The organism is Amycolatopsis sp., assembly GCF_035546795.1.
In the GTDB taxonomy this organism is placed as follows: domain Bacteria; phylum Actinomycetota; class Actinomycetes; order Mycobacteriales; family Pseudonocardiaceae; genus Amycolatopsis_E.
The window spans coordinates 56,695-111,812 of the sequence record NZ_DASZWC010000030.1 but is presented as its reverse complement, the minus strand read 5'-3'; the positions used below and the strand labels follow the sequence as shown (position 1 = coordinate 111,812).

The 55,118-nt window shown below is 70.0% G+C and carries 59 protein-coding genes (2 of these 59 only partly in view); 27 read left to right on the top strand and 32 right to left on the bottom strand.

The annotated features are described in order from the left end of the window. Both VHD82_RS18935 and VHD82_RS18930 read right to left on the bottom strand, forming a co-directional pair. Positions 1-854: the 5' portion of a serine hydrolase domain-containing protein gene (locus tag VHD82_RS18935; protein ID WP_325705191.1), read on the bottom strand. 259 nt of this gene lie to the left of the window's left edge; only the first 854 of its 1,113 coding nucleotides appear in the window; its start codon is at positions 852-854; its stop codon lies beyond the left edge, outside the window. Then, positions 851-2,176 carry a flavin-containing monooxygenase gene (locus VHD82_RS18930; RefSeq protein ID WP_325705188.1) on the bottom strand — a complete coding sequence of 442 codons (1,326 nt, stop codon included), beginning with the start codon at positions 2,174-2,176 and terminating at the stop codon, positions 851-853. Before VHD82_RS18930 ends, VHD82_RS18935 begins: the two co-directional genes overlap by 4 nt. Positions 2,177-2,258: 82 nt before the next feature. Between VHD82_RS18930 and VHD82_RS18925 the strand changes: the two genes are divergently transcribed. Then, the gene (locus VHD82_RS18925; protein WP_325705185.1) at positions 2,259-2,861 is read left to right on the top strand and encodes a TetR/AcrR family transcriptional regulator; all 603 of its coding nucleotides are present in this window, start codon (positions 2,259-2,261) and stop codon (positions 2,859-2,861) included. A gap of 44 nt (positions 2,862-2,905) precedes the next feature. On the opposite strand, the gene VHD82_RS18920 is transcribed toward VHD82_RS18925, so the two are convergent. Then, a complete protein-coding gene (locus VHD82_RS18920) occupies positions 2,906-3,394 on the bottom strand; it encodes a MarR family winged helix-turn-helix transcriptional regulator (RefSeq protein ID WP_325705182.1) in 489 nt (162 codons plus the stop codon). 127 nt (positions 3,395-3,521) lie between these two features. Here VHD82_RS18920 and VHD82_RS18915 point away from each other — a divergent pair, with 127 nt between their 5' ends. Beyond that, positions 3,522-4,442, top strand: coding sequence for an NADP-dependent oxidoreductase (locus VHD82_RS18915; RefSeq protein WP_325705179.1), 921 nt, complete (start codon positions 3,522-3,524; stop codon positions 4,440-4,442). Positions 4,443-4,483: 41 nt separating this feature from the next. Here VHD82_RS18915 and VHD82_RS18910 read toward each other — a convergent pair whose 3' ends face one another. Continuing rightward, positions 4,484-4,651 (bottom strand): hypothetical protein, encoded by a 168-nt coding sequence (locus VHD82_RS18910; protein WP_325705176.1) that lies wholly within the window; start codon positions 4,649-4,651, stop codon positions 4,484-4,486. Between the two features lie 100 nt (positions 4,652-4,751). On the opposite strand from VHD82_RS18910, the gene VHD82_RS18905 reads away from it, so the two are divergent. After that, the gene (locus VHD82_RS18905; RefSeq protein WP_325705173.1) at positions 4,752-5,420 is read left to right on the top strand and encodes a TetR/AcrR family transcriptional regulator; all 669 of its coding nucleotides are present in this window, start codon (positions 4,752-4,754) and stop codon (positions 5,418-5,420) included. A gap of 13 nt (positions 5,421-5,433) precedes the next feature. Here the strand turns inward: VHD82_RS18905 and VHD82_RS18900 are convergent, their stop codons facing one another. After that, positions 5,434-6,468 (bottom strand): alkene reductase, encoded by a 1,035-nt coding sequence (locus VHD82_RS18900; RefSeq protein ID WP_325705169.1) that lies wholly within the window; start codon positions 6,466-6,468, stop codon positions 5,434-5,436. On the opposite strand from VHD82_RS18900, the gene VHD82_RS18895 reads away from it, so the two are divergent. The 3 genes from VHD82_RS18895 (at position 6,462) to VHD82_RS18885 (ending at position 8,119) form a co-directional block, all read left to right on the top strand. Then, positions 6,462-6,620: a hypothetical protein gene (locus tag VHD82_RS18895; protein WP_325705166.1), complete on the top strand. Its 159-nt coding sequence runs from the start codon at positions 6,462-6,464 to the stop codon at positions 6,618-6,620. The two genes, VHD82_RS18900 and VHD82_RS18895, sit on opposite strands and share 7 nt — an antisense overlap. A 109-nt stretch (positions 6,621-6,729) precedes the next feature. After that, entirely contained in the window at positions 6,730-7,095 is a 366-nt protein-coding gene (locus VHD82_RS18890) for a glyoxalase (protein ID WP_325705163.1), read from the top strand. A 226-nt stretch (positions 7,096-7,321) separates the two neighbouring features. After that, the gene (locus VHD82_RS18885) at positions 7,322-8,119 is read left to right on the top strand and encodes a thermonuclease family protein (RefSeq protein ID WP_325705160.1); all 798 of its coding nucleotides are present in this window, start codon (positions 7,322-7,324) and stop codon (positions 8,117-8,119) included. 43 nt (positions 8,120-8,162) lie between these two features. On the opposite strand, the gene VHD82_RS18880 is transcribed toward VHD82_RS18885, so the two are convergent. The 5 genes from VHD82_RS18880 to VHD82_RS18860 form a co-directional block, all read right to left on the bottom strand. Next, entirely contained in the window at positions 8,163-9,035 is an 873-nt protein-coding gene (locus VHD82_RS18880) for a hypothetical protein (RefSeq protein WP_325705157.1), read from the bottom strand. Then, positions 9,032-13,078: an AAA domain-containing protein gene (locus VHD82_RS18875; RefSeq protein ID WP_325705154.1), complete on the bottom strand. Its 4,047-nt coding sequence runs from the start codon at positions 13,076-13,078 to the stop codon at positions 9,032-9,034. Before VHD82_RS18875 ends, VHD82_RS18880 begins: the two co-directional genes overlap by 4 nt. A gap of 283 nt (positions 13,079-13,361) precedes the next feature. Next, positions 13,362-14,270: an MBL fold metallo-hydrolase gene (locus tag VHD82_RS18870; RefSeq protein WP_325705151.1), complete on the bottom strand. Its 909-nt coding sequence runs from the start codon at positions 14,268-14,270 to the stop codon at positions 13,362-13,364. Positions 14,271-14,380: 110 nt separating this feature from the next. Further along, positions 14,381-15,868, bottom strand: a complete 1,488-nt coding sequence (locus VHD82_RS18865) for an FAD-dependent oxidoreductase (RefSeq protein WP_325705148.1) — start codon at positions 15,866-15,868, stop codon at positions 14,381-14,383. Between the two features lie 4 nt (positions 15,869-15,872). Further along, on the bottom strand, positions 15,873-16,781 hold the full coding sequence (locus tag VHD82_RS18860) for a diiron oxygenase (protein ID WP_325705145.1): 909 nt from the start codon (positions 16,779-16,781) through the stop codon (positions 15,873-15,875). A gap of 140 nt (positions 16,782-16,921) precedes the next feature. Between VHD82_RS18860 and VHD82_RS18855 the strand changes: the two genes are divergently transcribed. Further along, the gene (locus VHD82_RS18855; RefSeq protein WP_325705142.1) at positions 16,922-17,632 is read left to right on the top strand and encodes a class I SAM-dependent methyltransferase; all 711 of its coding nucleotides are present in this window, start codon (positions 16,922-16,924) and stop codon (positions 17,630-17,632) included. A gap of 43 nt (positions 17,633-17,675) precedes the next feature. On the opposite strand, the gene VHD82_RS18850 is transcribed toward VHD82_RS18855, so the two are convergent. Beyond that, complete coding sequence (locus VHD82_RS18850) at positions 17,676-18,701, bottom strand: amidohydrolase family protein (RefSeq protein ID WP_325705139.1); 1,026 nt, start codon at positions 18,699-18,701, stop codon at positions 17,676-17,678. A 188-nt stretch (positions 18,702-18,889) separates the two neighbouring features. Here VHD82_RS18850 and VHD82_RS18845 point away from each other — a divergent pair, with 188 nt between their 5' ends. From VHD82_RS18845 to VHD82_RS18825, 5 genes are all read left to right on the top strand, one after another. Next, on the top strand, positions 18,890-19,051 hold the full coding sequence (locus VHD82_RS18845) for a hypothetical protein (protein WP_325705136.1): 162 nt from the start codon (positions 18,890-18,892) through the stop codon (positions 19,049-19,051). 32 nt (positions 19,052-19,083) lie between these two features. Then, positions 19,084-19,425 carry a hypothetical protein gene (locus VHD82_RS18840; protein WP_325705133.1) on the top strand — a complete coding sequence of 114 codons (342 nt, stop codon included), beginning with the start codon at positions 19,084-19,086 and terminating at the stop codon, positions 19,423-19,425. 59 nt (positions 19,426-19,484) lie between these two features. Beyond that, a complete protein-coding gene (locus VHD82_RS18835) occupies positions 19,485-19,895 on the top strand; it encodes a PGPGW domain-containing protein (protein ID WP_325705130.1) in 411 nt (136 codons plus the stop codon). A 179-nt stretch (positions 19,896-20,074) separates the two neighbouring features. Continuing rightward, complete coding sequence (locus VHD82_RS18830) at positions 20,075-21,046, top strand: TIGR03557 family F420-dependent LLM class oxidoreductase (protein WP_325705127.1); 972 nt, start codon at positions 20,075-20,077, stop codon at positions 21,044-21,046. A 150-nt stretch (positions 21,047-21,196) separates the two neighbouring features. Next, positions 21,197-21,409, top strand: a complete 213-nt coding sequence (locus tag VHD82_RS18825) for a hypothetical protein (RefSeq protein WP_325705125.1) — start codon at positions 21,197-21,199, stop codon at positions 21,407-21,409. Between the two features lie 26 nt (positions 21,410-21,435). On the opposite strand, the gene msrA is transcribed toward VHD82_RS18825, so the two are convergent. Then, on the bottom strand, positions 21,436-21,960 hold the full coding sequence (gene msrA / locus VHD82_RS18820) for a peptide-methionine (S)-S-oxide reductase MsrA (RefSeq protein WP_325705122.1): 525 nt from the start codon (positions 21,958-21,960) through the stop codon (positions 21,436-21,438). A 154-nt stretch (positions 21,961-22,114) separates the two neighbouring features. Here msrA and VHD82_RS18815 point away from each other — a divergent pair, with 154 nt between their 5' ends. After that, positions 22,115-22,543 carry a DUF1707 domain-containing protein gene (locus VHD82_RS18815; protein ID WP_325705120.1) on the top strand — a complete coding sequence of 143 codons (429 nt, stop codon included), beginning with the start codon at positions 22,115-22,117 and terminating at the stop codon, positions 22,541-22,543. Between the two features lie 4 nt (positions 22,544-22,547). Here the strand turns inward: VHD82_RS18815 and VHD82_RS18810 are convergent, their stop codons facing one another. After that, a complete protein-coding gene (locus VHD82_RS18810) occupies positions 22,548-23,540 on the bottom strand; it encodes an NADPH:quinone oxidoreductase family protein (protein WP_325705118.1) in 993 nt (330 codons plus the stop codon). 135 nt (positions 23,541-23,675) lie between these two features. Between VHD82_RS18810 and VHD82_RS18805 the strand changes: the two genes are divergently transcribed. Then, on the top strand, positions 23,676-24,740 hold the full coding sequence (locus VHD82_RS18805) for an LLM class flavin-dependent oxidoreductase (RefSeq protein WP_325705116.1): 1,065 nt from the start codon (positions 23,676-23,678) through the stop codon (positions 24,738-24,740). Between the two features lie 38 nt (positions 24,741-24,778). On the opposite strand, the gene VHD82_RS18800 is transcribed toward VHD82_RS18805, so the two are convergent. Then, positions 24,779-25,273 (bottom strand): MarR family winged helix-turn-helix transcriptional regulator, encoded by a 495-nt coding sequence (locus VHD82_RS18800; protein WP_325705114.1) that lies wholly within the window; start codon positions 25,271-25,273, stop codon positions 24,779-24,781. Positions 25,274-25,334: 61 nt separating this feature from the next. Here VHD82_RS18800 and VHD82_RS18795 point away from each other — a divergent pair, with 61 nt between their 5' ends. Both VHD82_RS18795 and VHD82_RS18790 read left to right on the top strand, forming a co-directional pair. Next, positions 25,335-27,281, top strand: a complete 1,947-nt coding sequence (locus tag VHD82_RS18795; RefSeq protein ID WP_325705112.1) for an MFS transporter — start codon at positions 25,335-25,337, stop codon at positions 27,279-27,281. Between the two features lie 93 nt (positions 27,282-27,374). Then, a complete protein-coding gene (locus VHD82_RS18790; protein ID WP_325705109.1) occupies positions 27,375-28,325 on the top strand; it encodes a hypothetical protein in 951 nt (316 codons plus the stop codon). Positions 28,326-28,394: 69 nt separating this feature from the next. Here the strand turns inward: VHD82_RS18790 and VHD82_RS18785 are convergent, their stop codons facing one another. Then, complete coding sequence (locus VHD82_RS18785) at positions 28,395-28,559, bottom strand: VOC family protein (protein WP_325705106.1); 165 nt, start codon at positions 28,557-28,559, stop codon at positions 28,395-28,397. A gap of 37 nt (positions 28,560-28,596) precedes the next feature. Then, positions 28,597-29,451 carry an SDR family oxidoreductase gene (locus VHD82_RS18780; RefSeq protein WP_325705103.1) on the bottom strand — a complete coding sequence of 285 codons (855 nt, stop codon included), beginning with the start codon at positions 29,449-29,451 and terminating at the stop codon, positions 28,597-28,599. 345 nt (positions 29,452-29,796) lie between these two features. On the opposite strand from VHD82_RS18780, the gene VHD82_RS18775 reads away from it, so the two are divergent. After that, complete coding sequence (locus VHD82_RS18775; protein ID WP_325705100.1) at positions 29,797-30,222, top strand: pyridoxamine 5'-phosphate oxidase family protein; 426 nt, start codon at positions 29,797-29,799, stop codon at positions 30,220-30,222. 149 nt (positions 30,223-30,371) lie between these two features. On the opposite strand, the gene VHD82_RS18770 is transcribed toward VHD82_RS18775, so the two are convergent. The 4 genes from VHD82_RS18770 to VHD82_RS18755 form a co-directional block, all read right to left on the bottom strand. After that, complete coding sequence (locus VHD82_RS18770) at positions 30,372-31,043, bottom strand: enoyl-CoA hydratase-related protein (RefSeq protein ID WP_325705098.1); 672 nt, start codon at positions 31,041-31,043, stop codon at positions 30,372-30,374. Positions 31,044-31,121: 78 nt separating this feature from the next. Then, positions 31,122-32,642, bottom strand: coding sequence for a long-chain fatty acid--CoA ligase (locus tag VHD82_RS18765; RefSeq protein ID WP_325705095.1), 1,521 nt, complete (start codon positions 32,640-32,642; stop codon positions 31,122-31,124). A gap of 64 nt (positions 32,643-32,706) precedes the next feature. Beyond that, entirely contained in the window at positions 32,707-33,834 is a 1,128-nt protein-coding gene (locus VHD82_RS18760) for a DUF5938 domain-containing protein (RefSeq protein WP_325705093.1), read from the bottom strand. A gap of 32 nt (positions 33,835-33,866) precedes the next feature. After that, the gene (locus VHD82_RS18755; protein ID WP_325705090.1) at positions 33,867-34,670 is read right to left on the bottom strand and encodes an SDR family NAD(P)-dependent oxidoreductase; all 804 of its coding nucleotides are present in this window, start codon (positions 34,668-34,670) and stop codon (positions 33,867-33,869) included. Positions 34,671-34,843: 173 nt separating this feature from the next. Between VHD82_RS18755 and VHD82_RS18750 the strand changes: the two genes are divergently transcribed. Further along, entirely contained in the window at positions 34,844-35,479 is a 636-nt protein-coding gene (locus VHD82_RS18750; protein WP_325705087.1) for a TetR/AcrR family transcriptional regulator, read from the top strand. A gap of 12 nt (positions 35,480-35,491) precedes the next feature. On the opposite strand, the gene VHD82_RS18745 is transcribed toward VHD82_RS18750, so the two are convergent. Beyond that, a complete protein-coding gene (locus VHD82_RS18745) occupies positions 35,492-35,860 on the bottom strand; it encodes a DoxX family protein (protein WP_325705085.1) in 369 nt (122 codons plus the stop codon). 106 nt (positions 35,861-35,966) lie between these two features. Here VHD82_RS18745 and VHD82_RS18740 point away from each other — a divergent pair, with 106 nt between their 5' ends. After that, complete coding sequence (locus VHD82_RS18740; protein WP_325705082.1) at positions 35,967-36,350, top strand: helix-turn-helix domain-containing protein; 384 nt, start codon at positions 35,967-35,969, stop codon at positions 36,348-36,350. Between the two features lie 113 nt (positions 36,351-36,463). After that, on the top strand, positions 36,464-36,835 hold the full coding sequence (locus VHD82_RS18735; protein ID WP_325705079.1) for a nuclear transport factor 2 family protein: 372 nt from the start codon (positions 36,464-36,466) through the stop codon (positions 36,833-36,835). A gap of 159 nt (positions 36,836-36,994) precedes the next feature. Here VHD82_RS18735 and VHD82_RS18730 read toward each other — a convergent pair whose 3' ends face one another. The 3 genes from VHD82_RS18730 to VHD82_RS18720 are packed head-to-tail and all read right to left on the bottom strand — an operon-like array spanning position 36,995 to position 39,193. Continuing rightward, a complete protein-coding gene (locus VHD82_RS18730) occupies positions 36,995-38,230 on the bottom strand; it encodes an RNA polymerase sigma factor (RefSeq protein ID WP_325705076.1) in 1,236 nt (411 codons plus the stop codon). Further along, positions 38,227-38,550, bottom strand: a complete 324-nt coding sequence (locus VHD82_RS18725; protein WP_325705073.1) for a YciI family protein — start codon at positions 38,548-38,550, stop codon at positions 38,227-38,229. The genes VHD82_RS18730 and VHD82_RS18725 overlap by 4 nt, the downstream gene beginning before the upstream one ends. 7 nt (positions 38,551-38,557) lie before the next feature. Then, positions 38,558-39,193 (bottom strand): dihydrofolate reductase family protein, encoded by a 636-nt coding sequence (locus VHD82_RS18720; protein WP_325705070.1) that lies wholly within the window; start codon positions 39,191-39,193, stop codon positions 38,558-38,560. 185 nt (positions 39,194-39,378) lie between these two features. Between VHD82_RS18720 and VHD82_RS18715 the strand changes: the two genes are divergently transcribed. Then, positions 39,379-39,972, top strand: a complete 594-nt coding sequence (locus VHD82_RS18715) for a TetR/AcrR family transcriptional regulator (RefSeq protein ID WP_325705067.1) — start codon at positions 39,379-39,381, stop codon at positions 39,970-39,972. Beyond that, positions 39,969-40,805, top strand: a complete 837-nt coding sequence (locus VHD82_RS18710; RefSeq protein WP_325705064.1) for an NAD(P)H-binding protein — start codon at positions 39,969-39,971, stop codon at positions 40,803-40,805. The genes VHD82_RS18715 and VHD82_RS18710 overlap by 4 nt, the downstream gene beginning before the upstream one ends. Here the strand turns inward: VHD82_RS18710 and VHD82_RS18705 are convergent. Beyond that, a complete protein-coding gene (locus VHD82_RS18705) occupies positions 40,792-40,938 on the bottom strand; it encodes a hypothetical protein (protein ID WP_325705061.1) in 147 nt (48 codons plus the stop codon). The genes VHD82_RS18710 and VHD82_RS18705 overlap by 14 nt on opposite strands. 207 nt (positions 40,939-41,145) lie before the next feature. Next, positions 41,146-41,481, bottom strand: coding sequence for a hypothetical protein (locus tag VHD82_RS18700; RefSeq protein ID WP_325705058.1), 336 nt, complete (start codon positions 41,479-41,481; stop codon positions 41,146-41,148). Between the two features lie 131 nt (positions 41,482-41,612). Here VHD82_RS18700 and VHD82_RS18695 point away from each other — a divergent pair, with 131 nt between their 5' ends. Further along, the gene (locus tag VHD82_RS18695; protein ID WP_325705055.1) at positions 41,613-43,817 is read left to right on the top strand and encodes a protein kinase domain-containing protein; all 2,205 of its coding nucleotides are present in this window, start codon (positions 41,613-41,615) and stop codon (positions 43,815-43,817) included. Positions 43,818-43,858: 41 nt separating this feature from the next. On the opposite strand, the gene VHD82_RS18690 is transcribed toward VHD82_RS18695, so the two are convergent. Further along, positions 43,859-45,193, bottom strand: a complete 1,335-nt coding sequence (locus VHD82_RS18690) for a PQQ-binding-like beta-propeller repeat protein (protein ID WP_325705052.1) — start codon at positions 45,191-45,193, stop codon at positions 43,859-43,861. Between the two features lie 161 nt (positions 45,194-45,354). Between VHD82_RS18690 and VHD82_RS18685 the strand changes: the two genes are divergently transcribed. Together VHD82_RS18685 and VHD82_RS18680 are read left to right on the top strand one after the other, a co-directional pair. Continuing rightward, entirely contained in the window at positions 45,355-48,312 is a 2,958-nt protein-coding gene (locus VHD82_RS18685) for an AfsR/SARP family transcriptional regulator (protein WP_325705049.1), read from the top strand. 80 nt (positions 48,313-48,392) lie between these two features. Further along, complete coding sequence (locus tag VHD82_RS18680) at positions 48,393-48,821, top strand: VOC family protein (protein ID WP_325705046.1); 429 nt, start codon at positions 48,393-48,395, stop codon at positions 48,819-48,821. Here the strand turns inward: VHD82_RS18680 and VHD82_RS18675 are convergent, their stop codons facing one another. Continuing rightward, positions 48,822-49,385 carry a CGNR zinc finger domain-containing protein gene (locus VHD82_RS18675; protein ID WP_325705043.1) on the bottom strand — a complete coding sequence of 188 codons (564 nt, stop codon included), beginning with the start codon at positions 49,383-49,385 and terminating at the stop codon, positions 48,822-48,824. It lies immediately after the preceding gene. Between the two features lie 81 nt (positions 49,386-49,466). On the opposite strand from VHD82_RS18675, the gene VHD82_RS18670 reads away from it, so the two are divergent. Beyond that, positions 49,467-50,636: an epoxide hydrolase gene (locus VHD82_RS18670; RefSeq protein WP_325705040.1), complete on the top strand. Its 1,170-nt coding sequence runs from the start codon at positions 49,467-49,469 to the stop codon at positions 50,634-50,636. On the opposite strand, the gene VHD82_RS18665 is transcribed toward VHD82_RS18670, so the two are convergent. Genes VHD82_RS18665 through VHD82_RS18650 form a run of 4 tightly spaced genes read right to left on the bottom strand, consistent with a single transcriptional unit; the run spans position 50,633 to position 54,318 of the window. Continuing rightward, positions 50,633-50,830 carry a hypothetical protein gene (locus tag VHD82_RS18665; RefSeq protein WP_325705037.1) on the bottom strand — a complete coding sequence of 66 codons (198 nt, stop codon included), beginning with the start codon at positions 50,828-50,830 and terminating at the stop codon, positions 50,633-50,635. The two genes, VHD82_RS18670 and VHD82_RS18665, sit on opposite strands and share 4 nt — an antisense overlap. A gap of 25 nt (positions 50,831-50,855) precedes the next feature. After that, positions 50,856-51,779, bottom strand: a complete 924-nt coding sequence (locus VHD82_RS18660; RefSeq protein WP_325705034.1) for an acyl-CoA dehydratase activase — start codon at positions 51,777-51,779, stop codon at positions 50,856-50,858. Further along, a complete protein-coding gene (locus VHD82_RS18655; protein WP_325705031.1) occupies positions 51,776-53,146 on the bottom strand; it encodes a 2-hydroxyacyl-CoA dehydratase family protein in 1,371 nt (456 codons plus the stop codon). Before VHD82_RS18655 ends, VHD82_RS18660 begins: the two co-directional genes overlap by 4 nt. Positions 53,147-53,175: 29 nt before the next feature. Next, positions 53,176-54,318, bottom strand: coding sequence for a 2-hydroxyacyl-CoA dehydratase family protein (locus VHD82_RS18650; protein ID WP_325705027.1), 1,143 nt, complete (start codon positions 54,316-54,318; stop codon positions 53,176-53,178). Positions 54,319-54,442: 124 nt separating this feature from the next. Here VHD82_RS18650 and VHD82_RS18645 point away from each other — a divergent pair, with 124 nt between their 5' ends. Beyond that, positions 54,443-55,118 carry the 5' portion of a nitronate monooxygenase family protein gene (locus VHD82_RS18645; RefSeq protein ID WP_325705024.1) on the top strand. Its footprint extends 362 nt past the window's final position, so the window shows 676 of its 1,038 coding nt (coding positions 1-676); its start codon is at positions 54,443-54,445; its stop codon lies off the right edge, out of view.

Here is a 55,118-nt window from a genome sequence, read left to right as displayed (position 1 = left end):
GCCTCCGGCGCGAAGACGCGTTCGAGAGTGTCCCGAGACAGGTACTGCCTGCCGCCGATCGCGCCCTCGTGCGAGACGATCGACTGCAGGAGCGCGACCGAACGCGCGTTGCCCTGCCCGTTCAGCCCGCCCAGTTCCGCGGCGAGGAACGGCCGGGTCGTCGTCACCGCCGGCGGGATCACCGGATTCGTCAGCGTGCGCACCGCGATGCCCGCCGGATCCAGCGCGGTGTAGTCGATCCCCGGCGACACAGGCGGAACCAGTGGTACGACACGGGAATCGACACTCGCGGGCGCGCCGAGCCAGTAGTCGGCCCGGGCGGGCTCGGCGAACACCTCACGAAGCACGGCGCCCAGCGAGCGGCCGGTCGTACGCCGCACGAGCTCGCCGACGAGGGTCCCGTGCGTGACCGCCTGGTAGCCCGATCCGTCGCCCGGGGTCCACCACGGCTCCTGCGCCGCGAGCAGCGCGGCCGCGCGCTCGGCGTGGTAAAGGTCTTCCAGCGCAACGGTTTCCTGCCAGCCACAGAGGCCGGAGGTGTGCCCCAGCACGTGCCGCACGAGCACCTCGCGCGCGCCGAACCCGGGCCAGTACCGAGCGACGGGCGCGTCCGGGTCGAGCACTCCCCGCTCGATCAGCGCGAGCGCCACCAAGGCCGTCATGGTTTTCGTCAGGGACCAGGTGTTGACCAGGGTGTCCCGTGTCCAGTCGCCGCCCCACAGATCCACCACCGTGACACCGTCCTGGATCACGCACACCGAGGCGCCCACCTCAAGGCCGTCGCGCAGCCTGCGCTCCAGCAGCTCGCGCACCGGGGCGAACCGCGCGTCACACGTGCCCGCGGACGCGCTCACCGCACAACCGCCCCGGCCCTCTTCCCGCCCGCCTCGATCTCCTTGTGCAGATCCTTGACGTAGCGGGCGAAATCGACCTGGATCGTGTGGCGCGGCGCCTGGTAGTACTGGCCGAGATGCGCGGCCTCGTCCCGCGCGATCACCGACTCCATCTCCGCCGCCGGAGGCAGCGCGTACTCGCCTGCCAGGTGCCGGGCGATGAGTTTGCTCTGCTGCTCGGCCAGGTTGACGATCGTGGGCGAGGCCTGCGCCAGCCCCGCGTAGTACAGGTTCTCGATCCCGGGCTTGACGATGCGCTTGAACAACGGCAGCCGGTGCCGCGAATCCGGCAGCAGCGCAGGATCGTCGAAGAACGGAAAGGACATCTTGTACCCGGTGGCGCACACGATCACGTCGGCCTCGATGCGCGTGCCGTCCACGCACACCACCGCGTCCCCGTCCAGGCGGGCGATCTCGGGCACGCAGGTGAGGTCACCGGAGCCGGCCTTGGCGAGGAAGTCGATGCTGACCGACGGATGCGCGGAAAGCGGCTCGTGATCGGGTTTGGGCAGGCCGTAGTCCTCCATGTTGCCGAGGATCTTCCGGATCGCGCGGCGGGACAGCGCGAGCCCGAGCTTCTTGGGCATCCACGGCGGCATCATCATCTTGTCGGCGGGCCGGCCGCCGCGGTACTTCGAGAGCACCCAGACCCCGCGGCGCGCGGAAACCCAGACGTGCCGGGCGATCGAGCGGTGCGACAGCTCGGAAGCGATGTCCAGCGCCGAATTTCCCATCCCCACCACGACAACCCGCTTGCCCCGCATGTCGAGCGGGGCGAACGGGCTGCGGTAGGCGTGACTGTGCAGCATCGTGCCGTCGAACGCGCCCGGATACCCGGGCCAGCGCGGGTTCCAGTGATGCCCGTTGGCCACGACGAGTGCGTCGTAGCCGCGGCTCTCGCCGGTGGAGAGGGTGACTTCCCACGTGCCGTCGGGGCGGCGCGCCGCGCGCTCGACGGCGGTGTTGAACGTGATGTCCTCGCGCAGGCCGAAATGGTCGACATAGTCGCGGAAGTACTGGTGGATCAGCGTGTGGTGCGGGAAATGCGGCCAGCCCTCGCCCGCCGGGAACTCCTCGAACTGCAGCCGGGTGGTCGAGGTGTCGATGTGCAGCGACTCGTAACAGGCGGAGCGGCCGTTGGGGTTGCCGAAGTACCAGTTGCCGCCGACGTCGTCGGATTCCTCGAAGCAGTCGAAGGGAATTCCGTAGTCCTTCAACCGCTTCGCCGTGGTGAATCCGGAACAACCGGCACCGATGACGCAGACCGACGGGAGTGAACTCACGCGCGCCTCCTGGACCGACTTCGGTGGCGCCGCCACTGTGGCATGTTCGCTGACGGTCTGTCCAGTGAGTATTCTGAGCGTCATGAGCCTGCGCCGGCGGCAGAAGGAACAGACCCGCCACGACCTGCTGGAATGCGCCAAGACCCTGTTCGCCGAGCGCGGTTACGCTGCCGTCACCATCGACGACATCGTCGCCGCGGTGGGCTGCAGCCGCGCCACGTTCTACCTGCATTTCACCGGCAAGCCCGAAATCCTGCGGAGGGTCGGCGCGGAAACCCTGGCACAGCGTGCGGTCGCCGTCTACGCGGATCTCGACGCGGTGCTGGACTCCGGTTCCCGCGCCGAGTTCACCGCCTGGATGCGCCGCGCGGTCGCGTGGTTCGAGGCGAACCAGGCGATCCTGCCGGCGTGGGACGAGGCGCTGGCACTGGAACCGGAGTTCAAGGAAATCGCCAGAAGCGCGGTCGCCGAGCTGCCCGCGGCCATGCCGCACTACCTGAAACGCTGGGGCCCCCGCCGCCGCCACGAGGCGCACCTGCGGATCGAGCTGCTGGTCAGCCAGCTCGAACGGTTCTTCACACGCTGGGCGATCCAGGGCACCATCGAGTCGTCCGCGGACGAGGCCGCCGAAGTGCTCAGCGACATCTGGTTTCCCGCCCTGCTACCGCCCGGGCACCGCGGCTGACGCGGGAATTCCGTGCGCGCCAACGCTTTCCCGGCACCGGATGGTCAGTTCGTCCGGCGCCGGCGGTCGGCGGCGGAGCGGGGTGGCTGGGCCCGCATGTGGTCGCGCACCCGGATCATGATGTCGCCCAGCTCGTGCAGGTCCTTTTCGGACAGTGGCTCGAACAGCAGGCCGCGGGTGACCTGCACGTGCCCGGGCAGCACCTCGGCGATCCTGGCCCGGCCGGCCCCGGTGATGGCGACGACGGTGGCACGCTGGTCTTCGGGGCTGGCCTCGCGGGTGACCAGGCCCGCCTTCTCCAGCAGCCCCGCCTGGTGGGTCAGGCCGCTGCGGCTGTAGACGACGCCATCGGCCAGGTCCGTCATCGTCAGCGGCCGCTCCGCGTTCGCGAGCCTCATCAGCAGCTGGAACTGGACGTAGCTGATCCCGCCTTCGGCGCGCAGCTGCTGTTCGACCGCGTGCTGGAGCAGGCTGACGGACTCCATCAGCGCGAAGTAGGCCCTCAGTTGCCCGGGCGCCAGGTGATCCGCCATGACCTCATCCTAAATGCTTCGACCTCGAAGTACTGTGCGCGCCCTCACGACGCGCGAGGGTTGCTTCGATGTCGAAGCAAGCTACAGTGGGATTACTTCGACATCGAAGCAAACTCGAGGAGGACCCATGAAGGCAGTGCGCTACCACCGCTACGGCGGCACTGACGTGCTGAGCTACGAAGAGGCCGCGCAGCCGGCCCCCGGCCCGGGCCAGGTGCTGGTGAAGGTGGCCGCCACCTCGTTCAACCCGGTCGACGCGGGGATCCGGGCCGGTGCGCTGCAGGAAGTCTTCCCGCTGTCGTTCCCGTTCGTGCCGGGCATCGATCTCGCCGGGACGGTCGCCGGACTCGGCGAGGGGGTCGAAGGCCCACAGGTGGGCGACGCCGTGGTGGCGTTCCTGCCGATGGTCGCCGACGGTGCGGCCGCCGAGTTCACGCTCGCGCCGGCCGGACTGCTGGCCACCGCGCCCCGCACCGTGGACCTTGCCGACGCCGCGGCGCTGCCCACGGCCGGGCTGACGGCCTGGGAGGCGCTGTTCGAACTCGCCGGTTTGCGCTCGGGGCAGACGATCCTGATCAACGGCGCCGGTGGCGCTGTCGGCGGTTATGCCGTCCAGCTGGCGAAGGAGGCGGGAGCGATCGTCACCGCGACCGCGAGCGAACGCAGCGCCGGGCGCGTCCGCGACTACGGAGCCGACACGATCCTCGACTACCGCGGCACGCCCGTCACCGACGCGGCCGGGCCGTTCGACGTCGTGCTCAACCTGGTACCGCTTCCTCCGGAAGCGATCGCGGAGCTGCTCGGTCTCGTGGCCGACGGCGGCGCGCTCGTCAGCACCACCACCCCGCCGCCGGAGGACTCCCGGGTGCGCACGGCGCATGTCCAGGTGCGCAGCGACGCCGCACTGCTGGCCGGGCTCGTTTCCCGCGTCGATGCCGGGACACTGCGGATCGACGTGGCCGGCCGGCGCCCGCTGGCCGACCTCGCCGCCGTCCACGACGAGGCGGCGAGTGGCCGCCTGAAAGGCAAGACCGTCCTGATTCCGTGAGCGAAGAGGCCATCGCCCCTGCCCGGGCGATGGTCTCTTGATCAGGTTTCCGGTTTTCCGGCCGTCTCGAACCAGCCGGCATCCTTTTTGTCCTGGGGCGAAACCGAGATCTTCGACATCCCCTCTTCGTGCAGCGCGGCGATCGCCGCCAGGGCTTCCTTCGCCTGGTCGGCGAGCCAGTCGTCCTTTTCGGACTCTTCCGTTGCCATCCTGGCCTCCCCTAGCCCAGCGATAACAGATACGGCAAGGTATCAGGTACCGGGTACAAACCTGTATCCCGTACTCCCCGCCGTGGGGTAATCTGACCAGGTGACATCCGCGGCCGGCGACCGTACCGATGGGCGCGCCGCGCGCTGGGCCGGCCAGCGGGAGCGCCGCCGCGTCGAATTCGTCGACGCCGCGCTGCGGGCCATCGCCGAGCACGGGCCCGAGGTCTCCACCGGGCACATCGCCGAGGCCGCCGGGGTGGCCCGCACCCAGCTGTACAAGCATTTCGCCGACGCGACGGACCTGCACCAGGCGATCGCCGAACGCGCGGTGCGGCAGGTCAACGCCGAGCTGGAGCCGTTGCTGCAGCTGGAAGGCACGCCGATGGAGATGATCACCGGCACCATCGGCACGCATACCACCTGGCTGTCCGAGCACCGGCATCTCTACCAGTACCTGAGCAGGCACTCGCGCACCGGCGGGCCGGGCGCCATCGCGGACGTCAAGACCACGATCGCCCGGCACCTGACCGCGTTGTTCGAGGACTACCTCGGCGGTTTCGGGATGAATCAGGCCGTCGCCGAGCCGATCGCGTTCGGACTCGTCGGGCTCGTCGAATCCAGCACCGTGCAATGGCTGGACAGCGACCGGGGCCTTACCCACGAGCAGTTCACCACGCTGCTGGCCCGCTGGGTGTGGTGCCTGCTCGACGACACGCTCCGCCAGGGCGGCGTCGAGCTCGACCCCGGCCTGCCGCTGGCCAAACCCTGAGGCGGCAAGGGTTTCAGGCCGTGTGCTGGTACGCCGGGTAGGTCAGGTCGCCCGCGGCGGCGCCCTGGTGGTACCGGGTCTCGTCGACCGGGGGCGAGCGGCAGGCCGGTGCGCAGGCGTTCGACGAGATCGGGGTCGGCGATGAACGCCGGCCGAAGCTGATGAGATCGGCGCCGAGCCCGAGCCACCGGTCGGCGTCGGCGCGGCCGGTCTGCTTGGGGCCCATGGGAAGCACCGGGTTCATGATGAGCGCGCCCGGCCACTGGCGGCGCAGCCCGAGCAGCACCTCTTCGCCGGCGGTGGCCTCCACGTGGATGTACGCGATTTCCAGGCTCGCCAGTTCGGTCAGCAGCTCCGGCACATCGGTTTCCTCGACGCCCCAGAAGGTTCCGCCCGGCGACAGGCGGATCCCGGTCCGCTCCGCGCCGATGGCCGCGACTGTCGCCGAAACCGCCTCGACGGCGAACCTGATCCGGTTCGGCACCGGGCCGCCGTACCGGTCGGTGCGCAGGTTTGTGTTGGAGGACAAGAACTGTGAGATGAGGTAACCGTTGGCGCCGTGCAACTCCACCCCGTCGAGACCGGCGTCGACGGCACGGCGTGCCGCGTCGGCGTAGGCCTGGGCGCGGTTTCCAATGCCCGCGGGAGCGGGGCCGGCCGTGGTCCTTCGAGGGTGAACACGTCGCCACGGCGGGCACCCCCACCGGCCGCAACCGGTGGTGGCCGGGTGTGAGACACGTCCACCGTGCATGAGCTGCGCGAAGATCCGGCCGCCGTTGGCGTGCACGACCGCGGTCACCTGCCCCCAGGATTCCGTCTGCTCGCCGGTGTGCAAACCCGGGGTGCCCGGATTGGACTGCCCTGCCGAGCTGGGCTGCACCCCTTCGGACACGATCAGCCCGGCCGTCGCGCGCTGGGCGTAGTAGGTCGCCATCGACGGGGTCGCGGGACCGCCCGCGGCCGCCCGCACCCTGGTCATCGGCGCCATCACGGTCCGGTTGGGCAGCGTCAGGCCGCCGAGCGGGAAACTGTCGAAAAGCGTTGTCACGTCAGGACTCCTCCGTAGTCGGTGGGGCCGGCGCCCGGGCACGCGACCGGCTCTCGGCGCACGTCGAAGACCTCGTCGGCACCCGCGACGCGCTCGACGTCCTGATGACCACCGCCCGCGCCCACCGCGAAACACTCCGCGAGGCGAGCTGATTTCCCTGGTGCAGAGCCAAAATGTCCGGTCAGCCCCGCGCTCCGCTTCGCTCCGCCCGGTGATGCGACCGCGAGCACCCCACACCGCCCCGAGAGCTACCCTGAAAACGTGATCCACCACGTGCAGGTCAGCTGTCCCCCGGCCGCCGAGCCGCGTGTGCGCGAGTTCTACACCGGCGTCCTCGGCTGGAGCGAGCTGCCGAAGCCGCCGCTGCTCGCCGCCCGGGGCGGGTGCTGGTTCCGGGTCCCTGGCGAGGGCGGCCCGGACGGCGAGCTGCACGTCGGCGTCGAGGAGGACTTCCGTCCGGCGCGCAAGGCACATCCGGCGTTCGTCACCGGCGTCGACGCGCTCGCCCAGGCACTGGCGCGGGCCGGGTATCCGGTGCGCTGGGCCGATCCCGCGGAGATCCCCGGCCGCCGCCGCTTCCACACCGAGGATTCGGTCGGCAACCGGCTGGAGTTCCTGGACCGCTGAAGGGGACTGGACAACGATCCATCCTGGCAGGCCCCCGGCGCGGCATTCGCGATTTCTGGCGCCTGGGCACCATTCCCCGTCAGTCCGGAATTTCGTGACGATCTTGTGATAGCGAACAAGTCGCAGATGCGCGATGATGGGCGGCTGCGCGATATCCGCAGGCACCGGCCGGCTCCCGTCATGGACACCGGCCGGCACTTTCACTGAGGGAACGAGGACGGCTCGAATGCAACCTATCCCGGCTCCGCCGGCGCGCCCCCGAAGACGCATTGTCAAATGGCTACTGGCCGGCGCCGCATGCTTGGTACTTATTATCATTCTCGCGGCGATCTTCGGCAATCCGCCGCACAAGCAGGCCCAGCCTCTTGCTTCGTCGCCGGCACCGGAGGAAACGACAAGCACCGCTCCGGCATTGGCCGAGGCCAGTTATACCGTCGACAAGCTATTGGACGGCGCGACCGTTGAACTCACCGCCGCGGACGGAACCCGGCGGACAGCCCACGTACTGGGCCTCACGGTCGCAACGGGAAACAACTGCTATGCCACGGAGACGTCGGCCTGGTCGACACAACAACTCGCAGGTGCGACCGTCCGGATAGCCGACGACACGACCGACGGCGTCACCCTGCTGCTGGCCAACGGCACCGACTACGCGGCCACGGCACTGCGAGCCGGCTACGCGAAGTACGTCACGCAAGCGGGCGTCTCGTCGCTCCAGGATGCGGAAACAGTGGCACGGCAGGCAAAAGCCGGGCTCTGGGGAGCGCCCTGCAACGGGGTGATCGACGTTCCCGCGCCGCAGGCACCGGCCCCGGCACCCGTCACGACGAAGAAGACGACCAAACAGCCGGTGACCACGCCCAAGAGTACCGCGGCCCAGGAGCCGGTAACCGAAGACAACACCTCGGTCTACTACGCGAACTGCACGGCGGCGAAAGCCGCAGGGGCCGCGCCGTTGCACATCGGAGAACCCGGATACCGCAAAGCCTTGGACCGCGACGGCGACGGGGTCGCCTGCGAATAACGAGCGAGCCGAAGCTGGTTGCCGGTTTCCGCGGGCAACCAGCTTATCCGGCGAACTCGGCGATGGGCGGGACGTTTTCCTCCAGATCGTTCAGCAATGCCTGCACCGGCGCCCAGCACAACATCACACTGTCCCGGTCGAAACGCGGCCTTTCCGCCAGTTCTTTTCGCGGGTGCACGAAGTTGCGAAAATCGCGGACAGTGTGGACGAAACGCGTCGCATCAAGCTGGATCCAATCTTTCGCGTGTGCGATGTCGATAAGCTCCTGCAAAGTCACTCGCTCGGGCTTCTTGGGAGGTCTTCCGGCGGGACCCCGCGTATCCGGGAAGCCTTTTGTCCGCAACTCATCGTCACGTTCCAGCAGTAGTTGCAAGAGCAGCCCTTCGACGATGCTGCCTATTCCGATCACCGCCATGGTGTAAGCGCCCCCGCTCTCGCAAATGCGGGTTTCCTCGAGCCGGCCCATGAGCATGTCGATCGTGACGCGATCGAGCAGGAGACGCTCCAGCCGCGCCCGGAAGTCGGCGGGCTCCGAGAAGGCCGGTTGCCGCCCGTCCGGCTGGAGCTTGCCCAGCACCGGCCGGCCGGACACGTAGAGCACGACGATGCCTTCCGGAGCCAGTTTCTCGTTGACGAGAGCACGGAATCCCTCGGCCGTCACCATGCCGTCGTCGTATTCGATCGGGTCACACACACGGCACAGGAATCTCTCGATCTCCGCACGGTTTTCCCTGCGCTCGGTAAGCTGCTCCGCCAGCCATGGCACTCGCGGCGAGCCGTCGTACTCAGGTGGGTTCGCCCAGCCCGCGCTGGCGAGCAACCGGGCCAGCTCGTAGCCCTTCCGTTCATAGGGACTGCCGATGTCGACGACAGCCTCGGCGAGCCGTTCCACCGTTCGCGGATCCAGCGGGATCACAGTTCCTCCCCGTTGTCGGCCAGCTGTTGCGCGCGCCCGACGGCTCGCCCGAGCCGCTCGACGATGAGCGAACCTCGCCGACGGAACCCGAGCTCGGTCATCGCCTCCTGCAGGCGTTCGTCCTTGTCGAGCAACAGTCCATCGGTCATCAGCCAGCGGCACACCTGAACGAGTTGCCGCTCGCTGTAGTCCTGAATGCGTAAGCCACTGGGCACGTTCGGGCGTGGTTCGCGGCGTATCACCGGCGGAGCCGGCGCAGCCCGGGGCAACGGGTCGGCCGCGCGCATTTCGGCCGGCCCCGCCACGTCGGCGTCCGCCATCGCCTTTTCCCATGCCGCCACGATCCGGTCCGTCTCCCCCGCCGGATCGGCGAACCAGGCCGAGGACCACAACCGGTGGAAACGCCACCCCAGCGTTTCCAGGTGCGTCTGCCGGAGACGATCGCGATCGCGGGCACTGAGCGAACTGTGATACCGCATGCCATCGGCCTCGACCGCGAGCACCATCCGGCCCGGATCATCGCGGTGCGCAAGCGCGAAGTCGATGCGGTAGCCGGAGAAACCCCATTGCGGGTAGACCGGGACACCCCGTTCCCCGAGTGCGTGGGCGATCGCGCGCTCGAACCCGTTGAGCTCCTGGGTTTCCTGCCTGCCGATCGTGTCCAGCGAACCTTGTCTCTCGGCGAAGTCCAGGTACCGCCGCAGCAGCTCGGTTCCCGTGACGCGCTCGGACGGCGCGAGATCCATCGCCGTGAACGACGACACCACCGTCATCCGTCGTTTGGCCCGCGTCACGGCGACGTTCAGGCGCCGCTCGCCACCCTGCTGGTTCAGCGGGCCGAACGACCGCAAGTCGATCTTTCCGGCGAGGTTACGCGCGATACCGACACTGAGGATGATGGCATCCCGCTCGTCCCCTTGGACGTTTTCCAGGTTCTTGACGAAGAAGCGGCGGCCGAGCTCCGCCTCCGACGAGAAGAAATCGTCGAGCTCCGGATGCGCCTTGCGGGCTTCGCGCAGTGCCCGCTCGATCCGGGCCTGATGTTTCATGCTCGACGTGATCACACCGAGACTTTCCTCGGGGCGCTGCATCGCGTGCCGCAACACCAGGTCGACCACGCGCTCGACCTCCGCCGGCGACGATCCATGCTGGCCGGGTGACGCCTCACCGTGCACCGACTCCAACGTGACAGGGCTTTCCTTGCGGGCGCCGGGAAAGGTGACCAGCCCGTCCCGGTAGATCTCCCGGTTGGAAAACGAGATCAGCCGCTCATCGGAGCTGCGGTAGTGCCAGCTCAGCATCTGCGTGTTCGGCATTACCGGCCGTAGCGCCGTCAGAATCGACTCGAAATCGGACAGTTCGGCCGCGAATTCCTCGTCTTCGTCCTCATCGGCCAGCGCGCGATCGAAAAAGGTCGACGGCGGCAGCTGCTTCTCGTCACCGGCCACCACGAGCCGGTCGCCACGCATGATCGACGTGATCGCGTCATGAGGCCTGATCTGGCTGGCCTCGTCGAAGATCACGAGGTCGAACAACCGTTGCGCGGGCAGCATCCGGCTGACGATCAGCGGCGACATCGCCCAGCACGGCCTGAGCGCCATCAGCACATCCGAGGCCTGCTCCACGAGTTTCCGCGTCGGCATGTGCCTGCTCTTCAGGCTTGCCTGCTTCTTCAGCACCTGGGCCTGGTCGGGATGCCGGTCCTTGGCTTCCTTGACCTGCCGGGCGACCGCCCGCCGCACCCGTGCCGCCGAGGTCTCGCGATGCTCGATGTCCGCAGCCCGGAAATCCTGGGCGGCGCGTGTCTGGCGCTCCGTCACGAACTGGCCGAGTTCGGGCACCGTCAGCTTCAGCTCATCCTCGATCGAGGAGAGCCAGAGGTGTTCGAAAGCCGGCCAGACGGCATCCGGGCCAAGTCGCTTGTCCGCCATCTCCTGCACGACGTGGCCTAGCCCGAGACTGTGGAAGCGGTCGCGTAGTTCCGTGAGCCTGGGCATCCGGAAAAGCGTCTGCTTGTCACCGCGAAGTTCACCGAGCCGCCGCTCCACGTCCGGGCCGGATCCGTTCTCCAGATCAGGACGACGGGCCGAAAGCGCGACGGCAGCCAGCTGCCGGCGGAGTTCCGCGTAGTCCGCCATCACCTCTTTCAGCCCGGTGACGTGGGCGGGCTGTGTCTGATGACCGCCCAGTTCGTACCATCGCTGCCGTTGCCCGGCGATGCCGATGAGCCGCACATGCAGTTCGGCCTTTTTCTTCAAGCCCTGCCTCGACATCGCGCGTACTTGTTTGACGAGCGCCCGCCGCTGTTTCCAGGGCAACTGCCGCGGATGACGGGCACGAGTCGCACGGTCGGCTGTCGCATGGCAGAAGGGGTCCAGATGGGTACCGAAGATGTCCGGCCCGAAATCCCGCACGCTGAGCGAAACCTGGTCCAGCAACGACAGCACGTCCTGCCAGCCCGCGATGTCCCGTGGCTGGTTCAGCCCGGTCTGGCGCAGGAGGGCCCCCATCCCGGCCTGCCCGCGCTTGAGGGTCCCCTCGGCCAGCTCGTCCAGCTCGTAGAGGACGCGCCGCGCGTCGTTCGTCGTCCTGACCTCGGCGTTGCACCACGGGGTTTCCCGGCGCAGCAGCCGGCCCCCGCCGAGTTCGAAGAATTCGCGCAGTTCCTGTTCGAGCTCGATCACCACCTGCCGATCGAGTGCCGCGAGCTGCGCGCCGCGAAAAGCCCCGGAGATCGCGCCATTCGCCGGCAGATCGAGCAGCCGGTCACGGATCTGGTAAGCGCTCACACCCCACGGCTCGCGGATGTCGTGGAGCGCGGCCGCGTGCCTCAAGAGGTATTGCCGGGCGCCGCTCAACCGAGCGTGCAGCCGGTCCACCTCGACCGGCGGTTGCTTCGATACGGCGTCGAGGCTGTTCGCGAGTTGTCTGGCCACGTCACGTTTGCTGATCTTCTGCTGGTGCAGGTCGAGCACCAGGCCCTCGAGCCGGACATCCGCAAGCCGGTTGACCACCGCCTCGATCGCGGCGCGTTTCTCCGCGACGAAGAGGACTTTCCTACCGGTGGCCGCGGCCCCGGCGATGATGTTGGCGATCGTCTGGCTTTTCCCGGTGCCCGGCGGACCTTCGATGAACAGGTGCCGGCCGGCCAGGGCCGTCATGATCGCCCGGTGCTGTGAGGAATCCGCGTCCTGCACCAGGAACTCGTCGGCCGGCCGCACCTGGTCCACCGGCTGTGGCTGGAAAGCGCCTTGATCCCCGCCGAGTTCCCCGGCGGCCGGGGTGTAGCCCGCGATCGCCGCGATGAGATCGTGCCCGGCGAGCAATTCGGTGGCGCTTGCCAGATCCTCGACCATCGGGAGCTTGACGTAGTTGAAGGCGCCGAGCATGGCGCTGTTCTCGAGTTTCAGCCCGACATTCTGCGCAGCGGCGATCCGTGCGAGTTCTCCGAATACGGCCTCTGCCTGGGCCGCGTGGCCTTCGACGGTTCCCAGCACGTGCTCGACATGCGCGGTGAATTCGTCCCGCACCACCGCGACGCCGTAATACTGATCGAGCACGTAGAGCAGAACGGGGTTGACCTCGACGTCCTCCCCTGTCTCCACGGAAAAGTCGCTCTCGGCGGCGGTGCGCGGTCTGACTGTCATCGGGCGGAGCAGCAGCGGGGCACGCAGCGTCGGCACCGGCCTGGAACCCTTGTGCTGCTGCGCGTCCGTCAGCACGAAACCCAGTGCCAGCCGCCCCACTTCGACACCCTGCTCCTCGTCGAACAACTGGATGCGCCTGGCCAGGCTCTGGGCGCTGGTGCACGCTGCCTGATGCCGCACCGCGTCGGGGAAGAGCGTCCGCAGGGTGGCCTTGCCGCCACCGGCCACTGTCGCCAGCGGTTCCGGTTCGGCGCCGGTGAGGTCGAGGCTGCCCGTTTTGGTGTTCTTGAAAACGAGCATCGTATTGCTCGGACTGACGTCGATCAGCAGGTTTCGCCACCGGTCGGCCTGCGCGGCGACCACCCGGAGCCGCTGCGGATCGAGATGCGCGGTCATACCGCTGTTCCCCTCGCAGAACGTGTTCGTCGGACCTGATCCTCAGGGCCCGCCGTTCTGCGACGAGCTCTCCAGGATGGCAGAAGACCCTGCCCGGCGGAAGAGAATGGAGACAACCACCCATCGACCACCCCGGAAGACGAAATCGCTACGGCGAGTGAATTCGTATCTACACAACGGACCGAACCACCCGTTTGGCCGAGCTACGCTTCCACCCGGCAATGCGAAACGATCCACGACGCGAAGCTCACCGCCGCCCCGCGCCGCGGTGGCGGTCTCACGATCACGGTTCTGTCCGGCTAGCCCATTCGAAGCGGAAGCCGTCCGCCGTGCGGTGGATGCGGCCGGCCACGAACTCCGGGGCGGGCGGGCGGAAATGCGCGGGCAGCACGAGCACGTCCTCGTCGGCGCAGCGCTCGAACACGGCTTTGCGGCTGGCGGCGGCTTCGGCCGGGTCCGCGTCGCCGGCCTGGGACAGGGACGGCACCGGGAACTGGATCGGGTGGTGCACGAGGTCGCCGGTGAGCAGCGCGGCGCGCGGGCCGGCCGTCACCTCCACGGTGAGATGCCCGGCGGTGTGCCCGGGCCGTGGGACGAGGGCGACCCGGTGCGCCGGGCCGCTGTCCAGCGCGTGCGGCACGTCGACCAGTTCCACCTGCCCGGAGCGCACGACCGGCTCGACGCTGTCGGCATACATCCGCGCGATGTCCGCGAGTACCGGGTCCGCCGGTGCCGATCCGGCGAGCGCGCGTAGCTGCTCGAACTCGTTGCGGGAGAACACATAGCGCGCGGACGGGAACGTCGGCACCCACTCGCCGCCGGCGAGCCGGGTGTTCCAGCCGCAATGGTCGGGGTGCAGGTGCGTGGAAACCACCACGTCGATGTCACCGGGCGCGACCCCGAGCCGCTCCAGGTAGTCGGTGTCGAACTCGTGGTGCGCCGGCAGCGCGGGGCGCTGTTTGCCGTTGCCGTTGCCGGAATCCACCAGGATCGTGGTGTCCGGGGTGCGCACGAGGTAGGTGTGGATGCTCAGCAGCAGCTCGCCGGTCGCCGGATCGACCTCATGCTGGCCGAGGCCCGCGGCGGCGACGTCGGCCTCGGTGATCCCCGGGAACAGCTCGGCGCGCGGGAAAGGCCAGCGGTCGAGCTCGGTGATCCGGTCGATCGTGACCTCGCCGATCGTGATCGTCACGACTGTGCCTCCTCGCTGCCCGAACCGAGGGGGTGCCCGGTCTCCCCCTATCTTGCCCGAGGGCTTGACACGCGCGGGCAGAGCAGCGAAGCCCCACCCGCGCAGTCCGGCTAACGGCGCCGCAGGAACGGCCGGCGGGGCGCGACCGGGAGCCTGCCCGCGGTGATGTCCGCCAACAGCGTGCCCACGGTTTCCCCGGCGCAGGCCCGGTTCGCGCCGATCCCGCCCGAGGGGCCGCGCTTGATCCAGCCGGCCACGTACGCGCCGGGCACGGCGTCCACCCGCCCGGCGGTGTGCGGGATGGTGCCGGTTTCCTCGTCGAACGGCAGGCCCGGCACCGGCGCACCCCGGTAGCCGACGGCGCGGATCACCTGCCCGGCCACGATCTCCGTCTCCCCGCCGGCATCGGTGACACGCGTGCCGCGCACCTGCCGGTCGCCGAGGATTTCCGTTGGCGTGGAATGGAAACGCAGCACGATCCGGCGCTGCCCGTGCTCGGGCGGCGCCGACCAGTCGACCGTCTCGCGGGCGACGTCGCGGAGTAAAGCCGCCTTGCCCCCGGTGGCCGAATCGATCGTCCCGGCGATGCGCGGGTCGTGTGTGTCGACGACCAGCCGCGCGCCGCCTTCCTGGGTGAGCGCAAGCAATTCCGGCGACGTGTACGCCGCGTACTCCGGGCCGCGGCGCGCGAGCAGCACGACTTCGCGCACCTTGCCGGTGCGCAGCCGTGCGAGCGCTTCCGGCGAGATCGACGTGACCGCAAGGGATTCCGGGTCGGCGGTCAGGATGCGGGCCACGTCGAGCGCCACGTTCCCGGTGCCGATCAGCACCACGCGCTCGGCCGAAAGGTCCACCGAATCCGCCACCACGTCGGGATGCCCGTTGTACCAGGCGACGACCTGGGTCGCGGCCAGGCTGCCGGGCAGGTCCTCGCCGGGGATGCCCAGTTTCCGCGCCGAGGAGGCGCCGACCGCGTAGATCACCGCGTCATGCCGCTCGGCCAGCTCCGCGACCGTGACGTCCCGGCCGGCCTGCACGCCGAGCTTCATCCGCAGCCGCGGATGGTCGTGCAGCCGCGCGAACGTCTCGCCGATCTTCTTCGTCGACGGGTGGTCCGGCGCGACGCCGTAGCGCACCAGCCCGCCCGCCACCGGCAGGCGGTCGATGAGCGTGACCCGCGCGCTGGTGTGCAGCAGCAGATCCTCTACCGCGTACATCCCGGCCGGGCCGGTGCCGACCACGGCGACGTCCGGCGCCGGGAAGTCGCCCGGAATGGCGCGGGTGAACGAGGGCGGGCCCCAGGCGTGGAAGTTCGGGGCCGGGTCGGCGTTCGCCACCGGTTCGCGGCCGCGGTAGTAGTCGGCGTTGATGCCCGCATACGCCCGCAACGGCTCGGTCAGGCTGTCCACCGGGAAGATCGCGTCGACCGGGCACGCGTCGGCGCACGCGCCGCAGTCGATGCAGGCGGCCGGGTCGACGTAGAGCATGTCGGTGCTGCCGAAGTCCGGCTCGTCCGGCGTCGGGTGAATGCAGTTGACCGGGCAGACGGCGACGCACGAGGCGTCGTTGCAGCAGGTCTGGGTGATCGCGAACGCCATGGTGTCAGATCAGGTTCGCGCGCTGGTAGAACCAGGTCGACGCCTTGGTGAGCAGGCCGGCGGAGTCGAGGAACTCCATCAGGCCCGCGCAGCTGGACCGCAGCATCGCCTTGTGGTGCTCGTTGTTCTTCGCTTCCCGCAGGGCGCGCTTTTCGTCCAGCCCCGCGTTCACGTAGACCTTGCGGTTCACCATGCTCGACACGATGAAGTACGACGCGACCGACACGACGAAGGCGTTGTACTGGCGGCGCAGCCGGCCCGCGCCCTGGAGCCGATCCTTGGTCTCCTCGCGGGCGAACTTCATATGCCGCGATTCCTCGACCACGTGGATGTTGTTGATGGTGCGCACGAAAGGCACCACCCGCTCGTCACGCATCCAGTCGCGCTGCATCACGTCGAGCACTTCTTCGGCGACCAGGATCGCCGCGTACGCGGCCTCTCCCCTGGCTGTCGCCTTGAAGAAGCGGCCGAGCTCCACCGCGAGGCGCCGTGGCCGGTAGGCGGGCGCGCCGAGCTTCGCCGAACCGCGCGCGAACATGATCGAGTGGCGGCATTCGTCGGCGATTTCGGTCAGCGCCCACTGGAAAGCCGGGTCCGTCGGGTCCTTGGCGTAGAAGTCCCGGAGCACCATCTGCTGCAGGATCATCTCGAACCAGATCCCGGTGCTGGCGACCGACGCCGCCTCCTGGCGGGTCAGCTCGCGCTGCTGCTCCGGGCTCATCTCGGCCCAGTAGGAGGTGCCGTAAAGGGTGCTCCACTCCGGGCTCGCGCCGTGATAGTCCTTGTCGAGCGGGGTTTCCCAGTCCACCTCGCGCACCGGATCGTACGACAGCGCCTCCGAAGAGTCGAGCAGCCGCCGCGCCATCTCGTGCCTGCCGGCGTCCGCCGGGTGGTGCGTGTCGACGCTGGTCATCGCGCCCTCCTGACGACGGGATAGTGTTACCTCGATTTACTGTTACCTAAGGTAACATGAACTTGGGAGGCGCGAAACCGGGACATCCGGCGGCGCACCGGATCCGCGCAGGCCGGCCCCCGCGTCCTAAGGTTGCCCGAATGGATCTCTCCACCGTCGCCGTGCCCCACACGCTCGCCCGTCTGAAGTCAGTGCTGCCCGCTCCCCCGGCGCGTGTCCTCGAAGCCGGCTGCGGTCGCGGCGCGCTGGCCGCCGCCCTGAACGGCCTGGGCTACCGGGTCACGGGCGTGGATCGCAGCGCGGAGGCGGCCACCGCGGCCCGCGAGCGCGGTGTACGCGTCATCGAGGCCGACGTCCACGACGTTTCCGGCGAGTACGACGTCGTGCTGTTCACCCGGTCCCTGCACCATGCCGAGGACCTGGACGACATCCTGGCGCACGCGGGCACCCTGCTCGCCCCTGGCGGGCAGGTGATCATCGAGGAGTTCGCGTGGGAGCGGGTGGACGAAGCGGCCGCCGCGTTCCTCTACGACAATCGCGCACTGCTCACCGCCGCCGGCCTGCTCGACGCCGGAAGCCCCACCGAACACTTACTCGACGCGTGGGTCGCCGGCCACGAATCGCTCCACCAGGGCGCCGCGATGCTCGCCGCGCTGGGCCGCGCGGGCTCCGGTCTGACCACAGTGGACACTGCGATGCTGTGGCGCCTCGTCGACGGGCGCGGCGGCGTCTGGACCGAACCGGCCACCCGGGCCCCGGACGCCCTCGACGCCATCCGCCAGGCCGAAGAACGCCGCATCGCTGCCGGCGCGCTGCCGCCGGTCGGGCTCCTCGCGTCGATCCACCGGTGACGCGTGAGTCCGGCGGCAGCCACGACGGTTCGGACAGTGGTCGTCAGTCCAGCTCGATGCCGAACAGCGCGGCCGAGTTGCCGTACGCGATCTTGCGCCGGTCGAGTTCGCTGATCGGCGCGCGCTCGATCCAGTCGGCGGGGCCGGCGTTGTCCGAGTACGGGTAGTCCACGGAGAACAGGATGTGATCGGCGCCCACGGTCAGCACCGCGTTGATCAGCGCGTGGTCGGAGAAGTTCCCGCTCGTGGTGATCCAGATGTTGTCCGCGAAGTACTCCGGCAGCGTCTTGCCCAGCCGTTTGCCGAACGAGTTGTCCTCGAACATGTGCTGCGTGCGCCAGAGCAACGCCGGTAGCCCCTCCCCCAGGTGCCCGAGGATCAGCTTCGTGGCCGGGAACCGGTCGAAGTGACCGCTGAACAGCAGCCGGACGGTGTGCGCGGCGGTCTCCGTGCCGAAGCCCCACGTCGCACCCTTCATTTCCGGATGCCCGGCGTACAGCCCGAGCCCGCCGGGCAGCGCCGGCCGCGGGTGCAGATAGAGCGGCACGTCCAGCTCACACACCGTTTCCCAGAACGGGTAGTAGCGCGGCTCGTCGAGGTAGCTGCCGTGCTCGCTGTCGCCCACGTTGGTGTAGCCGTTGACGAGCACGCCCTTGAACCCGAGTCCGGTGATCGCGCGGCGCAGTTCGGCCGCGGCGTTTTCCGGTTCCTGCAAGGCGACCGCGGCGAACCCCGAGTACCGGTGCGGGTGTGCCGCCACCTGCCCGGCGAGAAAGTCGTTCTGCCGCCGGGCTTCCGCCGTCGCCTCCGCCGGATCCACGATGCTCTGCACACCGGGCGCCGTCAGCGACAGGATCGTGTGCCGGATCCCGGCCGCGTCCATCCCGCCGAGGCGGACCTCGCCGAACTCGCGGAGCTTTTCCTGCACCGGCCGGTAGAACCCGGGCGTCACCCCGCCCTTGTCCGAAACGTCCGCGAGAGCCGCCTCGTCGGAGAGCAGCCTGGCCACCTTGTCCGGGTGTTCGTAGGCCTCTTCGAGCGCGATCTTCGGCAGCCGGGCGGCAGTCACGGGTCTGTTCTCCTTCGCAAATGGGAACGTCCGGGCGCAGGTTACCGATCTCCGGCGCGAAGACCGGCGCCGGCCCGACGCCGGTCACATTGCGTTACTCGAACACTTGTTCTACCGTACGGGATGTGCCGGCCGGCCGGGGGAAGCGGCTCGGCCGGCACACCAGCACGCGGCATCCGGGAGGGCTCATGGCTTACAAGATCACGCACCGCTCGCGCGAGCAGGAAGTCCGCTTTCCCAACGAATCCGCCGCCCGCCGCTACGCCGAAGAGGTCGGTGGCGGCGTCCGGCGCTGGCACATCACCGTGGCCGGGGCCGGCCCGGCGCCCACGCCGCGCAAGGCCCGGTAGCACCAGGCCGGAACACGCACGGTGATCATCTGATGGCCCTGAACAGTCCGTACACCCGCTGGACGGGAGACACGCTGCACGGCCGCAGCCCGGTGCTGACCGCGGTGTGGGTCCGCCTGGACGCGATCTACATCCGCATCCCCGGCTCCCCCGCGCACACGGTCGTCACCGGGCTCGACCTGACCGGCGAGGTCCCGGGCCGTCTGCACGGCTGGTTTCCCACGGTCAAGGGCGACTGGCTGGGAGTCGTCGACTACGAGATCCCCTACGCCGACCGCCGCCGCGAACCGCTCTGGCTCGCCGACCAGCTCCTCCCCGTCTACGCCCTGCGCCCCAAGGGAGAACCCGCAGAGCACGGCGAAGCCCAACCGTGAGGCGTCAATGAGCGCGGAGCAGGCCAGGGAACGACAATCACCGCCAGGACGTTTCCGACATGGAGGGTGACAAGCCGATGAAACGCGTGATCATCTCTGTGGCGGGCACGGTCCTGCTGCTCGTCGGGGTGGCACTGCTGGTGCTGCCCGGGCCCGGCCTGCTGCTCGTGCTCGCCGGGCTGATCACGCTCGCCTCGGAGTTCCCGGCGCTCGAACGCTACGTGGGGCCGGTGCGCACCCGCGCGATGAAGGCCGCCGAGGACAGTGTGGCTTCCCCGGTGCGCATCGCGGGCTCGGTCACCGCGGGGCTGCTGCTCGTCGCGGCCGGGGTGGTGTGGGGCACGGTCCGGTGGCTGCCCTGGAGCGGCTGGAGCGCCGGGACGAGCCTGATCCTCTCCGGATTCATCCTCTGGGGGCTGCTGATCTGGAGCTACCGGCGCGTCCAGGCGCAACGCGCGGCACGGGCGTAGGCGCGCACCGTGATCAACTGTCCATTGAGGACAGATGATCTCCACCTCCCACCGGTCTGGCATCTGATGGTGGTGCCGGGCTCGTAATCCGGGCACCGCGGCGGGGCCGGTCGTGGTTACTCCTCGGCACACCGGGGTACCTGCTGCCGAAGACCGAAACCCGGGAAGGAGTCATCCGGATGAAGATCGGGTACAAGCTGGCCGCGGAGGCGTTCGGGCCCGGCGAGCTGATCCGGCAGGCCGTGCGCGCCGAGGAAGCGGGCTTCGACTTCGTCGAGATGAGCGACCATTTCCATCCCTGGCTGGACAACCAGGGACATTCCCCCTTCGCCTGGACGGTTTTCGGGGCCATCGCGGCGAAGACCGGGCGCATCGGGCTGGCCACCGGCGTCACCTGCCCCACCGTCCGCTACCACCCGGCGATCATCGCCCAGGCGGCCGCCACCCTCGCGCTGGTCTCGGGCGACCGGTTCACCCTCGGCATCGGCGCCGGTGAGCGGCTCAACGAACACGTCGTCGGGCCCGGCTTCCCGGAGACGGTGCCGGGCCGGCACGAGCGGCTGCGGGAGGCGCTGGAGATCATCCGCCTGCTGTGGCAGGGCGGCTACCGGTCCTATCAGGGCAAGCATCTGCAACTGGCCGACGCGCGCGTGTTCGACCTGCCCGGCCGGCTGCCGCGGATCATCGTGGCCGCGGGCGGCGGGCAGTCCGCGCGGCTGGCGGCGGAGCTGGGCGACGGGCTGTTCGGCACCGAACCCAAGCCGCAGCTCGTTCAGCGCTACCAGGAAGCCGGTGGCGCCGGACCGAAGTACGCCGAGGTGCCCGTCGCGTGGGCGCCCGACGAGACCACCGGCGCCCAGGCCGCGCTGGCGACCAGCCGCTGGGCGCTGACCGGCTGGAAGGTGATGAGCGAACTGCCCAACCCGGTCAACTTCGACGCCGCCACCACCACGGTGCGCGAGGAGGACATCCGCGAGAAGTTCGCCTGCGGCACCGATCCCGAAACCTTCACCACGGCCGCGCAGTCCTTTGTGGACGCCGGATTCGACCACCTGGTGATGCAGAACGCCGGGCCGGACCCGGACGGGTTCCTCGAGTTCTACCAGCGCGAACTCGGCAAGCGGCTCCGGCAGCTGACCCCGGCCGGCTGACCGGGGCAATCCCTCAGCCCCAGGCCCGGACGTCTTTCAGGTCGGCGCCCAGCCGACCGGCGCTCCGTCGCCGACGGTGGAGTGGATCGACAGCCCCCTGCCGGGCCCCTTGCCGGGAAACGCCGACCGCCCGATCCGCAGCGAGCACGGGTGGCCGTCGTCCCACCACTGCTCGTGCTGCTGGACGCACCGGACGGCGCCGAAGAACCTGGTCCGGCACGTCGCCGGCGGCCGTTGCCGGGATTGTTCCCGTGCGACGGTGCGTCCCAGCGGATCACCGACGCGCCCGCGTCCCCCGGATTCCACGCCCACCGGCTCGCCGGCGTGCCCGCGGTGTCCACCAGCCGCCCCGCGGACCGCTGATACGGCAACGCGCGTGCGCCGGGAGGTCAGTCGTTCGCCGCGGCCGTGCTGCGCTTGGGCAGGCGCCAGCCGGGCCGGACGAAGTGACAGGTGTAGCCGTTGGGGTACTTCTGCAGGTAGTCCTGGTGCTCGGGCTCGGCCTCCCAGAACGGCCCCGCCGGGGCCAGCTCGGTGACCACCTTGCCCGGCCACAGTCCGGAGGCGTCGACGTCGGCGATCGTGTCGACCGCGATTTCGTGCTGCCGCTCGTCGATGTAGAAGATCGCCGACCGGTAGCTCAGCCCGATGTCGTTTCCCTGCCGGTTGCGCGTGGTCGGGTCGTGGATCTGGAAGAAGAACTCCAGCAGCTCGCGGTAGGAGGTCTTCGCCGGGTCGAACACGATCTCCAGCGCCTCGGCGTGCGTGCCGTGGTTGCGGTAAGTGGCGTTCGGCACGTCGCCACCGGTGTAGCCGACCCGGGTCGACACCACGCCCGGTTGCTTGCGCACCAGCTCCTGCACGCCCCAGAAACAGCCGCCGGCCAGGATCGCCTTCTCCACCTCGCGGGTCATGTCATCCACCCTTCACCGTGAACTCGTCCGGGCGGCAAAGCGCCGCCGACGGGTACAACAACGACCGGGCCGGTTTTGGTCCGCGGGCCGTTCTTACCGTCCGCTTACCCGGCGCTGGCCCGCTCCACACGGTCGTTCCCGTAGCAAGGAGGGTATGGCAACCGGTACCTCCCCGCACCAGGCACCGACGGATGCGGTGCGCTGCTCGGACACGGAACGCGAACAGACAGCCACGAGACTGCAGGACGCGGCGGCGGAGGGGAGGTTCTCCCTGGAGGAAGTCGAGGAACGGCTCGCCCGGACCTACGCGGCGCGCTACCGCGGAGAACTCGACGCCCTCACCGCCGACCTGCCCCCTGCCGCCGTGCGGACAGGCTGGGCCGCCGTGCTCGGTCTCGCGCGCGAGCAGGTCCGCGCCGATCTGGCCGGCCTGCTCGGGCGTGGCGAGGCGGGGCTGAGCCCACGCCGGCGGGCCGCCGTCCTGGTGGCGGTGCTGATCGTGGTCGTGCTGGTGGTATCGATGGTGATGCTGGCACTGCACGGCGTCACCGACGGCGAGCCGCACCGGTTCGACCACGGCTGAGCACTCAGCCGGACAATCCGTCGCTTGCCTTCGCCGGCTCCACGACCACCTTGCCCAGCACCTGCCGGGCGTCGAGCCGCGCGACGGCCTCGCCGGCCTCGGCCAGCGGGAAGGTCGCCGCGATCGGCGGGTCCACCTGTCCCGATTCCAGGTACGGCAACAGCCTGTCCCAGAGCGTGCGGCTGTAGCCCGGCCGCGGCCCCGCGTACGCACCCCAGCCGACACCGCGCACGTCGATGTTGTTCAGCAGCAAGCGGTTCACCTTGACCGTGGGGATCTCGCCCGCGGTGAACCCGATCACGAGCAGCCTGCCGAACGGCCCGAGCGAGCGCAGCGAGTCGGTGAACCGGTCGCCGCCGACCGGGTCGACGACCACGTCCACCCCGCCCCCGCCGGTCAGCGCCCGCACCTCGTCCTTGAACCCGGCGGTCAGCACCGCCTCGTCGGAGCCGGCGGACTTCACGAATTCGGCCTTCTCCGGCGTGGACACCACGGAGATCACCCTGGCGCCCATCGCCTTCGCCAGCTGGATGGTCGCGGTGCCGATCCCGCCGGCCGCGCCGTGCACCAGCACCGTCTCGCCGCGCTGCAGCTGTCCCCGGACCACCAGGGCGAACACCATCGTCAGGTAGTTCATCGGCAGGCAGGCGCCCGCCGCGAAACCCACGGCGTCCGGCAGCGGGAACACGTTGTGCGCGGGCACGGCGGCCAGCTCGGCGAACGCCCCGATGGTCGAACTCGCGGCGACCCGGTCCCCCGGCGAGAACCCCGAGCCCTCCGGCGCCTCCCGGACGACGCCGGCCAGCTCACCGCCGAGCACGAACGGCAGCTCCGGCTTGTACTGGTACTTGTCCTGGGTGAGCAGCAGATCGGGGAAGTTCACCCCGGCCGCGTGCACCTCGATCAGCACCTCCCCCGGCCCGGCGACCGGCTCCGGCACCGCGGCGACCTCCAGCGCCCGCGGTCCGTCGGTGCGGGTCACCCGTGCTGCGCGCATTCGTCTTTCCCCTCGTCCCGGTTCGGGTGGACGCCCTTGACGGTAACCGAGACCAGTCCGTGGGAACGATTGCCGCCGGGACACCGCATCCGGAAACTGAGCCACGTTCTTCCCGTTCGAGGCAAGGAGTCCTTTGTGGCCGGTGTGATTCGCCCGCGGTTCGGGGTCTGGGCGCCCGTCTACGGTTCCTGGGGTCCCTTCGACCACCCCGACGACCCGGTGGACGCGAGCTGGGAACGCAACAAGCGGCTCGTCGTCGAGGCCGACCGGCTCGGGTTCGACTCGACGCTGATCGCCCAGCACATCGTGAACCCCTTCGGCGACGAGCTCGACCAGCTCGAAACCTGGACCTCGGCCGCCGCGCTCGCGGCACTCACCGAGAACATCGAGATCATCGCCGCCATCAAGCCCTATCTCGTGCATCCCGTGGTGCTGGCGAAGCAGGCGCTGCAGATCGAGGCCATCAGCGGTGGCCGGTTCGGGCTGAACCTCGTCAACGCGTGGTTCAAACCGGAACTGCAGCGCGCCGGGATCCCCTTCGCCGAACACGACGAGCGCTACGCCTACGGCCGCGAATGGATCACCGTCGTGCGCGGGCTGCTCAGCGGCGAGCGGGTTTCCTTCCAGGGCAAGTACTTCCACGTCGAGGACTACCAGCTGCGCCCCATCGACCAGACGCGCACCCGCCCGGCCATCTACGTCGGCGGCGAGTCGGACCCGGCCCGCGCCCTGGTCTCCGACACCGCCGACGTCTGGTTCATCAACGGTCAGCCGCGGCACGAGGTCGAACGCCTCATCGCCGACGTGGCGGCGCGCCCGCGCGAAGGCGAGCCGGTCCACTTCGGACTGTCCGCGTTCGTCGTCGCACGCGAGACGGACGCCGAGGCCGAGGCGGAACTGGCGGCACTGTGGGAACTGGCCGAAGCCGGCAAGGCCCGCTGGGAAGCGCTGGTGGCCGACGCGGACCCGAAGGCCGTGATGTTCCAGACTTTCGCCAAGTATCCGCACATCGGCACGAACGGCGGCACGGCGGCCGGGCTCGTCGGCAGCTACGACACCGTGGCGGCCCGCATCCGCGAATGGGCCGGGCTCGGGATCGAGACGTTCATGCTGCAGTTCCAGCCGTTCGAGGCCGAGATGCGCCGCTTCGCCGAGCACGTCGTCCCGCGCGTCCGGGAAGCGGCGGCCAAGGTCGGCTGACGGTCGTCGCCGACCCGGCGGCTGCTGCCGGCCCGCGGTCAGTCTTCCCAGGCCAGCAGCAGCCGCCGCAGGTCGTCGTTCAGCCTGCGTCGCGTCGGCGCGGGCAGGAGGCCGAGCAGACGTGTCTCGGTCTCGGTCTTCGTGCCGAACACCTCGAACGCGCGGCGCACGCCCTCGTCGGTGAGGCTGACCAGGATCTGCCGCCGGTCACCGGGGTCGATGTCCCGCCGCACCAGGCCCTTGCGTTCCAGCCCGGCGACGCGCTTGGTGACGCCCCCGGACGTCAGCCGCATGGTCGCCAGCAGTGCCCCCGCGGACAGCCGGTACGGCTCGCCCGCGCGTTTGAGCGCGCCCAGCAGCTCCATCTCCCACAGCTCGATCCCGAACGCGCCGAGCTCGCGCCGCAGCTCGGTTTCCAGGTGATGCGTCACGCGCCGCAGCCGCATGAAGAGCTCTTTGCTGGCGCGCTCGTCCTCGGTGACGCCGGTGATCTGCGACATGACGCCGTCGACGTGGTCCCGCGCGGGTTGCATGGAAGGGTATCCTAGCACCGGTCATTATCTTACCGGTCTCGAATCTACTGTGGAGTGTCAAGTGGCCGAGCACGGCTCCGTCGCGCCCGAACCGGATCCCCGGCGCTGGCGGGCGTTGTGGGTCTGCCTCATCGCGGGGTTCATGACCCTGCTCGACGTGAGCATAGTCAACGTCGCGCTGCCGTCGATGGAGCACGGGATCGGCGCCACCCCCGCCGACGTGTCCTGGGTGGTCTCCGGCTACGCGCTGACGTTCGGCCTCGCGCTGGTCCCGGCGGGCCGGCTCGGCGACGACTACGGGCGCCGCAAGATGTTCCTGCTGGGCCTGGCCTTGTTCGTGGTGACCAGCGCGCTGTGCGGCGCGGCGCCGAACGCGACCTGGCTCGTGGTCGCGCGGCTGTGCCAGGGCATCGCGGGCGGGCTGCTCAACCCGCAGGTCATCGGCATGCTCCAGCAGCTGTTCTCGGGCCGCGAGCGCGGCAAGGCGTTCGGCGCGTTCGGCGCCACGGTCGGGCTGTCCACCGCGGTCGGGCCGCTGCTCGGCGGGCTGCTGATCCAGGGGTTCGGCATCGGCGAGGGCTGGCGCTACGTCTTCTACGTGAACCTGCCGATCGGCATCCTCGCGATCCTGTTCGCCCTGCGGCTGCTGCCCAGGGACGTGCGCAGCGGCCGCAAGCGCACCCCCGACCTGCTGGGCACGGTGCTGCTCGGCGTCGCCGTGGTGCTCGTGATGCTGCCGCTGGTGGAACAGGAACAGCAGACGACGCGGCCGCGCTGGTGGCTGATGGGTGTCGCGGCCGCGCTGCTGGTGCTGTTCGTGCTGTGGGAACGCCGGCTCGGCAACCGCGGGAAGCATCCGCTGGTGAACCTGCGGCTGCTGACCGTCCGCAGCTATGCGATGGGCTCGGCGCTCGGTTTCGTCTACTTCGCCGGTTTCACCGGGATTTTCCTGGTGTCGACACTGTTCTTCCAGCAGGGCCTGGGCTATTCGGCGCTGGAGGCGGGCGCGTCCACGCTCGCGTTCGCGATCGGCTCGGCGATCTCACCGGCGATCGGCGGCCGGCTCGTGCACCGGTTCGGGCGGCCGATGGTGGTGCTCGGGAACCTGCTCGTCGCGCTCGGGCTCGCCACGACGGCGTGGATCGTGTGGGACTACTCCGGGGCGAACACCGCGCTCGTGCTCGCGGGCCCGTTGTTCGTCGCGGGTTTCGGCAGCGGGCTGGTGATCGCGCCGAACTCGACGCTCGCGCTGGAGGAGGTGCCCCCGGCCGAGGGCGGTACCGCGGCCGGGGTGCTGCAGACGGGGCAACGGGTCGGCTCCGCGGTCGGGACCGCGCTGGGCGGCTCGCTGTTCTTCGGCCAGCTGACCCGTTCGCACGGGGACTACCACGGGTCGGCGGCGCTCGGGCTGATCGGTTCGACCGCGCTGGTCACGGTCGCGTTGTTGTTCGGTATCGCCGATATCGTGTTCTCGCGAAAGAAGAAGCGCGCCGTGCCGGCCGAGCGCGCGGACGTGGACTCGGTGTCCGGCACGGTGCGGGGCCTGGCGCCGGGTGAAGAAGCCACGGTGACGCTCACGTCGCTGGAAACGCACCGGGTGCATCGCACGGTCGCCGGGGCGGACGGCGCTTTCGCCCTGAACGCTCCGGTCGGCAGTTATGTGTTGCTGGCCAAGGGATCCGGCCGCGAGCCGGTCGCACGGCACGTGACGGTGGGCGCCGGGCCAGTGCGCGCGGACGTCGAACTGCCCGGTTCGGCGCGGCTGGCCGGGACAGTGCACGCGGAGCCGGGTCCGGTGGCGGGAGCGCGGGTCGCGGTACTGGACACCGCGGGCCGGCTGCAGCGCGTCGTCGTCACCGATGACGCCGGTCGGTACGCCGTCGAGGACCTGTTCCCCGGCGAGTACACCGTTGTCGTGTCGGGCTACGAACCGGCGGCGAGCCCGGTGCGCCTGAGCCAGGGCGGGCCCGTGCGCTTCGACCCGCTGCTGCGTCTCGCCCCGGAGTGAGCGCGTAGCCGGTGCCCCGGCCCGCGCGGGCCGGTGCGAGAATCCTCGCTCCGAGCATGGAAGATCGACACGGCGAGGCCGGCTGAGGGGACCATGTGGGATCTGCTGCACGCGTGGCGTGAGTGGCTCGCGGGCCACGACACCAGCCAGCTCCGGGTGTTCGGGATCGCGGTGCTGTGGTGGGGGCGGTTCGGGAAGACGCTGGAGTTCCTCGGCGGGCTCACGGTGGTCATCGACCTGCTGGGGCGCGCGAGGATGGAGACCTTCCACGCCAACCTGCGCACCAGGCGCGCGCGGCTCTCCTCGTTGATGCGGGGCTGGGGCGGTCCCCGCCGGAAGTCCCCGCCGCGCCCGAGGCCTGTCCGTCCCCCCGGGCTGGTCGCGTTCCACCGCGTAGCCGCCGTCGCGCTGGCGGTGTTCCTGATGTTCCGCTACTTCGAAGGGGGCGGCGGCTCGATCGCGGTGACCGTGATCGTGCTGCTGTCCTTGGCCTTCAGTGCTTTTCTCGGCGGGATCGCGCTCGGCGAGGTCTGCTACCTGATCAGCCTGGAGCTACTCAAGGGCCTTGTCGGCGCCACGCTCCGCCTGCCCGGCGCGCATCCGGGCTTGGCGAGAACCCAGGCAGCGCTGCGAAACAGCCGCGCCCGGCTGCGCGCGCGATGGCACGGCGCCCGCACCCCGGGCGAAGAACCCCCGCCACCGCGGCCCAAGGGCGACCCGCCGGGGCTGCGGGCGTTCATCATCGCGGGCACCGTCCTGATGGGCCTGTTCCTGTTCGTGACCGCGCACTACGAATACGCGCGGCCGGACAACGACCCGATGCCCCTGCCCATCCTGCTCGCGATGATCGTGATCCTGTCCCCCACCATCGGCGGCTTCGTCCTCGGCGGCGGCGGATATCTGCTGGGCCTGCTGCTGCTCGAAGGCTTCGTGGTGACCACGCTCGGGCAGCTGAAAACCCGGGCGGGCCTGGAGTCCCGGCTGAAATGGATCGGCCTGATCATCTTCGCCGCGGGGTTTTCGCTGGACCTGCTTTCCTCGTGAGCGCTCAGGAACGCGGGGGGCAGCACGCGGAACTCGTTGCCTTCGGGGTCCCCCAGGACGATCCACCGGTCACCGGCCGGAAGACGTGGGCGCGAGGTCGAGGTGGAGCCGGTTCTTGCCCGCTTTGGCTTCCGGCACGGGCTGGAACAGCAGCGACGCCCTGCCGGGCGCCTTGAGTTCCACGTATTCGACGCCGTGGCTGTCCCGCCACCGCCCGATTTCCGGATAGTCCACTGCGGACTGCCAGAACCGCGCCAGGACTCCCGGCGGCTCAGCCCGGGGTCGTTTCGCCGCCGAGCGCGGCGATCACTTCACCGCTGTAGTAGCCGGAAAGCCGGTTCGACGCGAGGAAGACGTAGGACGGCGCGAGGTCGTCGGGATGCGCGGCCTCCTTGAAGGGCACCTGCAGGCCGAACTTCTCCACCTTCTCCGGCGGGAACGTCGACGGGATCAACGGGGTCCACACCGGCCCCGGCGCGACGCAGTTCACCCGGATCCGGCGTTCGGCCAGTGCCTGCGCCATCGCGTAGGTCCACGCGTGCACGGCGCCCTTGGTGGCCGAGTAGTCGATGAGGGATTTGTTGCCCCGCAAGCCGTTCACCGAACCGGTGTTGATGATCACGTCCCCGTCGGCGAGGTGCTCCAGCGCCGCGCCGGTGACCCGGAAGTAGCTGTGGATGTTCACGTCGAAGGTGTGCAGCCACTGCTTTTCGGTCAGTTCCTCCGGCGCGTCGACCGGCCATTGGGTGGCCACGTTGTTCACCAGGATGTTCAGCCCGCCCAGCCGGCGCACGGTTTCCGCGACGACCTCCCGGCATTGGGCGGCCTCGGCGAGGTCACCGGGCAGCAGCACACACTGGCGCCCTTCGGCGCGCACCAGTTCCGCGGTGCGCTGGGCGTCCTCGTGCTCGCTCAGGTAGGCGATCGCGACGTCGGCGCCCTCCTTGGCGAAGGCGATGGCCACCGCCCGGCCGATCCCGGAATCGCCACCGGTGATCAGGGCCCGCCGCCCGGCGAGCAGGTCACGGCCGGCATAGTCGGCCATGGTGTCGCGCGGCTGCGGATCCATGTCCTTCGTCGTGCCCGGCGGCTCCTGCTGCTGCGGTGGACGTGCGCGGTCGGTCATGGGTGCGCCCTCCTCTCGGCTCCGGCACCGGGCTACCCACCGTGAGCGCGGAAAAACCAGCGTCCTGAACCGGGTCCGACCTTGACGGAACAGAGTCCTCCCCGGCAGGCGGAGTCCCGTGACCAACTGGCGGCCGGGTCCGCGGTCTCCGGCGGTATCGCGTCGACAGTCGCCATTTCCGCTCGGAATTCCTCCGTGAACGCACCGGCGGGCCGCGGAACCTCTCCTCACGGGAGCCGCGGGCGAGCCATCCCAACCCGTGAAGTCCGCGTGCGCGAAACCGGCGGCGAGTCCATCATCGGAACCGGCCTGCCGGCACCGAGCAGCACGGACGGAGATCGCGGAATGCCGAAGCCCCTGACCGAAGCGCAGCGACAGGAATTCCTCGCGGACAAGCACGTCGCCGTGCTGTCGGTCGCCGCGGAGGACGGACGCCCGCCCGCCGCCGTCCCGATCTGGTACGACTACACCGTGGGCGGCGAGATCCGGATCAGCACCGGCGCCGGGAGCCGCAAGGCGAGGCTCATCGAGAAGGCCGGTGTCGTGTCCCTGACCGTGCAGCGGGAAGAGCCGCCGTACCGGTACGTGATCGTCGAAGGCACGGTCGTCGACGCCACCACCCCCTCCCCCGCGGCCGCACGCGAGGCGCTCGCCATCCGGTACCTCGGGCCGGAGGAGGGGCGCGCGTTCGCCGGACAGTCCGACGGCAGTGGCTCCGTGCTGCTCACGATCCGCCCCGACCGGTGGATCGGGCACGACTTCTCCGAATAGCGCCGAGTCCGGGAACGGCGCGGCGGTCCCTCGGGCCGACGAGTGACCGGAACGGACCGCGACGGCAGCGTTGTGACTGTCAACAGCCGCATTCGGTCCGGGTGCTCGCGCGGCGAGGGTTACGTCACCGCCGAGGCGGCACCGACAGTTCAGCCCATCGGATTTTCCTTGTCCCCCAAGGCATCCAGCGCCGCGGCGTACATCCGCGTCTTGATGGTGCCCAGCACCGGCCCCGCCTTGCCCGCCTGCGCCCCGGCGAGTTCGACAGCCGTGACACGGACGGCATCCTCGGCGACGGCCTGGTCCACGATCCCGTCGGCGAGCGCGTCCCGTCCGCCGTAGCGGCGAGCGGTGACCATCGCCTCGTGCGCCACCCGCGGCACCAGGCGGGACTGGATCAGCGCGGACATTCCCGGGGTGAACGGGATGCCGATCTCGGCCTCGGGCAGGCACCAGAAACCCCGGTCCGCCCGCATGATCCGGAAATCGTGCGCCAGCGACAGCATCGCCCCGGCCGCGAACGTGTGCCCCGGCAAGGCGGCGACCGTGATCATCGGCAGCGACAGGAACCGCGCGAGCAGCTGGTGCACCGAAACCACGTAGTCCAGCGCCTGCTCGCCGTGCGCCGACAGCCAGTCCAGATCCAGGCCGTTGGAGTAGAACCGCCCGGTCGCGGTCGTCACCAGCGCGCGGGCGCCGTCGGCGTTGCCGAGTTCGTCCAGCGCGGCGCCGACCGCGGCGATCCAGTCGGGGTGGAAACGGTTCTCACCGTCACCGAGGTCGAGGACGAACACCTCGTCCTGCTGGCCGAGAGTCGGCATGGCGGGCTCCTTACTGTGCCGATCGTCGCCGGGATGGTCCGGCCCCGATGTTACTCGCCAGTAACCGACCTCCGCCGCTCAGCCGCCGGTGAGCGTCGCGCGGATGTCCGGCTTGAGCACCTTGCCGATCTTCGAGCGCGGCAGGTCGGACCAGATTTCGAGCTGCTTCGGGGTTTTCACGCTGCCCAGCCGCTCCTTCACGAAGGCGGCCAGCTCCTCGGCCGTCGCCGCGCGGCCGGGGCGGAGCTGGACCACGGCGGTCACCCGTTCGCCCCATTTGTCGTCGGGCAGGCCGAGCACGGCACTGTCCTGCACGGCGGGATGCGCGGCCAGTGCCTTCTCCACCTCGGCCGAGTAGACGTTGAACCCGCCGGTGATGATCATGTCCTTGGCGCGGTCGACGATGTAGAGGTAGTTGTCCTCGTCGAGGTAGCCGATGTCGCCGGTGTGGTGCCAGCCGTGGGTGCTCGCCGCGGCGGTGGCCGCCGGGTCCTCGTGGTAGCCGTCCATCACCAGCGGGCCGCGCACCACGATCTCCCCCCGCTCGCCGCGCGGCAGCAGGGCACCCGAGGCGTCCATCACCGCGACCTGGGTCAGCGGCGTCGGCCGCCCGGCCGAGGAAAGCCGTTCCGTGGCAACGGTTCCGTCCGCGCGGAAGTGGTCGGCGGGGGCGAGCGTCGAGATCATGTTCGGCGCCTCGGTCTGGCCGAACAGCTGCCCGAGCACCGGGCCGATCCTCGTGAGCGCCTCCTCCAGCCGGGTCGGGGACATCGGCGCTGCGCCGTACCAGAGACAACGCAGCGAGCTCAGGTCCGTCGCGTCGAGATCCGGATGGTCGAGCAGCCCGTAGATGACCGTGGGCGGCAGGAAGGCGTGCGTGATCCGGTGCTGTCCGGCCAGGCGCAGGAACTCGCCGAGATCGGGCTGGGGCATGACCACGATCTCCCCGCCCAGCGACAGCACCGGAAAAGTCAGCACCCCGGCGGAATGGGTGAGCGGCGCGAGCGCGAGGTAGCGGGGGCGTTCGCCGAAGGGATAGCTCATCAGGGTCAGCGCGGTGGCCGTCGCCATGTTCCCCGCGGTGAGCCGGACACCCTTCGGTTTCCCTGTGGTGCCACCGGTTCCGGCGAGCATGCACACCTCGTCGCCGCCGGCCCGGATCTCCTCCGGCTCGCCCGCGCGCGAGATCCAGCCGGCGAACGTGCCCTCGCCGTCCAGGCACACCAGCGTCGTCAGCTCCGGCAGCCGGTCGCGGATCCGGGCCACCAGCGGCGCGAACTTCTCCTGGTACAGCAGGCACCGGCAGCCGAAGAGCGCCAGCAGCTGCCGGTTCTCCTCGGCCTCGTTGCGCGGGTTGACCGGGCACCACACGGCGCCGGCGCGGGAGATACCGAACACGCAGATCAGCGCGAGCGGGTCGTTGCCCGACAGCACCGCGACGCGGTCACCGCGGCGGATCCCCGACGCCTGCAGCGCACCGGCCACCTGCTGGGACCGCCGCACCACCTCGCCGTAGCGGAGTGTCTCGTCATTCATGGTCAGGCAAGGGAAATCCGCTCCGAGAGAGGCGCCCTTGTCCAGGTAGTCGGCCAGCCGCACTGCTTACCTCACGGTGGGAACAGGGCCGTGCCGGCCGCCCCCTGCGGCAGCCGGCACGGCGGGCTCAGTGGTGGACTTCGAGGATGGGTTCGAGCACGAGCCCGAACGCGCGCAAGGTGCCGAGCAGTTCGCGATGCCCGAACGCCTGGCAGCTGGAGGCGAACCCGGTGCGGCGCGGCGGTTCCTGCAGCAGGTGCGCGGCGGCGTGCGCGTTCAGCAGCGCCGTCTGCTTGTAGTTGCAGTTACCGTGGATCACGCAGTGCGCGCGGCCCAGCGGACCCGAAGCGTGCACCGAGTCGAGCGAGGTGTTGATCCGCGGGTTCTCCCTCGGCGGCATCTCGCTGCGCACCAGCGCCGACTGCTCGTCGACGATCCGGTACTTCTCCTCCAGCGACTTGCCTTCCATCTGCCGCAGCGCCCCGGCCACGATCTGCGGCACGGCCTGCATCAGCGGCCGGTTGAACACCCCGCCCAGCGCCCGCACGTTGGCCACCCGCGGGTCCTTCTTGAACCACAAGGGATGCGAGGTGCCGCCCCACGGCAGCGCGAGGCCGAGTTCGTGCTGGCCCGGCACGACCACGTCGTAGAGCCCGGCGTCGGGCGGCCATTCCACGTACTCGTTCTGTTCCAGGTAGTACGCCTTGGCGAAGGCCGCGTTGGTGAGGATCGTGTTCGTCGAGGCCACCGTCGGGTGGCCCTTCCAGAACACCTGGATGTCGAGCGTGTCCAGGCCCGGGGTTTCCAGGCAGAGGTTCGCCGCGATCTCGCCGAGGGTGTACATCTGCGCCAGTCCCGGCGTGAGCACGAGGCCCCGCGCGGCGAACCCGGTGCCGTAGCGCTCGTCGGCGTCGATCATCCAGTTCTGTTCGCCGTTGGTGTCGGTGTAGTGCGCGCCGATCTCCAGGCAGGCCTGCACGACCTCGTGGCCCCAGCGGGCGAACGGGCCGACGGTGTTCAGCACGACCTTCGCCCCGCGGAACGCCTCGGCGAGCGCGGCGGCGCTGTGCTCGACCTCGGCCACTTCGTGGTCGACGGTGTCGATGCCTGGTACCGCCGCGACGGCCTCCTGCACGCGCTTGAGATCGCGGCCCGCCGCGAGGAACGGGATGTTGTATTCGCGCAGGTACTCGCAGATGAGCCGCCCGGTGTAGCCGGAGGCGCCGTAGACGACGACGGGCTTGTCAGTAGGCACGGATCTTTTCCTTTCGTCCCTGGGGAAACCGGTCACATGCCCATGCCGCCGTCGACCGGGAGGCCGGCGCCGGTGATGAACTTGGCGGCATCGGAGGCGAGGAACACCACGGCGTCGGCCATGTCGTCGACCTGCCCGAGACGGCCGCCGGGGGTCAGCGCCACGACGGCTTGCGCGGCTTCCTCCGGCGACGGGAACAGGCCGATTTCGGCGCAGTCGACGGCGAGCTGGTTGCCCATCGCGGTCGGCGTGAGGCCCGGGTAGATGCAGTTGACCCGCACGCCGTAGCCGAGCCGGCCCGATTCCGCGGCCGCGACCCTGGTGAGCCGGTCGATGCCGGACTTCGTCGCCGAATAGCCCGCGATACCGGGGAAAGCGATCGTCGCCGCGACCGAGGAGATGTTGACCACCGCGCCGCCCTTGCCCGCCACGCCGCCGGGACGCATGGCGCGGAAGGCGTGTTTGAGGCCGAGCGCGGTGCCGACCACGTTGACGTCGAGCATCCGGCGCAGCCCGGCCGGGTCGAGGTCGGCCAGCAGACTGGTGATCTCCACGCCCGCGTTGTTCACCACGAGATCCAGCCCGCCGAGCGCGTTGATCACGTTCGGGATGGCTTCTCCCCAGCTCGCGTCGTCGGTCACGTCCAGCGGGACGAACTCCGCAGTGGCGCCGGAATCACGCAGCGCCTGCGCGGTTTCCTTGCCGACGTCCTCGAGCACGTCCGCGATCGCGACGGCGGCACCCGCCTTGGCCAGCGCCTCGGCCATCCCGGCGCCCAGACCTCGCGCGCCCCCGGTGACCAGGGCCTTGCGGCCCGCCAGGTCGTAACTCGTCATCGAATCTCCTCCTTGAGATCGCGTCCGCCCCGCTCGGTGGTGCGTCGTGGGTCACAGTAACATTCTTTGGACAGTCGTCAAGATTTTCTTGGACGGTTGTCAAGACTGTCGGTCGCGTTAGACTGCCGGAGGTGCCGCGGCCGCGGCCCGGAGCCAGCCGACAGGGACGAGCAGTGACCGAGGTCGCCGAGACGAAGCGGGACCGGATAGCCCGCCGCGGGGTCGACAAGTTCCAGGCGCGGCGGACCGAACTGGCGATGGCCACCCTGCAGACGCTCGCGGAACTGGGCTACGCGCGGACCAGCCTGCGGGAGATCGCGCAGAACTCCGAGTTCTCCCACGGCGTCCTGCACTACTACTTCGAGGACAAGCGAGACCTGGTCACCGAAGCCGTGCGCCAGTACGAAGCCGTCTGCGTCACCCGCTACGACGAGGTGGTCGCCCGCTCCGCGACGGCCGGTCAGCTCCGGGACCAGTTCACCGAGATGTTCTTCGCGACCCTGCGCGAGGACGCGCCGCTGCACCGGCTCTGGTACGACCTGCGGAACCAGAGCCTGTTCGACGAGCTGTTCCGCAAGGACGTGCTGGAGATCGACGAGCGCCGCGAGGCGATGATCTGGCGCGTGATCAGCCGCTACGCGGAACTGCGCGGCGGCGAACCCACGGCCTCACCGGCCACCGCGTACGCCATGCTCGACGGGATCTTCCAGCGCGCGCTGCTGTTCGCACTGTCCGAAATGGACGAAGCGGTGGCCGGCTACCGCGAGGAGCTGCCGCGGGTACTCGGCCTGCTGTCCACCGGCGGCTGACCTTCGTGGCGGTCAGCCGGCGAACCGGCCGACCGCCACGGAGGCGGCCAGCACCAGGAGCAGCACGTTGGCGGGCAACGGCCGGCGTTCGGCGCGGGCCAGGTGCACCCGGAGCGCGCCGATCTGCACGACGACCAGGCCGGCCGCGGCGACCGGAGTGAGGATCGGCGCGATCCGGGTCAGCCAGGGCAGGATCACGCCGAGCGCGCCGAGGATCTCCACCACCCCGACCGCCTTCACCCCGGCGTCCGAGGTGTCCTTCATCCAGTCGAGACTGCCCGTCGCGACCAGCCGCTCGCGTGCCCGCACGACCTTGAGCCCGCCCGCGGCGAGGTAGACCAATGCGAGCAGGCCCTGAACGATCCACAATGCGATGTTCACCGTATTCCCCGATCCTTACTTCTTGTGCGTAGCCTGATGGTCTGTGCGCACGGGGATGGCCGCAAAAGGCACATCGATGTATGTGCCCAGGAAAGGAGCCCCTGCTATGGCGAAGGTCACCTCGGAGACGGACAGCCCGCCGCGGATCCGCGAAGGCGGCGCGGTCCGCGAGGTGCTGGACCGGATCGGCGACAAGTGGAGCCTGCTGGTGATCGGCACCCTGCGCGCCGGGCCGTTGCGGTTCGGCGAACTGGAGCAGGCCATCGCCGGTATCTCGCAGCGGATGCTCACGCTGACGCTCAAGCACCTGGTCGAGGACGGCCTGGTCGCGCGCACCGCCTATGCCGAGGTGCCGCCGCGGGTCGAGTACGAGGTGACCGAACTGGGCCGGTCGCTCGTGCCGCTCGTGATGGCGCTCGCCGGGTGGGCGATGGCCCACCACGAGCAGATCAACGCCAACCGGTCCGCTCAGGCGGCACGCCGCCGCTGAGGTGACCGGACCGGAACGCCGCCGTGGCACCGATTTCCGGGCCCGGGCCGGTGCCGTCACGAATGTGGGCCGCGCCGCGTCCTGTGGGTATGGTCCGATCACCGGAGGTGGACATGCATCCTTTCGGCCTCGCGATGGCAGGGCACGACGTCGACGCGGCAGTGGCGCTGCTCGCGCCCGACGTCGAGTTCCGCAGCCCGGTCGTGTTCAAGCCCTATCGCGGACGTGACGCCGTCGCACCGCTTCTGTACGCCGTCGCGGACGTGCTGGAGGAGTTCCGCTACACCCGCGAGATCGGCACGACGGCCGGACCTGACCTGGCGCTCGTCTTCCGGGCCCGCGCGGGCGGCAAGCAGATCGAAGGCTGCGACTTCCTCCGTCTCGACGATTCGGGGGCGATCGCCGAGCTGTTCGTCATGATCCGCCCCATGTCCGGCGTGCGCGCGCTGGCCGAGGCGATGAGCGTGCGGCTGGCGGCCGGATGACGCGCCGGCCCCCGTCCACCATCCACTGTGGACCGGCGCCCGCTACGGCCGCTTTGTGCTGCCGACGAGCTTCCGTCGAACCGGGCAAGTCCGCGAACCTGGTCCTGCCGGAAAGCAAGACCGGCCGTCGCACGCGGCTTCCGACCGGAATCCGCGGCGCTACCGCAGCTGGTCGCGGCGGCGTGTCAGGGCGGCGGTCTCCGCGGTGTTGCCGGCCAGCTCGATGGCCTTGTCGTAGGCCGCTCGCGACTCGGGACTCCGGCCGAGTCTGCGCAGCAGGTCGGCGCGGGTGGCGTGGTAGGGGTGGTAGCCGGCCAACCTGTCCGCAAGGCGATCGACGGCCGCCAGCGCCACCTCCGGGCCGTCGAGCTCGGCGACCGCGATGGCCCGGTTGAGGGCGATGATCGGTGACGGGTCCAGGCGGACGAGCTGGTCGTAGAGGGCGAGGATCTGCGACCAGTCGGTGTCGCGCGCGTCGCGGGCGGAGGTGTGCACGGCGTTGATCGCGGCGAGGATCTGGTAGCGCCCCGGAGCCACCCCGGCGGCGGCTGCGGCCAGCCGCTCGCGCACCAGCCCGTGGCCCTCGGCGATCAGCGCCGTGTTCCAGGCTCCACGGTCCTGCTCGCCGAGGGCCACCAGTTCGCCGCCTGCCGAGACCCGGGCGGGGTGGCGGGCCTCGATGAGCAGCATCAGCGCCAGCAGCCCGGCCACCTCACCGTCCTCCGGCAGCAGCGCACGGATCAGGCGGGTAAGCCGGATCGCCTCGGCGGTCAGGTCCCCGCGCACCGGATCGGTGTCCGGGCCGGTGGCCAGGTAGCCCTCGTTGAACACCAGGAAGACGACGGTGAGCACCCCGGCGACGCGGCCGGGGAGATCCTCGGCGGACGGCACCCGGTACGGGATGCGAGCCGCCTTGATCTTGGCCTTGGCGCGCGTGATCCGCTGCCCCGTGGCGCCTTCCGCGACCAGGAAGGCGCGGGCGATCTCGGGCACGGTCAGCCCGGCGACCATCCGCAGCGTCAACGCCACCCGTGCTTCCATCGCCAGCGCCGGGTGACAGCAGGTGAAGATCAGCCGGAGCCGGTCGTCGTCGATGGCACCGGGACGTTCGGGCGGGGCCTCGTCGTACACCATCCGAGCCTCCTTGTGCTTGTCGTCGCGCTTGTTCTCGCGCCGGATCCGGTCGATGGCCTTGCGGTTGGCGGTGGTGGTCAGCCAGGCGCCCGGGCTGGGGGGCACGCCGTCGGCAGGCCACCGCTCGACGGCGGTCACGAATGCCTCGGCGGCCGCCTCCTCAGCGAGGTCGAGATCACCGAAGCGCCTGGTCAGCGCGGCGACCACCCGGGCCCATTCCTCGTGGTGGGCCCGGGTGACCGCCTCCTCGACGTCGCTCACCGAAACGGCCGCACCTCGATCTTCCGGTCGCAGATCTTCGACGCCTCGGTGGCGAGCTTGAGCGCCACGTCCAGATCGGGGGCCTCCCACACCCAGACGCCGGCCAGGTACTCCTTCGACTCGACGAACGGCCCGTCGGTGAACACCGCCTGCCCGCCCCGGTTGTCGATGACCGTGGCCGCGGCGGTGTCCGCGAGCCCGCCCGCGAAAACCCAGTGGCCCTCGGCCATCAGCCGTTCGTTGAACTCGCTGATGGCGGGCTCCCGGTCGGTACTGCCGGGATTGCTCTTGTCGTCGATGACGGAAACCAGGTACTTCATCCGGACATCATCTCCCGTGGTGTCCGGTGGGCAGGGACTTCAGGCCGCCCGCGTACCGCGGGCGCCCGGCCGGCCGGAACACCTGGATCGTCACGCCCTTCGAGTCCACCCGCGACTCGGCGAGGTCCAGCGCGAGATCCGGGCCGGTCTCCGGGAACAGTCTCGCGCCCTGCCCGAGGACCACCGGGATCACGATCAGCGTCATCTCGTCGACCAGCTCGTTCGCCAGCAGCCACCGGGTCAGCAGGCCACTGCCGTGCACCTGCAGCTCGCCTCCTGGCTTGGCCTTCAGCTCCCGGACGGCCGCCTCGAGGTCACCGCGGAGGACGGTCGTGTCCTGCCAGCCCGGCGCGGTGAGCGTAGTCGAAGCCACGTATTTCGGGGCGTCGTGCAAGGCCGCGCCGATGGGGTGTTCGCGCAGCGGACCCCAGGACGCGGCGAACAACTCGTAGGTGCGGCGGCCGAACAGGAACGCGCCGGCGCGCTGGTAGGTCCGGGCGATGAAGGCCCTGGTCTCGTCGTCGCCCTTCCCCAGTGCCCATCCGCCGCGCTCGAACCCGTTCCTACGGTCCTCCTCCGACGCGCCGCCGTTGCCCTGCATGACTCCGTCGATGGTCACCTGAGTCATGGTCGTCAGCTTCATGGTCGTGATTCCTCTGCCTCGGCGCCGCCCCTTGCGGGCGGCCTCACCCCTGCTACGAACACGACCACGCCGATCCGACACCGTCACCCGGAATTTTTTCGCGGCCCCTTCCCGGCTTGCCCGCGCCGCCGATCACTTGTACTTTGGATACGAGACCGTAGCGTATCGAAAGGCGGGAGCGGCACATGACGGGCAGGCCGCGCGACGCGAACCGTGACGTCGCCATCCTCGACGCGGCACTGCTCCTGCTGACCGAGGTCGGTTACGACCAGCTGTCCATGGAGTCGATCGCGGGCCGCGCCGGAGTCGCGAAAACGACGATCTACCGCCGCTACCCCGACAAGGCCGCCCTCGTCGCCGCCGCGGTCGACCACCGCTCGGGCGAAACCCCGCCCGAGCCCGGCCGCGGCGGCCTGCGAAGCAACCTCGTGACGCTCGTCCGGTGGCTGGCGCGGCAGATCGCCGAGCAGGAGATCGGACTGCTCGGCGCGCTGTTCGCGGGTATGCGCAGTGACCCCAGGCTCGCGGCGGAGATGCGCCGGATTCTGCGCAGGGACGAGGCGGCGATGACCGATCAGCCGCTGCGCAAGGCGATCGAGCGCGGCGAAGACCTCGCTCCGCACGCTGCCGGACTGTTCGCCGAAGTCGCGCCGGCCGTCATCGTGCACCGGATCGTCGTCGCGGGTGAGCCGTGCGACGAGCGCTTCGTCGAGCACCTCGTCGACGACATCCTCCTGCCACTGCTGCGCAAGCCGGGCCCGAAAGGAAAACGATCATGATCATCGTCACCGGTGCGACCGGCGCCCTCAACGGCGCCACCGTCGAGCATCTTCTCAAGCGCCTCCCGGCGCGGCAGATCGGCGTCAGCGTCCGCGATGCCGCCAGGGCAAAGCATTTCGCCGACCGCGGTGTGCGCGTGCGGCAAGGTTCCTACGAGGATCCGGCCGCGCTGCGCCATTCTTTCGAAGGCGCCGAGCAAGTCCTGCTGGTCTCGTCCAATGATCCGCACGCCGACGCGGTCGGCCTGCATCGCGCCGGCATCGAGGCCGCCGTCGCGGCAGGGGCCCGGCGCGTTCTCTACACCAGCCACCAGGGCGCCGGAGCCGGCAGTCCTTTCCACCCGGCGCGCGACCATGCCGCCACCGAGCGGCTCCTCGCCGGCTCCGGGATCGCGTGGACCGCGCTGCGCAACGGTTTCTACGCCCACAGCCTGAGCTGGCTGCTCGGCCCCTGGCGCGAGACCGGTGTGATCGCGGCCCCGGCCGACGGGCCGGTCTCGTGGACCGACCGCGCCGACGCGGCCGAGGCGGCGGCGGTCATTCTCGCCGGAGACCGCGCCTTCGACGGGCCGGTCACGCTCACCGCGCGCCAGGCCGTGACGTTCGAGGATGTCGCCGCCATGGCCTCGCGGGCCAGTGGCCGCGAGATCACGCGCGTCGTCGTGGAGGACGAGCGGTGGATCGCGGACAAGGTCGCGGGCGGCACCCCGGAAGCGATGGCCCGGATGACACTCACCACGTTCCAGGCCGCGCGCGAAGGCCGGTTCGCGGGAACCGGCCCGTTGCTGGCCGAACTCCTCGGCCGCGAACCCCGAAGCGTCAGCGCGGGCTGAGCCCGTCGAGGATCAGCCCGGGCATGGGCTGCGACCGGTCTTCCGCAGCCCGCCAGAGCGCGCCGGTGAGCTGGCGGAAATCGCCGGGGCCGGCGTCGTCACCAGGGCACAGGTCGCCCTGGCCTGGCCGCACGGCAGGCCCGTCGTCACCGCGCCGCTCGCCGGCCGGATCAGGGACCGGATTCCGGGCTACGCCAACGTTTGGGGCCCGGCCGTCCGAAGTGGACTTACGCCGCCGCCCGGTAGCGCAGCAGCACGGCGCTCCCGTTCTGTTCGACGGAGCCGAGGTCCAGGTTCACCGGCGGGGTCCGGCCGGTGAACAGGCGATGTCCCGTGCCGGTCACCGTGGGAACACCATGAGCCGGTACTCGTCGACGAGGCCGTGGCAGGCCAGCGAGGGCATGACGCTGATGCTGCCGGTGACGATGATGCCCTGGCGGGCCTTGCGGCGGCGCACGGCCGGGATCAGCTCGTCCTCGAGCAGGGCCGCGTTCTGCCAGCGGCCGGCGCCGGTCAGCGTGCGCGAGGTGACGAGCTTCGGGATGGTGTTCGTCTTCGTGGAGAACTCGCCGGTCCGGCCCGGCCACAGCTTCGCGAACAGCTCCCAGGTCGTGCGGCCGAGCAGCAGCACACCGGTGTCGAGCAGCGGCCCGAGCCCGAACTTGTCACCGGCCACCGCTGCTGCCGGTCATCGGGCCGCGGACACTCACCCCGGACGGATCCGGCCGTCGGGCGTAAGACGGTTGTTAGACGAAATCCCCGCTTTCGGTGGCACGCGTGCCACGGTTGATGATCTGATGTCTTGCTGTGAGCGGAACGTGGCAGGTGCCGGGGTTCGCCGAAGTCGACGTACTCGGCACCGGCGGGTTCGGCCGGGTCGTGCTCGCGAAGCACGAGGCTTCGGGACAAATGGTCGCGATCAAGTACCTGCTCGGTGAATTCCTGACCGATCCGCGTGTCGCGGATGGGTTCCGGCGGGAAGCGTGGCTGCTGCGCGGGGTCACGAGCCCCCACGTGGTGCGGCTTTTCGAGTTCGTCGAGTCGCCGCGGGGCGCGGCGCTGGTGATGGAGGCGGTGCCCGGGGTTTCGCTGCGGGCCTTGCTCGCCGCCGAGAAGACGCTGGCCCCGGAGTCGGCACTGGCGATCCTGAAAGGTTCGCTGCTCGGGCTCGCCGCCGCGCACGCCGCCGGCGTCGTGCACCGTGACTACAAACCCGCCAACGTGCTGGTCTCCCGCGAGGGCGAGTCGAAACTGGTGGACTTCGGTCTGGCCACATTGGACGGACAGAGTGGACTGGCGGCGGGCTCACCGTCCTATATGGCCCCGGAACAGTGGGCGGGCCTGCCCGGCAGGCCCGCGACCGACGTATACGCGGCGACCTGCGTGTTCTTCCAGTGCGTCACCGGCCATCGCCCCTTCGAGGCCGACACCACCGCGCGGCTTCGGTCGTTGCACGAGTCCGCCCCGCTGCCGCTGGGCGAAGTGCCCGAGGAACTGCGTCCCCTGCTCGCCCGGGGCATGGCCAAGGACCCGGCGTGGCGGCCGCCGAGCGCGGAGGCTTTCGTGGCCGAGCTCGAGGCCATCGCCCGCGCGGCCTACGGCAAGGACTGGGAACGGCGCGGCTGGAAGCGCCTCGCCACGTCCGTCGGCGCGCTGACCGCCTTGACCCCGCTCGCGTTGCTGGCAACGGCGGGCACTGCCGCCGCCCCGGTCGCGGCGGCGGGCGGGGCGGGCACGGGCCTGGCCGCGGCCACGGTGGGCAAGATCGTCATCGCGGTCCTCGCGATCGGCGCGCTCGTCGCGGGCGGGGTGTGGATCTATGCCACCGTCGGCGACGCGCCACGCCAAGCCGCGCTCTCGGTCGCGGTACAGACCGCGAACGGGCAGGACGCCACCCTGCCCATCACGTACTCGCTCCAGTATCCGCAGGTGTCCGGGCACGCGGATCCCGCCGTGCAGCAACGCGTCAACGACGCGCTGCGCGCGCCCATCGACGAGCGGCTGCGGAGCCTGCGCGAGGAACTGTCCGACCCGGACATCCTGAACATGGTCCGGGAGCATGGGGACGTGCTCAAGGCGCATACGACGGCGGAGGTGCTGGTGCAGACGCCGGGCCTGCTGTCCGTCCGCTACGACCACATGCTCGACTCGGCGGTCATCGCGCATTCGAGCTGGCAGTTCGCCGAAACGGTCGACGTCGACCTGAGCACCGGCCAGGTCCTGGGGCCACGCGAGATGTTCCGGCCCGAAGTCCTCACCGCGGCCGGGATGGAAACACTGACTGCCCGGCTGGCCCCGCACACCAGGAACGGCTTCTGCAGTACGCCGGCCATCGGCAGCTACGGGGGCAAGCAGGTGTCCATCGACACGTCCGAAAGCCCGGGCGGCGGCGACCACGTGCCGCATGCGGACATCGGGTTCACCGCGACCGGGGCCGATTTCCTGATCAAATGGTACGAGCTCGGGTGCATCATGGCGGCGGGACAGGAAACGGTCACCGTGCCCTACGACGAGCTCGCGGACCTCCTGCGGCCGCAGCTGCTGACGATGCTCGGCAGGCAGGCGCCCGCGTCCTCCGCCCGGCCGGGCGCGGCGACGTACACCAATCCCCGCTTCGGTTTCAGCACGCTCGTGCCCCAGGGTTACGTCGCCGGCCCGTACGCCCCGGCGAACGGCGACGGCATGAAGTACACCAACGCTTCCCTCGGCGCGACGCTCACCGTGTGGGGCGCCAACGACACCCGGACCGCCCGGGAAATCCTGGCCGGGATCGTGCAGGAGACCGAGGCCGGCGGCGGCACGGTCACTCACCAGCAGTCCGACGCCACCTCGTACACCGTCTCCGGCTACCAGGCCGGCGGCCGGATCTTCTACGAACGCGGGTACGCCGGACCGGCCTCACTCGCGGCGATGCGCTGGGTCTATCCGCGAGAGCACAAGGCCGATCTCGACGCACCGGTCGAGACCACCGCCGGTGCGTTCCGGCCCGGCGACCTCACCCGCCCCCATTGACGCGGCGCGGGTGAGGGTCCTCGCCGTGCCCCCGGGTTCCGCTACTTTTCGACGGGGTACGCCATCGGGGTGCCGTCGTCGGAGACACCGATGCCCGCGTATTTGCTCACCCAGTCCGGTTCGATGCCGACCTCGGTGGAGAGGTCCTTCCCGGTCTTCGCGTCGAGCGCGATCGGCTGGCCGCCCTGGGTGGTGCCGTAAACGGCGCCGTGCCAGGCGGCGCTGACGCCGGGCGCGACGCGGTTGGCGGTCTTGTCCGGGAGGCTCCACAGCTTTCGCGCGGTGGTGGCGTCGTAGGCCGTCAGCACGCCGTCCGAGCCACAGACCAGCACGGACTGCTCGTCGTAGAAGCAGTCGCCGTAGGCGGGGGCGGAACCGAAGACGCTCTCGGGACCGACGAGCCTGGTTTTCTCGGCGCCGGTGGCGGGGTCGAGGAACAGCAGGAACGCGTCGGCGTGGTTGTTGTCGTTCTGCTCGAGCACGACCAGGGCGGGGTCGGAGGGGACGAAGCCGAGCGAACGGGAGGACTCGGCGGCCCATTTCTGCTGCCCGGTCGCGACGTCGAGGGCGACGGCCTGCACCCGGTAACTGCCGATCATGGTGTAGTCGATGCCGACCAGGATGTCTCCGTGGACACTGCCCGCGCTGTACTCCTTGCGTGTCCAGAGTGTCTTGCCGGTGGCGGGGTCCAGCGCGACGGTGAGATGCACCCCGCTTGCCCCGGCGTACCCGCCGTCCTGGTCGTAGGTGGCGATGACGGCCTTGTCGGTGATCGCGACGACCTTGGTGACGGCGTTGCCGGCGTCGGTGTATTCGTCTTCGGAGACCTTGGTGCCGGTCTGCCACGCCTTCTTGCCGGTGGCGGTGTCGGCGGCCAGCACGGTGAGCGTGATGTAGGCGGGCGTGGTGCCCTGTTCGGGCATCCGGACCGGGACGGCCGCGGCGGCGAGGCTGTCGGTGACGGCGGGCGGCCGCGGCCCGGTGGTGTTGACGAACGGGCCGCTCTGGTTGTCCGGGTCGCCGGGGGTGCCCTCGACCGGGGCGGCCCACTGCTGCTTCCCGGTGAGGACGTCCACGGCGGTCATACCGGTGGGCGCGACGATGTAGGCGGTGCGGTCACGAAGGGTGAGGAACTTCGTGGTGATGCCGCCGCCGACGTTCGTGCTGAACGCGTTCGCGGGCAAGGGAACTCCGGCGGCGGCGTCGAACGCCGTCGGCGGGTCGGCGGTCTTGGCCGCCGGGGTGGTGGCGGTGCTCGCGGGCGCCCCGGACCCGGTGTCCACACCGGACTGTGACGTCGGGGCCGGCCCGCCGCTGCAGCCACCGATTGTCATCGCCGCCACCAGGCAGGTGAGGGTGGTCAGTACTCGCCGCATCTGTGCGTTCTCTCCCCATAGCGTTGCTCCGGACGGAAGCTGTGCGGATCGGTCTTTCCGGACGGACCGCACAGATCGGCGTTATGGTACGGACAGCGGGCCAACAAGTTTCTAACAATCGCCCGATCGGTACAGGCGCTCCCGTAAGGTGCGATCCGACTATGAACTTCTCAGTGCTCGGGCCGGTGCGGGCGGTCCTGGACGGCCGACCCGTCGACCTCGGCGTCCGCAAGCAGCGGTTCGTCCTCGCGATGTTGTTGCTGCAGGCCAACAAACACGTGCCGGCGGACCGGCTGATCGAACTGGCCTGGCCCGACGGGGAAGCGCCGGACACCGCCAGGGCCGTGATCCACACCCAGATCAGCCGCCTGCGCGCGACCTTCGCCGGGCGCGAGGACATCACGCTGGTGCGCGAAGGCTCCGGCTATCAGCTGCGCCTCGACCCCATGCTGGTCGACGTCTTCCGGTTCCGCGCCCTGTGCACGCGGGCGCGGGCCGCGGCGGGCGAACGCCGGATCGAGCTGCTGGAGGAGGCGCTGGCGCTCTGGGAGGGGCCCGCGCTCAGTTCGGTGGCGCCCGAGGAAGTCCGGCTCCGGGTGGCCGCGCCGCTGGAGGAGGAACGGCTGGGCGCGCTGGAGGACAGGTTCGAGGCATACCTCCGGCTCGACCGGCAGGCCGAGATCATCCACGAGCTCGCCGAAGCGGCCGCCGGGTGCCCGCTGCGCCAGCAGCTGGTGGCCAAGCTGATGCTCGCCCTGCACCGCCTCGATCGCACGCCCGAGGCACTGGCCACGTACCAGCGGCTTTACCAGCATCTCGACGACAAGCTGGGCATCGAACCGGCGCCCGCGGTGCGTGAGCTCCAGGTGCGGATCCTGCGCGACGACCCGTCGCTGCGGCCGTTCGCCGGGCCCCGCCAACTTCCGCCGGACGTCGATCACTACACCGGCCGCCAGGACCACCTCGACACCCTGGACACCCTGCTCGGCGCCGGAAGCCGGGCGCCGGGGGTGGTCGCGATCACCGGCAAGCCAGGGCTGGGCAAGACAGCGCTCGCGGTGCGCGCCGCCCACCGCCTCGCCGCGCGGTTCCCGGACGGGCAACTGTTCGTCGACCTGCACGGCGCCGGGTACCCGCCGCGCGACCCGGCGGAGGTGCTGGCCCGGTTCCTGCGCGACCTCGGGGTCGCGGGCCCGGATCTCCCGGCCTCGCTGGAGGAACGCACCGGGCTGTTCCGGGACCGGACCGCCGGCCGCCGCGTCCTGGTGGTACTGGACAACGCGGCGGACGAGGAGCAGCTGCGCCCGCTGATCCCCGGGAACCCGGAGTGCGGCGTGCTGATCACCAGCCGCCGCCGCCTGACCGGACTGGACCTGCGCGGCCTGATCGACCTCGACGGCCTGGCCGGCGAGGACGCCCTCGCGCTGCTGAGCGGGCTGGCGCCGCGCGTCCCGGCGGAGCACGCGGCCGCCCGCAAGATCGTCCGGCTCTGCGGCGGCCTGCCCCTGGCACTGCGGATCGTGGGCACGAAGCTGCGGTCCCGTCCACATCAGACGGTCGCCGACCTGGCCGCCCGGCTGGAAGACGAAAACGGGCGCCTGGACGAGCTGGTCGGCGGCGACCGGGAGGTCCGGGCGAGCTTCCTGCTCAGCTTCGCCGGCCTGGAACCCGCGCAGCAGCGCGCTTTCCGGCTGCTCGCAACCCTGCCGGACACCGGATTCGCGGCCTGGGCGGCGTCCGCGGCTCTCCAGGAGGACTTCCGGACCACCGAACGGCTGCTGGAAGGCCTGGTGGACGTGAACCTGCTGGAATGCGGCCGCGGCGAGTTCACGCCGACCAGGTACCACTTCCACGACCTGATCCGGTTGTACGCCAAGGAAATGCTCTCGCCGCCCGAGCGCGCGGAGGCTTGGTCCCGGCTCACCGACGCCTATCTGTACCTCGGGAAACGCGCGGATGCCCGGCTGGAGTTCGGCGGGCTGCACCGGTTCACCCCTCCCCCGCTGGCGCTGGACGCGCCCGGGCTGGAGCAGGAGGTGGACCGCAACGCGCCGGCGTGGCTGGCCGACGAGCACCCCTCGATCGTCCACGCCGTGGAACTGGCCGCGGCGTCCCGCGACGATTCGACGACGTGCCGGCTCTCGGCGATCGTGGCGGCGTTCCTGGAACTGCGCGCGCAGTGGAGCGATCTGAAGCACGTGGCGGAACTCAGCCACGCCGCGGCGGTCAGAATGGACAGTCCTTATTGGACCGCCTACGCCTTGTTCGCGCTCGGGCTCGCGGCAAGGGAGACCCGGGACTTCGCGACCGCGAAGCGCGCCTTCGGGGAAGGCCTGGCGATCCTGCCGCGTGCGGGCGACCCGTTACTGGAGGTGGTCACCCTGCTGTCGGTGGGCGTGTCCCACCGGTTGCTGGGGCGCTGGGACGAGGCGGCGTCCTACTTCGCGGGTTGTCTGTCCAGATTGGACTCATTGGCCGCGCCGCGGTGGCGTGCTTACGCCCTGCGGGAGTCCGGGGTGCTGCACCGTTACCGGGGCCGGTGGGCGGAAGCGAAGAAGTGCCTGAGCGAGGCCATCGCCACGTACCGCTCGCTCGGAGACGTGCGGTGGGAGGCGGCCAGCGGACGCGAGCTCGGCATCATCCACCAGGAGGAAGGAAACCACGCGGCCGCGGTCGAACAGCTGACGGCCAGCCTCGAAGCCCTCAGGAGCGTGGGCGACGGCAGGCGGGAAGGCGCCACGCTCCGTTGCCTCGGCTGGGTCGCGCTGGCAGCGGGCGACCTCCCCGAAGCACTCGATCATGCCCTGCAGTCCGCGGAAATCCTCGGCCGGACGCGGGACGCCCACGGCCTGGCCTGCACGGACGTGCTGCTCGGCGACATCCGGCTGGCGCTGGGCGAGCCGGCGGCCGGGCGTGCCCGGCTGGACCGGGGCGTGGCCTATCTCAGCACCGCCGGCGATCCTCGCTGGCGGGGAAAGTCCCTGCTCAGCCTGGGCCGCCACCTGGCCGCGGCCGGTGACGCCCCGGGCGCGCGAACGGCGTGGGAAAAGGCGTGGCAGGACCTGTCCGGGATCGGAGCCCACGAAGCCGCGACGGTGCGTGCGCTACTGGACGGGTGAGCGATGTCGAGAACGGCGCACCGGCTCCGTCCCAGGGGCGGACGCGGCCACCGTGGCCGTACCGGACGAAGGAGCTCACCATGGCGGTCCAGCGGATGGACACTGTTCTCATCGTCGTCGAGGATCTCGAAGCCGCGATCGCGTTCTTCGCCGAACTCGGCCTGGAGCTGGAAGGCAGGACCACAGTCGAGGGTGACTGGGTGGACGGCCTCCTCGGACTGGAGGGCGTGCGGGCGGACATCGCCGTCGTGAAGACCCCGGACGGCCACGGCCGGGTGGAGCTGTCGAAGTTCCACACCCCGGCGGCCACCGGCCCCGGGCACGCGCCGGTGAACAGCCTGGGCACGGGCCGCGTCATGTTCATGGTCGACGACCTCGACGACGTCCTGGCCCGCGTGCGCGGCGCCGAACTCGTGGGCGAAGTGGTGCGGTACAAGGACATCTACCGGCTCTGCTATGTCCGCGGCCCCGAGGGCATCGTCGCCGGGCTGACCGAGCAGCTGGGCTGACTACGGCTTTGCGCGGTGGTTGGCGTAGAAGCGCGCCTTCTTCTGGCGATTCCCGCACGTGTTCATGTCGCACCATTTCCGGGTGCGGCTCTGGCTGGTGTCGAAGAAGGCGGCCTGGCACGTCGGTGAGGCGCACAAGGCCAGTCTTCCGTCTCGTTCGCCCGCGATGACGCTGATCGCGTCGGCGGCGATGACGCCGAGGGCATCTTCCACGCGGGAAGCCGGGCCGAGCCGCCAGTGCCGGTCGCCATCGAGCGTCAGGATGGCCGCGGCCCTGCCCTGAACGCTGCGGTCATTGATGACTTGCACGGCAGGCGCCGGGAGAGCGTCGTGGATCGCGGCGGCTGTCGCGACGGCGTGAATCGATTCCCTGAGTTCCCAGGCGAGTTCGAGCTGGGCGGTGGTACAGGACTCCACCGCGAGGCCGTTCACCGCCAGCCAGTCGAGGAGCCGTTGCGGCGTGGGAATGCGCTCCAGGGCGTCGCCATGACGCTCCGACAGAGTCCCCGTGAAGCTGGTCGCCAGCACGTTCCCCAGACGGAAGTCAGGAAACCCGGCAGGCATGGAACCACCTTAGCAGGTTGCACCTCGGCACCAAGGCGTGTTAGAACCGTCTTAGCCGGTTCCATCTGACCAGGAGGTCTCATGCCCAGTCCGACCAGCGAGGTGCAAGCATTCGAAGCCCACGCGACTGACGCCGACCTCGACGATCTGCGTGCGCGACTGGCCGCGGCGCGGCTGCCGGAGGCCGAGACGGTCCGTCGCGCGGCGCCCGGTCCTTGCCGGTGGGGCCAGGGCGTTCCGCTCGCCGACCTCGTCGAGGTCGTGGGCTACTGGCGCACCGGGTACGACTGGCGGCCGTTCGAACAGCGCCTCGACCGGATCGGCCAGTTCCGCACGACCATCGACGGTCTGGGCATCCACTTCCTGCACCGCCGGTCCGCGCGCGCGGACGCCACTCCGCTGATCCTGACGCACGGCTGGCCGGGCAGCATCGCCGAGTTCGTCGACGTAGTGGACGAGCTGGCGGAGCCGGCAGACGCGGCCGCGCCGGCGTTCCACGTCGTGGTCCCGTCGTTGCCGGGCTTCGGCTTCAGCGACAGGCCGGCCGGCACCGGGTGGGGGATCGAAAAGATCGCGGCCGCATGGGTGGAACTGATGGGCAGGCTCGGTTACCGCAGGTTCGCCGCCCACGGCGGCGACTGGGGAGGGGTGATCACCACGGTTCTCGGCGGCAGGTTCCCGGCGCACGTCCTCGGCATCCACACCACGACCGCGCAGGCCCCGCCCGGGTTGACCACCGACGGGCTGACGGCGGACGAGCGCGTGTGGACGGAAGAAACCCGCGATTTCTGGCGCTACCGCGCGGCCTACGCGAAGCAGCAGGCGACCCGGCCGCAGACCATCGGCTACTCGCTCGTCGACTCACCGGCCGGGCTGCTCGCCTGGATCCTCGACAAGTTCGCCGAGTGGTCGGACACCGACGACAGCCCGTTCGAGACGATTTCCCGGGACCGCGTTCTCGACGACGTCACGTTGTACTGGCTCACGCGGACCGGCGCGTCGTCGGCCCGCATCTACTACGAAAGCCACGACTCGCTGGACCCCGGACTCCGGGTCGACGTCCCGTCGGCGATCACCGTGTATCCCCGCGACATCGAGAAATGCCCGCGCCCGTGGGCACAGCAGCGGTACCGGCGGATCGTCCGGTGGCGCTCGCCCGGAACCGGCGGACATTTCCCGTCACTGGAGGTTCCCGGGTATTTCGTCAAGGACCTGCGGGAAGGCCTCGCGGCGGTGCTGGCCGCCGGTTAGGCGACGATCCCGGACACGACCTGCCCGGTGGAAACGATGCGACAGCCCAGCCACCCCGCGACAGACAGCGCGGCGCCATGGATCTCCTCGCTGTTCGCGGCGCCGACATCGTCCACAATGGACACTGAGGGGCCCGGGTCCCAGGCCGCCGGCGCGGACAGCGGCACGCAGGCGGCACGAAACGCGTTCAGCATCCGTGGCCCTGTTCGCCCGCCCGCATCAGCCGCGGCGAAGGCCGATCGTCGCCCCGAGGTGGACGGCACCGCCCGCGGTGCCGTCACACCCGGCGCACGAATGCCCCTCGCCGGAGTGCGGAAACAGGCTGATGCCGGTGTCGGCGTCCTGCCCCGGCGGCGGCACCGGCGCGGCGGATTCCCTGGCCAGCAGGGCGGCCCCGTAGGCGCCGGTGATCTGCGGGCGCTCCGGCACCCGCACTTCGAGGTTCAGGGCCCGCTCCAGATACCACACCGCGGCCGGGTTCTGGGCGACGCCACCGGTCATCACGACCGGGGAGTGCCGTCCCACCTGCGCCACCAAAGCCAGTGTCCGGCCCGCGATCGCGCGATGCACGGACGCGGCGATGTCCGGCGACGGCAGCCCTTCCGCGAGCATGGAGACGATCTCGGTTTCGGCGAAGGTGGCGCACATACTGCTGACTTCGAGGTCCTGCTTGCCACTGAGCGCGAGTTCACCGAGGGTTTCGATGTCGCATTCGAGCGCACGCGCCAGCACGTCGTAGAACCGGCCCGTCCCGCTGGCGCACCTGTCGTTCATGGCGAAGTCATCCACCAGGCCGTCCCCGTCGACGGTGATCGCCTTGCTGTCCTGGCCACCGATGTCGATGATCAGCCTCACCCCGGGGCACATCGCCGCAGTGCCCCTGGCGTGACACGTGATCTCGGTGAACGTCCGGTGCGCGCCGGGCACGAGCTTGCGCCCGTACCCGGTCGACACCGTGCCCGCCACGTCGCCTTCGGTGATCCCGGCGTCGGCCAGTGCGGCTTCGATGGCCTGGTGCATACCCTTCCGGCTCACCGCGCCCATCTGGATGACGCTGGTGCCGGCGATCGCGCCGGCGTCGTCGGCGACGACAGCCTTGGCGGTGGTCGACCCGAGGTCGACCCCCAGGTAGTAGCCGGTCATGCGAACGCGCTGAACCCGGCAGGCAACGAGCCGCGCTGCCTGCGCACGTCGATCGCCTCCAGCATGGCCACCAGCCTGCTCTCGAGGATTCCGTCCTTGTAGAACGACGCGTCCGCCACGTCACCTTCGAAGAAGATCGACGGGATGCCCAGCTTGTCCTGTGCCGACTTGGCGAGCAGCCGCTGCGGCCCGGTGAAGGCGCGGCAGGTGCGCGTGGAGTGGAAGACGAGCCCGTCGAGGTCGTACTCCTGGCAGTCCCGCAAGGTCAGGTATTCCAGCGTCTTCGCACCGTGGTTGGTGGGGCACAACAGATAGTGCTGCGCCATGCCCATGATCGGGTCCTTGGTGTCGATCAGCTGCGGCTCCTGCCAGAAGGCGTTCTGGATGTAGCGCCCGGCCAGCACGGCCACCCCGTACTCGGCGAACTTCCGGGACAGGAAGCCGAGTTTGTTCCAGTTCATGATGCCGTCGAAGTACAGCCGGTACTTCTCGTCCCGCACCGCGGAGATGCCGTTGTCGATCCGGCCCTGGATCTCGTCGCGCACGGCCGCGAAGTAGTCGACCAGATCCTGGTTGCCCGGCAGGAAGTTGATCGGCGCGACGCTGGCGATCCAGTCCCAGAACGTGGCGGGCGCGGGCTTGGCCTTGCACAGGTCCAGACCTTCACGGCGCAGCTCGGCGGCGCGCTTGATGTAGGTCATGCTCTCGGCGAGCGCGTCGTAGTCGAACGGCCGCCCGGTCTGCTGTTCCAGGAACTCGATGAGGTTCCGCAGCTGCTCGGCGACGAACTTGGACGCGTCCTCCCACTCCTCGCCCTTGAGGTAGCCGGAATCCGGCCGGTTTCCCCAGAGGAACGGGTGCGAGATGTTGAAAATGGGGAGCTTCTTGCCGAAGACGCGGTAGGAGATCCCGTCCCACTGCTGCCCGGTGCTGCACCCCGCGTAGTTGTTGACGAAGAAGTCGGGCGCCGGCAGCTTCGCGGCCAGCACCTCCTGGTCGTGCGCTCCGACCACGCCCGTCTGGTCGCCTTCGGTGCCCTGGATGGTGAGCACCGAACACCCCAGGTGGGTGCGCGAATAGGAGCAAAGCTCGGCGTTGTACCCGTATTCGGCGCCCGCCAGCTGCGCCGGGCCCTCCAGCCGCTGGGCGGCCAGCCGTGCCGCGAACGCCTCGCCGTGGCACCACGCGAGGCCGGCGGCCTGGAACATCGGGTTGAGCGCGCCGCCGTTGTACCAGACGATCTGCTTGCCCTGTTCACGGGCGGTGAAGAGGTCTTCCCAGTAGTCCGAGATCATCTGCCCGCCGGCGCGGGTGATCCCGAGCCGGTTGGTCTTGTCCACGGCCGGCTTTTCGATGGTGTCCACCATTTTTCGGCTCTTCTCCTGTCGATGGGGTGTCAGACGTGCGCGGGCCGGCGCCGGCGAGCGCGCTCCACCAGCGTCTCGATCCGCGTCCGGAAGGACTCGAGCGGAATGCCTTCGTGTTCGGTCTCGATCTGCAGCTGCGGGATGTTCTCGGCGTCGAGGCGCTTGCGCAGCTCGGGGTAATAGAGCATGTGGGGCTCACAGAACTTGGGCATCAGATGGATGACCGCTTCCGCCTGGCTGCCGTGCACGGCGTCCACGAGGTAGCCGTCCCAGTCGACGTCCTGCTGAACCCTGGTGGGGCACGGGATCGCGACGTTGCGCTGCGCGTACCACTCCCCGAGCGCTTCGACCGGGTCGCCGGTCTCCGGCACATCCGTGGAGACGTACCGGCGGCCGTGGTAGAGATCGTCGTCGACCACCAGCGCCCCGCTGTCCTCGATGACCTCGAGCAGCTCGCGCCGCGGCGCGTGGCACAGATGCCCGGACAGGTGCACCCGCACCCGGTCGTCACGCTCGGCGCTGCGCGGCTCCAGCAGGACCTCGGCCAGCAGCTCGGCATGTTCCTCCGGGTCCATCACCATGCTGGAGGTGATGATGTCCTGCAGCTCCACCGGACTGAACGCGGCGTTCCCGGTGCTGCGCTCGTCGAGTAGCCGCCGGATGAGCCGGCGGCCCCGGTTGTACGCGGCGATGCTTTCGCGCAGGGCCTCGGGCTCCACCGTCTTCCCGGTGAATGCTTCGAGTTCCGCCCGGATCCGCCCGATCATCTCCGAAACCCGGCGCGGCGCCCATGAGTCGTTCATGGACGAGTTGAGCATGCCGAGGAAGACGGTCGTGTCCGGCGTCAGCGAGCGCGCGATGTCGGCCGCCCCGATCAGCTGGATGCAGTGATCCGCCGAGAAGACCGCGTCGTAGACGCCGAACCGCCCGGTCGCCACCTGGTCGGCGAGGTTGCGCGTGTAACCGCAGTAGAACTCCGCCAGCAGCGCGCGGCCTTCGGTGACCGGCTGCTGATCGTCCTGGACGATCACCGGCAGCGCGCCCACCGCGTGCGCGAGCTCGCGCGGGAAGTTCATCGGCAGGATCGCCAGCACCGGGTGGCCGGGATGCGCGGCGCGCCACCGCCCGAAGTAGGCCCGGGGATCGCGGGCCACCTCGACCAGTCTCGCCATGGCTCGAGAAGAAGTCTCGGTCATCGTCGCTGGTTCCTCTCTTCGACTCTGTAAGTTACTCTACGCTTCGCGTGATCCGATCACAAGAATCGTAAAGTGTTCACCGTCGAACAGGAGACGAGCCATGCCGCCGATCGTCAACCGCTACACCCGGCTCACCGGTATCGAGCACCCGATCGTGCAGGAAGGACTCGGGCCGTTCCGCACGCCGAAGCTGGCCGCGGCAGTGTCGGAAGCCGGCGGGCTCGGCACGGTCTCGATGCCGGGGATGCCCGAGGACATCGCGGCGGGCGCCCGCACCTTCCGCGAGCACATCGAGGAATGCGCCGGGCTCACGGACCGGCCGTTCGCGGTGAACATCCCGGTCGGAGTCGACAGCAACGGTGACGTTCTCCCTTTCACCGACAGCTATATCCGCACGGCGCTGGAGGCACGTAAGGCCGACCCGGCGCTCGAACGGCAGCTGCGGGTGCTGACGACATCGGCAGGCTTTCCCGGGGACTACATCGCGCTCGTCAAGGACGCCGGGATGATCCACCAGCACAAGGTGGGCTCCACCCGCCAGGCCGTGAAGGCCGCCGAGGCCGGCGTCGACGTGGTCATCGCCGCCGGGTTCGAGATGGGCGGCCACGCGCCGAGCAAGGCCGTGCACAGCTTCGTGCTCGTGCCGAACGTGACCGAAGCGGTCGACGTTCCGGTCCTGCTCACCGGCGGGGCGAGGGACGGCCGTGGGCTGGCCGCGGCCCTGACGCTCGGCGCCGAAGGAGTCGCCATGGGCACCCGGTTCATCACCAGCACCG

Coding starts and splice junctions, on each gene's coding strand:
- VHD82_RS18815 (WP_325705120.1), top strand. CDS start 22,115: ATGGCAACCGGTACCTCCCCGCACCAGGCACCGACGGATGCGGTGCGC.
- VHD82_RS18755 (WP_325705090.1), bottom strand. CDS start 34,670: ATGACGAGTTACGACCTGGCGGGCCGCAAGGCCCTGGTCACCGGGGGC.
- VHD82_RS18910 (WP_325705176.1), bottom strand. CDS start 4,651: ATGGCAACGGAAGAGTCCGAAAAGGACGACTGGCTCGCCGACCAGGCG.
- VHD82_RS18775 (WP_325705100.1), top strand. CDS start 29,797: ATGCCGAAGCCCCTGACCGAAGCGCAGCGACAGGAATTCCTCGCGGAC.
- VHD82_RS18655 (WP_325705031.1), bottom strand. CDS start 53,146: ATGGTGGACACCATCGAAAAGCCGGCCGTGGACAAGACCAACCGGCTC.
- VHD82_RS18710 (WP_325705064.1), top strand. CDS start 39,969: ATGATCATCGTCACCGGTGCGACCGGCGCCCTCAACGGCGCCACCGTC.
- VHD82_RS18715 (WP_325705067.1), top strand. CDS start 39,379: ATGACGGGCAGGCCGCGCGACGCGAACCGTGACGTCGCCATCCTCGAC.
- VHD82_RS18915 (WP_325705179.1), top strand. CDS start 3,522: ATGAAGGCAGTGCGCTACCACCGCTACGGCGGCACTGACGTGCTGAGC.
- VHD82_RS18685 (WP_325705049.1), top strand. CDS start 45,355: ATGAACTTCTCAGTGCTCGGGCCGGTGCGGGCGGTCCTGGACGGCCGA.
- VHD82_RS18800 (WP_325705114.1), bottom strand. CDS start 25,273: ATGCAACCCGCGCGGGACCACGTCGACGGCGTCATGTCGCAGATCACC.
- VHD82_RS18920 (WP_325705182.1), bottom strand. CDS start 3,394: ATGGCGGATCACCTGGCGCCCGGGCAACTGAGGGCCTACTTCGCGCTG.
- VHD82_RS18675 (WP_325705043.1), bottom strand. CDS start 49,385: ATGCCTGCCGGGTTTCCTGACTTCCGTCTGGGGAACGTGCTGGCGACC.
- VHD82_RS18865 (WP_325705148.1), bottom strand. CDS start 15,868: ATGGCGTTCGCGATCACCCAGACCTGCTGCAACGACGCCTCGTGCGTC.
- VHD82_RS18790 (WP_325705109.1), top strand. CDS start 27,375: ATGTGGGATCTGCTGCACGCGTGGCGTGAGTGGCTCGCGGGCCACGAC.
- VHD82_RS18650 (WP_325705027.1), bottom strand. CDS start 54,318: ATGGCGAGACTGGTCGAGGTGGCCCGCGATCCCCGGGCCTACTTCGGG.
- VHD82_RS18835 (WP_325705130.1), top strand. CDS start 19,485: ATGGAGGGTGACAAGCCGATGAAACGCGTGATCATCTCTGTGGCGGGC.
- VHD82_RS18740 (WP_325705082.1), top strand. CDS start 35,967: ATGGCGAAGGTCACCTCGGAGACGGACAGCCCGCCGCGGATCCGCGAA.
- VHD82_RS18720 (WP_325705070.1), bottom strand. CDS start 39,193: ATGAAGCTGACGACCATGACTCAGGTGACCATCGACGGAGTCATGCAG.
- VHD82_RS18735 (WP_325705079.1), top strand. CDS start 36,464: ATGCATCCTTTCGGCCTCGCGATGGCAGGGCACGACGTCGACGCGGCA.
- VHD82_RS18780 (WP_325705103.1), bottom strand. CDS start 29,451: ATGACCGACCGCGCACGTCCACCGCAGCAGCAGGAGCCGCCGGGCACG.
- VHD82_RS18810 (WP_325705118.1), bottom strand. CDS start 23,540: ATGCGCGCAGCACGGGTGACCCGCACCGACGGACCGCGGGCGCTGGAG.
- VHD82_RS18845 (WP_325705136.1), top strand. CDS start 18,890: ATGGCTTACAAGATCACGCACCGCTCGCGCGAGCAGGAAGTCCGCTTT.
- VHD82_RS18725 (WP_325705073.1), bottom strand. CDS start 38,550: ATGAAGTACCTGGTTTCCGTCATCGACGACAAGAGCAATCCCGGCAGT.
- VHD82_RS18855 (WP_325705142.1), top strand. CDS start 16,922: ATGGATCTCTCCACCGTCGCCGTGCCCCACACGCTCGCCCGTCTGAAG.
- VHD82_RS18680 (WP_325705046.1), top strand. CDS start 48,393: ATGGCGGTCCAGCGGATGGACACTGTTCTCATCGTCGTCGAGGATCTC.
- VHD82_RS18840 (WP_325705133.1), top strand. CDS start 19,084: ATGGCCCTGAACAGTCCGTACACCCGCTGGACGGGAGACACGCTGCAC.
- msrA (WP_325705122.1), bottom strand. CDS start 21,960: ATGACCCGCGAGGTGGAGAAGGCGATCCTGGCCGGCGGCTGTTTCTGG.
- VHD82_RS18875 (WP_325705154.1), bottom strand. CDS start 13,078: ATGACCGCGCATCTCGATCCGCAGCGGCTCCGGGTGGTCGCCGCGCAG.
- VHD82_RS18925 (WP_325705185.1), top strand. CDS start 2,259: ATGAGCCTGCGCCGGCGGCAGAAGGAACAGACCCGCCACGACCTGCTG.
- VHD82_RS18690 (WP_325705052.1), bottom strand. CDS start 45,193: ATGCGGCGAGTACTGACCACCCTCACCTGCCTGGTGGCGGCGATGACA.
- VHD82_RS18830 (WP_325705127.1), top strand. CDS start 20,075: ATGAAGATCGGGTACAAGCTGGCCGCGGAGGCGTTCGGGCCCGGCGAG.
- VHD82_RS18885 (WP_325705160.1), top strand. CDS start 7,322: ATGCAACCTATCCCGGCTCCGCCGGCGCGCCCCCGAAGACGCATTGTC.
- VHD82_RS18670 (WP_325705040.1), top strand. CDS start 49,467: ATGCCCAGTCCGACCAGCGAGGTGCAAGCATTCGAAGCCCACGCGACT.
- VHD82_RS18660 (WP_325705034.1), bottom strand. CDS start 51,779: ATGACCGGCTACTACCTGGGGGTCGACCTCGGGTCGACCACCGCCAAG.
- VHD82_RS18860 (WP_325705145.1), bottom strand. CDS start 16,781: ATGACCAGCGTCGACACGCACCACCCGGCGGACGCCGGCAGGCACGAG.
- VHD82_RS18665 (WP_325705037.1), bottom strand. CDS start 50,830: ATGCTGAACGCGTTTCGTGCCGCCTGCGTGCCGCTGTCCGCGCCGGCG.
- VHD82_RS18770 (WP_325705098.1), bottom strand. CDS start 31,043: ATGCCGACTCTCGGCCAGCAGGACGAGGTGTTCGTCCTCGACCTCGGT.